The organism is Streptomyces sp. NPDC020807 (assembly GCF_040641575.1).
Classification (GTDB): domain Bacteria; phylum Actinomycetota; class Actinomycetes; order Streptomycetales; family Streptomycetaceae; genus Streptomyces.
The window spans coordinates 1-54,144 of the sequence record NZ_JBFADU010000036.1 but is presented as its reverse complement, the minus strand read 5'-3'; the positions used below and the strand labels follow the sequence as shown (position 1 = coordinate 54,144).

Annotated in this window: 60 protein-coding genes, 1 pseudogene and 1 riboswitch (1 of these 62 only partly in view); of the genes and pseudogenes, 33 read left to right on the top strand and 28 right to left on the bottom strand. The window is 72.9% G+C overall.

The window, feature by feature from the left end; translation table 11 throughout:
- The 4 genes from AB0G79_RS31565 to AB0G79_RS31550 form a co-directional block, all read left to right on the top strand.
- On the top strand, positions 1–330 hold the final stretch of the coding sequence (locus AB0G79_RS31565) for a MerR family transcriptional regulator (protein ID WP_360812574.1). The gene continues 411 nt to the left of window position 1, outside the view; 330 of the gene's 741 nt are visible here — the last part of the coding sequence; its start codon lies off the left edge, out of view; the stop codon is at positions 328–330.
- A 53-nt stretch (positions 331–383) separates the two neighbouring features.
- Positions 384–857 (top strand): bifunctional nuclease family protein, encoded by a 474-nt coding sequence (locus AB0G79_RS31560; RefSeq protein WP_360812572.1) that lies wholly within the window; start codon positions 384–386, stop codon positions 855–857.
- A 193-nt stretch (positions 858–1,050) separates the two neighbouring features.
- The gene (locus AB0G79_RS31555) at positions 1,051–1,668 is read left to right on the top strand and encodes a MerR family transcriptional regulator (protein ID WP_360812570.1); all 618 of its coding nucleotides are present in this window, start codon (positions 1,051–1,053) and stop codon (positions 1,666–1,668) included.
- 45 nt (positions 1,669–1,713) lie between these two features.
- Entirely contained in the window at positions 1,714–3,132 is a 1,419-nt protein-coding gene (locus AB0G79_RS31550) for a DNA polymerase IV (protein ID WP_360812568.1), read from the top strand.
- Between the two features lie 58 nt (positions 3,133–3,190).
- On the opposite strand, the gene AB0G79_RS31545 is transcribed toward AB0G79_RS31550, so the two are convergent.
- Positions 3,191–3,565 (bottom strand): PRC-barrel domain-containing protein, encoded by a 375-nt coding sequence (locus AB0G79_RS31545; protein WP_360812566.1) that lies wholly within the window; start codon positions 3,563–3,565, stop codon positions 3,191–3,193.
- 113 nt (positions 3,566–3,678) lie between these two features.
- Positions 3,679–3,778, top strand: a riboswitch (glycine riboswitch).
- A 177-nt stretch (positions 3,779–3,955) separates the two neighbouring features.
- Here AB0G79_RS31545 and gcvP point away from each other — a divergent pair.
- Positions 3,956–6,841, top strand: a complete 2,886-nt coding sequence (gene gcvP / locus AB0G79_RS31540) for an aminomethyl-transferring glycine dehydrogenase (RefSeq protein ID WP_360812564.1) — start codon at positions 3,956–3,958, stop codon at positions 6,839–6,841.
- Between the two features lie 114 nt (positions 6,842–6,955).
- On the opposite strand, the gene AB0G79_RS31535 is transcribed toward gcvP, so the two are convergent.
- A complete protein-coding gene (locus AB0G79_RS31535; RefSeq protein ID WP_017238438.1) occupies positions 6,956–7,162 on the bottom strand; it encodes a DUF5999 family protein in 207 nt (68 codons plus the stop codon).
- A 341-nt stretch (positions 7,163–7,503) separates the two neighbouring features.
- Complete coding sequence (locus AB0G79_RS31530; RefSeq protein WP_360812562.1) at positions 7,504–8,094, bottom strand: hypothetical protein; 591 nt, start codon at positions 8,092–8,094, stop codon at positions 7,504–7,506.
- Between the two features lie 487 nt (positions 8,095–8,581).
- Between AB0G79_RS31530 and AB0G79_RS31525 the strand changes: the two genes are divergently transcribed.
- Positions 8,582–10,081, top strand: coding sequence for a glutamate--cysteine ligase (locus AB0G79_RS31525; RefSeq protein WP_360812560.1), 1,500 nt, complete (start codon positions 8,582–8,584; stop codon positions 10,079–10,081).
- Positions 10,082–10,310: 229 nt separating this feature from the next.
- A complete protein-coding gene (locus AB0G79_RS31520; protein WP_360812558.1) occupies positions 10,311–11,093 on the top strand; it encodes a CPBP family intramembrane glutamic endopeptidase in 783 nt (260 codons plus the stop codon).
- 3 nt (positions 11,094–11,096) lie between these two features.
- Here the strand turns inward: AB0G79_RS31520 and AB0G79_RS31515 are convergent, their stop codons facing one another.
- The 4 genes from AB0G79_RS31515 to AB0G79_RS31500 form a co-directional block, all read right to left on the bottom strand.
- Positions 11,097–11,906 (bottom strand): PhzF family phenazine biosynthesis protein, encoded by an 810-nt coding sequence (locus AB0G79_RS31515; protein ID WP_360812556.1) that lies wholly within the window; start codon positions 11,904–11,906, stop codon positions 11,097–11,099.
- Positions 11,907–12,069: 163 nt separating this feature from the next.
- Positions 12,070–12,621, bottom strand: coding sequence for a GNAT family N-acetyltransferase (locus AB0G79_RS31510; RefSeq protein ID WP_360812554.1), 552 nt, complete (start codon positions 12,619–12,621; stop codon positions 12,070–12,072).
- Positions 12,622–12,652: 31 nt separating this feature from the next.
- Positions 12,653–13,042: a hypothetical protein gene (locus AB0G79_RS31505; protein ID WP_360812552.1), complete on the bottom strand. Its 390-nt coding sequence runs from the start codon at positions 13,040–13,042 to the stop codon at positions 12,653–12,655.
- Positions 13,043–13,212: 170 nt separating this feature from the next.
- Positions 13,213–13,893: a class I SAM-dependent methyltransferase gene (locus AB0G79_RS31500; RefSeq protein WP_360812550.1), complete on the bottom strand. Its 681-nt coding sequence runs from the start codon at positions 13,891–13,893 to the stop codon at positions 13,213–13,215.
- Positions 13,894–14,064: 171 nt separating this feature from the next.
- Between AB0G79_RS31500 and AB0G79_RS31495 the strand changes: the two genes are divergently transcribed.
- Positions 14,065–14,688 carry a PadR family transcriptional regulator gene (locus tag AB0G79_RS31495; protein ID WP_360812548.1) on the top strand — a complete coding sequence of 208 codons (624 nt, stop codon included), beginning with the start codon at positions 14,065–14,067 and terminating at the stop codon, positions 14,686–14,688.
- Between the two features lie 93 nt (positions 14,689–14,781).
- Here the strand turns inward: AB0G79_RS31495 and AB0G79_RS31490 are convergent, their stop codons facing one another.
- Positions 14,782–15,210, bottom strand: a complete 429-nt coding sequence (locus tag AB0G79_RS31490) for an SRPBCC family protein (RefSeq protein ID WP_360812546.1) — start codon at positions 15,208–15,210, stop codon at positions 14,782–14,784.
- A gap of 68 nt (positions 15,211–15,278) precedes the next feature.
- A complete protein-coding gene (locus tag AB0G79_RS31485; protein ID WP_360812544.1) occupies positions 15,279–15,503 on the bottom strand; it encodes a hypothetical protein in 225 nt (74 codons plus the stop codon).
- 382 nt (positions 15,504–15,885) lie between these two features.
- Here AB0G79_RS31485 and AB0G79_RS31480 point away from each other — a divergent pair, with 382 nt between their 5' ends.
- The 3 genes from AB0G79_RS31480 to AB0G79_RS31470 all read left to right on the top strand — a co-directional run bounded on the left by AB0G79_RS31480 (position 15,886) and on the right by AB0G79_RS31470 (position 18,608).
- Complete coding sequence (locus AB0G79_RS31480) at positions 15,886–16,341, top strand: Clp protease N-terminal domain-containing protein (protein WP_360812542.1); 456 nt, start codon at positions 15,886–15,888, stop codon at positions 16,339–16,341.
- A 41-nt stretch (positions 16,342–16,382) separates the two neighbouring features.
- A complete protein-coding gene (locus tag AB0G79_RS31475) occupies positions 16,383–17,456 on the top strand; it encodes an EamA family transporter (RefSeq protein ID WP_360812540.1) in 1,074 nt (357 codons plus the stop codon).
- 177 nt (positions 17,457–17,633) lie between these two features.
- Positions 17,634–18,608 carry an EamA family transporter gene (locus AB0G79_RS31470; protein ID WP_360812538.1) on the top strand — a complete coding sequence of 325 codons (975 nt, stop codon included), beginning with the start codon at positions 17,634–17,636 and terminating at the stop codon, positions 18,606–18,608.
- A gap of 23 nt (positions 18,609–18,631) precedes the next feature.
- Here AB0G79_RS31470 and AB0G79_RS31465 read toward each other — a convergent pair whose 3' ends face one another.
- Positions 18,632–19,276, bottom strand: coding sequence for an FMN-binding negative transcriptional regulator (locus tag AB0G79_RS31465; RefSeq protein WP_360812536.1), 645 nt, complete (start codon positions 19,274–19,276; stop codon positions 18,632–18,634).
- 59 nt (positions 19,277–19,335) lie between these two features.
- On the bottom strand, positions 19,336–20,034 hold the full coding sequence (locus AB0G79_RS31460) for a pyridoxamine 5'-phosphate oxidase family protein (RefSeq protein ID WP_360812534.1): 699 nt from the start codon (positions 20,032–20,034) through the stop codon (positions 19,336–19,338).
- Between the two features lie 37 nt (positions 20,035–20,071).
- Between AB0G79_RS31460 and AB0G79_RS31455 the strand changes: the two genes are divergently transcribed.
- On the top strand, positions 20,072–21,406 hold the full coding sequence (locus tag AB0G79_RS31455; protein WP_360812532.1) for an aminotransferase class I/II-fold pyridoxal phosphate-dependent enzyme: 1,335 nt from the start codon (positions 20,072–20,074) through the stop codon (positions 21,404–21,406).
- A gap of 81 nt (positions 21,407–21,487) precedes the next feature.
- On the opposite strand, the gene AB0G79_RS31450 is transcribed toward AB0G79_RS31455, so the two are convergent.
- Positions 21,488–22,615: a DMT family transporter gene (locus tag AB0G79_RS31450; protein WP_360812530.1), complete on the bottom strand. Its 1,128-nt coding sequence runs from the start codon at positions 22,613–22,615 to the stop codon at positions 21,488–21,490.
- Between the two features lie 73 nt (positions 22,616–22,688).
- Here AB0G79_RS31450 and AB0G79_RS31445 point away from each other — a divergent pair, with 73 nt between their 5' ends.
- Positions 22,689–23,627: a LysR family transcriptional regulator gene (locus AB0G79_RS31445; RefSeq protein ID WP_360812528.1), complete on the top strand. Its 939-nt coding sequence runs from the start codon at positions 22,689–22,691 to the stop codon at positions 23,625–23,627.
- A 64-nt stretch (positions 23,628–23,691) separates the two neighbouring features.
- Here the strand turns inward: AB0G79_RS31445 and AB0G79_RS31440 are convergent, their stop codons facing one another.
- Positions 23,692–24,150 (bottom strand): pyridoxamine 5'-phosphate oxidase family protein, encoded by a 459-nt coding sequence (locus tag AB0G79_RS31440; protein WP_360812526.1) that lies wholly within the window; start codon positions 24,148–24,150, stop codon positions 23,692–23,694.
- Between the two features lie 149 nt (positions 24,151–24,299).
- On the opposite strand from AB0G79_RS31440, the gene AB0G79_RS31435 reads away from it, so the two are divergent.
- Positions 24,300–25,034 carry a cysteine hydrolase gene (locus tag AB0G79_RS31435; RefSeq protein WP_360812524.1) on the top strand — a complete coding sequence of 245 codons (735 nt, stop codon included), beginning with the start codon at positions 24,300–24,302 and terminating at the stop codon, positions 25,032–25,034.
- Here the strand turns inward: AB0G79_RS31435 and AB0G79_RS31430 are convergent.
- Positions 25,021–25,446, bottom strand: coding sequence for a Rieske (2Fe-2S) protein (locus tag AB0G79_RS31430; protein WP_360812522.1), 426 nt, complete (start codon positions 25,444–25,446; stop codon positions 25,021–25,023). The two genes, AB0G79_RS31435 and AB0G79_RS31430, sit on opposite strands and share 14 nt — an antisense overlap.
- A gap of 215 nt (positions 25,447–25,661) precedes the next feature.
- Between AB0G79_RS31430 and AB0G79_RS31425 the strand changes: the two genes are divergently transcribed.
- Together AB0G79_RS31425 and lepB are read left to right on the top strand one after the other, a co-directional pair.
- Positions 25,662–26,681, top strand: coding sequence for an AraC family transcriptional regulator (locus tag AB0G79_RS31425; protein WP_360812520.1), 1,020 nt, complete (start codon positions 25,662–25,664; stop codon positions 26,679–26,681).
- A 257-nt stretch (positions 26,682–26,938) separates the two neighbouring features.
- Positions 26,939–27,565, top strand: coding sequence for a signal peptidase I (gene lepB / locus AB0G79_RS31420; RefSeq protein WP_360812518.1), 627 nt, complete (start codon positions 26,939–26,941; stop codon positions 27,563–27,565).
- 9 nt (positions 27,566–27,574) lie between these two features.
- On the opposite strand, the gene AB0G79_RS31415 is transcribed toward lepB, so the two are convergent.
- Positions 27,575–28,201 carry a TetR family transcriptional regulator gene (locus AB0G79_RS31415; protein ID WP_360812516.1) on the bottom strand — a complete coding sequence of 209 codons (627 nt, stop codon included), beginning with the start codon at positions 28,199–28,201 and terminating at the stop codon, positions 27,575–27,577.
- Between the two features lie 136 nt (positions 28,202–28,337).
- Here AB0G79_RS31415 and AB0G79_RS31410 point away from each other — a divergent pair, with 136 nt between their 5' ends.
- The 7 genes from AB0G79_RS31410 (at position 28,338) to AB0G79_RS31380 (ending at position 33,161) form a co-directional block, all read left to right on the top strand.
- Positions 28,338–29,018: a cholesterol esterase gene (locus AB0G79_RS31410; protein ID WP_360812514.1), complete on the top strand. Its 681-nt coding sequence runs from the start codon at positions 28,338–28,340 to the stop codon at positions 29,016–29,018.
- Positions 29,019–29,186: 168 nt separating this feature from the next.
- The gene (locus tag AB0G79_RS31405; protein ID WP_360812510.1) at positions 29,187–29,630 is read left to right on the top strand and encodes a DUF6114 domain-containing protein; all 444 of its coding nucleotides are present in this window, start codon (positions 29,187–29,189) and stop codon (positions 29,628–29,630) included.
- The gene (locus tag AB0G79_RS31400) at positions 29,627–30,406 is read left to right on the top strand and encodes a DUF6230 family protein (RefSeq protein WP_360812508.1); all 780 of its coding nucleotides are present in this window, start codon (positions 29,627–29,629) and stop codon (positions 30,404–30,406) included. The genes AB0G79_RS31405 and AB0G79_RS31400 overlap by 4 nt, the downstream gene beginning before the upstream one ends.
- Complete coding sequence (locus AB0G79_RS31395; RefSeq protein ID WP_360812506.1) at positions 30,400–30,873, top strand: DUF6114 domain-containing protein; 474 nt, start codon at positions 30,400–30,402, stop codon at positions 30,871–30,873. Before AB0G79_RS31400 ends, AB0G79_RS31395 begins: the two co-directional genes overlap by 7 nt.
- Positions 30,870–31,658 carry a hypothetical protein gene (locus AB0G79_RS31390; RefSeq protein WP_360812504.1) on the top strand — a complete coding sequence of 263 codons (789 nt, stop codon included), beginning with the start codon at positions 30,870–30,872 and terminating at the stop codon, positions 31,656–31,658. Before AB0G79_RS31395 ends, AB0G79_RS31390 begins: the two co-directional genes overlap by 4 nt.
- A complete protein-coding gene (locus AB0G79_RS31385) occupies positions 31,655–32,359 on the top strand; it encodes a DUF6230 family protein (protein ID WP_360812502.1) in 705 nt (234 codons plus the stop codon). Before AB0G79_RS31390 ends, AB0G79_RS31385 begins: the two co-directional genes overlap by 4 nt.
- A 145-nt stretch (positions 32,360–32,504) precedes the next feature.
- Entirely contained in the window at positions 32,505–33,161 is a 657-nt protein-coding gene (locus AB0G79_RS31380; protein ID WP_360812500.1) for an alpha/beta fold hydrolase, read from the top strand.
- A gap of 36 nt (positions 33,162–33,197) precedes the next feature.
- On the opposite strand, the gene AB0G79_RS31375 is transcribed toward AB0G79_RS31380, so the two are convergent.
- The 5 genes from AB0G79_RS31375 to AB0G79_RS31355 all read right to left on the bottom strand — a co-directional run bounded on the left by AB0G79_RS31375 (position 33,198) and on the right by AB0G79_RS31355 (position 39,050).
- Positions 33,198–33,710 (bottom strand): methylated-DNA--[protein]-cysteine S-methyltransferase, encoded by a 513-nt coding sequence (locus AB0G79_RS31375; RefSeq protein ID WP_360812498.1) that lies wholly within the window; start codon positions 33,708–33,710, stop codon positions 33,198–33,200.
- An 83-nt stretch (positions 33,711–33,793) separates the two neighbouring features.
- Complete coding sequence (locus tag AB0G79_RS31370; protein ID WP_360812496.1) at positions 33,794–35,020, bottom strand: galactosyltransferase-related protein; 1,227 nt, start codon at positions 35,018–35,020, stop codon at positions 33,794–33,796.
- Positions 35,021–35,155: 135 nt separating this feature from the next.
- Entirely contained in the window at positions 35,156–35,827 is a 672-nt protein-coding gene (locus tag AB0G79_RS31365) for an HAD family phosphatase (RefSeq protein ID WP_360812494.1), read from the bottom strand.
- Between the two features lie 76 nt (positions 35,828–35,903).
- Positions 35,904–37,463, bottom strand: coding sequence for an MFS transporter (locus tag AB0G79_RS31360; RefSeq protein ID WP_360812492.1), 1,560 nt, complete (start codon positions 37,461–37,463; stop codon positions 35,904–35,906).
- A 102-nt stretch (positions 37,464–37,565) separates the two neighbouring features.
- Complete coding sequence (locus AB0G79_RS31355; RefSeq protein WP_360812490.1) at positions 37,566–39,050, bottom strand: amidase family protein; 1,485 nt, start codon at positions 39,048–39,050, stop codon at positions 37,566–37,568.
- Positions 39,051–39,317: 267 nt separating this feature from the next.
- Here AB0G79_RS31355 and AB0G79_RS31350 point away from each other — a divergent pair, with 267 nt between their 5' ends.
- The 4 genes from AB0G79_RS31350 to AB0G79_RS31335 all read left to right on the top strand — a co-directional run bounded on the left by AB0G79_RS31350 (position 39,318) and on the right by AB0G79_RS31335 (position 43,817).
- Positions 39,318–40,556, top strand: a complete 1,239-nt coding sequence (locus tag AB0G79_RS31350) for a transposase (protein ID WP_360812488.1) — start codon at positions 39,318–39,320, stop codon at positions 40,554–40,556.
- A 304-nt stretch (positions 40,557–40,860) separates the two neighbouring features.
- Positions 40,861–41,847: a 50S ribosomal protein L11 methyltransferase gene (locus AB0G79_RS31345; RefSeq protein WP_360812486.1), complete on the top strand. Its 987-nt coding sequence runs from the start codon at positions 40,861–40,863 to the stop codon at positions 41,845–41,847.
- Positions 41,848–42,072: 225 nt separating this feature from the next.
- Complete coding sequence (locus tag AB0G79_RS31340; protein ID WP_360812484.1) at positions 42,073–43,494, top strand: iron-containing redox enzyme family protein; 1,422 nt, start codon at positions 42,073–42,075, stop codon at positions 43,492–43,494.
- The gene (locus tag AB0G79_RS31335; RefSeq protein WP_360812482.1) at positions 43,482–43,817 is read left to right on the top strand and encodes a Rieske 2Fe-2S domain-containing protein; all 336 of its coding nucleotides are present in this window, start codon (positions 43,482–43,484) and stop codon (positions 43,815–43,817) included. The genes AB0G79_RS31340 and AB0G79_RS31335 overlap by 13 nt, the downstream gene beginning before the upstream one ends.
- Before the next feature lie 182 nt (positions 43,818–43,999).
- Here AB0G79_RS31335 and AB0G79_RS31330 read toward each other — a convergent pair whose 3' ends face one another.
- From AB0G79_RS31330 to AB0G79_RS31295, 8 genes and pseudogenes are all read right to left on the bottom strand, one after another.
- Positions 44,000–44,866, bottom strand: a complete 867-nt coding sequence (locus AB0G79_RS31330) for an Ada metal-binding domain-containing protein (RefSeq protein WP_360812480.1) — start codon at positions 44,864–44,866, stop codon at positions 44,000–44,002.
- Positions 44,863–45,441 (bottom strand): sigma-70 family RNA polymerase sigma factor, encoded by a 579-nt coding sequence (locus AB0G79_RS31325; protein WP_360812477.1) that lies wholly within the window; start codon positions 45,439–45,441, stop codon positions 44,863–44,865. The genes AB0G79_RS31330 and AB0G79_RS31325 overlap by 4 nt, the downstream gene beginning before the upstream one ends.
- A 101-nt stretch (positions 45,442–45,542) precedes the next feature.
- Positions 45,543–45,986 (bottom strand): DUF4383 domain-containing protein, encoded by a 444-nt coding sequence (locus AB0G79_RS31320; protein ID WP_360812475.1) that lies wholly within the window; start codon positions 45,984–45,986, stop codon positions 45,543–45,545.
- Between the two features lie 243 nt (positions 45,987–46,229).
- Entirely contained in the window at positions 46,230–46,586 is a 357-nt protein-coding gene (locus tag AB0G79_RS31315) for an integrase core domain-containing protein (protein WP_360812473.1), read from the bottom strand.
- A gap of 158 nt (positions 46,587–46,744) precedes the next feature.
- Complete coding sequence (locus tag AB0G79_RS31310; protein WP_360812584.1) at positions 46,745–46,903, bottom strand: IS3 family transposase; 159 nt, start codon at positions 46,901–46,903, stop codon at positions 46,745–46,747.
- Between the two features lie 24 nt (positions 46,904–46,927).
- Positions 46,928–47,050 (bottom strand): hypothetical protein, encoded by a 123-nt coding sequence (locus AB0G79_RS31305; RefSeq protein WP_360812471.1) that lies wholly within the window; start codon positions 47,048–47,050, stop codon positions 46,928–46,930.
- Positions 47,047–47,331: pseudogene (locus AB0G79_RS31300) on the bottom strand (transposase); the annotation flags it as partial. The gene AB0G79_RS31305 and the pseudogene AB0G79_RS31300, both read right to left, overlap by 4 nt.
- A gap of 1,381 nt (positions 47,332–48,712) precedes the next feature.
- Positions 48,713–49,828 carry a universal stress protein gene (locus tag AB0G79_RS31295; protein ID WP_360812469.1) on the bottom strand — a complete coding sequence of 372 codons (1,116 nt, stop codon included), beginning with the start codon at positions 49,826–49,828 and terminating at the stop codon, positions 48,713–48,715.
- A gap of 185 nt (positions 49,829–50,013) precedes the next feature.
- Between AB0G79_RS31295 and AB0G79_RS31290 the strand changes: the two genes are divergently transcribed.
- The 6 genes from AB0G79_RS31290 (at position 50,014) to AB0G79_RS31265 (ending at position 54,113) form a co-directional block, all read left to right on the top strand.
- The gene (locus tag AB0G79_RS31290; RefSeq protein ID WP_360812467.1) at positions 50,014–50,922 is read left to right on the top strand and encodes a universal stress protein; all 909 of its coding nucleotides are present in this window, start codon (positions 50,014–50,016) and stop codon (positions 50,920–50,922) included.
- A complete protein-coding gene (locus AB0G79_RS31285; protein ID WP_360812465.1) occupies positions 50,919–51,842 on the top strand; it encodes a universal stress protein in 924 nt (307 codons plus the stop codon). Before AB0G79_RS31290 ends, AB0G79_RS31285 begins: the two co-directional genes overlap by 4 nt.
- Positions 51,843–52,084: 242 nt before the next feature.
- On the top strand, positions 52,085–52,315 hold the full coding sequence (locus tag AB0G79_RS31280; protein WP_360812463.1) for a hypothetical protein: 231 nt from the start codon (positions 52,085–52,087) through the stop codon (positions 52,313–52,315).
- 189 nt (positions 52,316–52,504) lie between these two features.
- On the top strand, positions 52,505–52,960 hold the full coding sequence (locus tag AB0G79_RS31275; RefSeq protein WP_360812461.1) for an Hsp20/alpha crystallin family protein: 456 nt from the start codon (positions 52,505–52,507) through the stop codon (positions 52,958–52,960).
- Positions 52,957–53,460, top strand: a complete 504-nt coding sequence (locus AB0G79_RS31270; RefSeq protein WP_360812459.1) for a flavodoxin domain-containing protein — start codon at positions 52,957–52,959, stop codon at positions 53,458–53,460. Before AB0G79_RS31275 ends, AB0G79_RS31270 begins: the two co-directional genes overlap by 4 nt.
- Positions 53,461–53,507: 47 nt before the next feature.
- Entirely contained in the window at positions 53,508–54,113 is a 606-nt protein-coding gene (locus tag AB0G79_RS31265; RefSeq protein ID WP_360812457.1) for a hypothetical protein, read from the top strand.
- Positions 54,114–54,144 lie beyond the last annotated feature (31 nt).

The window sequence follows — 54,144 nt, the reverse complement described above, 5'->3', positions numbered from 1 at the left end:
GAGGTGACGGAGGTCGAGCTCGCGGAGTGGGAGTCGTTCGGCCTGATCTCCGAGGAGCGGGGCGGCGGCTACGACGCCGAGGCCGTCACGGTCGCGAGACTTGTCGCGGATCTGGGGAGATTCGGTCTCGAACCTCGTCATCTTCGGGGAGTGAAGGCGGCGGCCGACCGCGAGGCGGCGCTGCTCGAGCAGATGGTCGCTCCGCTGCGCCGGCACCGTAATCCGCAGACCAGAGCCCATGCGGAGGCCACGGCGAAGGAGCTCGCCGAGCTGTCGGTGCGGCTGCACGCGGCGTTCGTTCAGTCCGCTCTGGGCATCCGGCTCCAGTGATCTTGGAGGGGCCCGACTATCCAAACCGGTCGGGCACGTCCTAGGGTTGCTGTGTGAACGAGCTCGACGTTGTGGGTGTCCGGGTGGAAATGCCCTCCAACCAGCCGATCGTGCTCCTGCGAGAAGTGGGAGGCGATCGGTACCTCCCCATCTGGATCGGACCGGGTGAGGCGACCGCGATCGCCTTCGCGCAGCAGGGCGTGGCCCCGCCGCGCCCGCTGACGCACGACCTGTTCAAGGACGTGCTGGAGGCCGTGGGCCAGGAGCTGACCGAGGTCCGGATCACGGATCTGCGAGACGGGGTCTTCTATGCCGAGCTGGTCTTCGCCAGCGGTGTCGAGGTGAGTGCCCGGCCTTCGGACGCGATAGCGCTGGCGCTGCGGACGGGGACGCCGATCTACGGCAGCGACGGTGTGCTGGACGACGCCGGCATCGCGATCCCCGACGAGCAGGAGGACGAGGTGGAGAAGTTCCGCGAGTTCCTCGACCAGATCTCACCGGAGGACTTCGGGACCAACAGCCAGTGAGGCGCGTGGCCTGAGCGCGTGGCCTGATCTCGGGGTGCTGTCAGCACATTCGAGTAGCCTTTCCCCGCAGAGAGATACGGGAAACCACTCTCAGGGTGATTATCACTCGGCGTGCCGAGTGTGGCGATCGTTGACGCACCCCGAGTGACTGCCTACCTTCGTGTGGGCAGGTCAAGGACGGAGGGTCGGCGTGATGAGCAGCGCGGACGGTACGGCAGGGAGCTCGGTCGGACGTGTGTCCGCGGAGCCGGGGCCGTATCCGCTTCACGGCAGTGTGGGCGACTTCGGCAGCGACGCGAGTACGAGTCCGTCGGCCGACGAGATCGGGTACCGCGGGCCCACGGCCTGCGCGGCGGCCGGCATCACCTACCGCCAACTGGACTACTGGGCGCGCACCGGGCTCGTGGAGCCGAGTGTGCGGCCCGCGTACGGGTCGGGGACCCAGCGCCTCTACAGCTTCCGTGACGTCGTCGTCCTGAAGATCGTCAAGCGTTTCCTCGACACCGGGGTGGCGCTGCAGAACATCCGGGCGGCTGTGCAGCACCTGCGGGCCCGGGGCTTCCGCGATCTGGAGCGGATGACGCTGATGAGCGACGGGGCGACCGTCTACGAGTGCTCCTCGCCCGACGAGGTCGTCTCGCTGCTCCAGGGCGGGCAGGGCGTCTTCGGGATCGCCGTCGGCGTGGTCTGGCGGGACGTGGAGGCCGCGCTGTCGCAGCTGCACGGGGAGCGGGTCGACACGGGCGAGACGCTCGTCGGGAACAACCCGGGTGACGAGCTGGCCCGGCGGCGGCGCGACAAGGCCGTCTGAGGCCGCGTCTCCCCGTTGTCAGTGGCATGGGGCAGCATCAAAGCTGTGAGAGCCGTGCCCACGATCCTGCATCTCGACATGGATGCGTTCTTCGCCGCCGCCGAGCAGGCGGCGAAGCCCAGCCTGCGCGGAAAGCCCGTCGTCGTCGGCGGGCTCGGGCCGCGCGGGGTGGTCGCCACCGCCTCGTACGAGGCGCGGCGGCTCGGGGTCCACTCGGCCATGCCGATGGGGCAGGCGCGGCGGCTCGCGCCGAACGCCGCGTACCTCGTGCCCAGGTTCTCGTTCTACCGGTCCATCAGCGAACAGGTCATGGAGCTGCTCGGGCGGCTGTCGCCGCTCGTGGAGCCGCTCAGCCTGGACGAGGCCTTCGTGGATCTGGAGGCCGGGGGCGTCGCCGAGGACAGCGCGGGCGCGCGGGCCGTCGGCGAGCGGCTGCGGGCCGACATCCTGGCGACGACCGGGCTGACCGGTTCGGTGGGGCTCGCCGGGTCGAAGATGATCGCGAAGATCGCCTCGGAGGAGGCGAAGCCGGACGGGCTGGTGCTGATCGAGCCGGGCACGGAGCGGCAGCTGCTCGGTCCGCGGTCCGTGCGGATCCTGCCCGGGGTCGGGCCCGCGACCGGGGAGCACCTGAGACGGGCCGGCATGACCACGGTGGCCGATCTCGCCGAGGCCGGCGAGGACGAGCTCGTACGGCTCCTGGGGCGGGCTCACGGGGGGTCGCTGTTCCGGATGGCGCAGGGGTACGACGACCGGGCCGTGGTGGCCGAGCGGGACGCCAAGTCGGTGTCCGTGGAGGACACCTTCGACGTGGACCTGCACGACCGGGTGCGGATCAGGGTCGAGGTCGAGCGGCTCGCCGAGCGGTGTGTGGGGCGGCTGCGGGCCTCGGGGCACTCGGGGCGGACGATCGTGCTGAAGGTGCGGCGGTTCGACTTCTCGACGCTGACCCGGTCCGAGACGCTGCGGGGGCCGACGGACGACCCGATGGTGGTGCGGGAGGCCGCGGGGCGGCTTCTGGAGGCGGTGGACACGACCGGGGGTGTGCGGCTGCTCGGCGTCGGGGTCAGCGGGCTCGCGGACTACACGCAGGAGGATCTGTTCGCCCAGGCCGAGGCGGCTGAGGCAGCTGAGGCGGCAGCGGCCGCCGTGGTCGCCGGGGCCGCTGTCACGGGCTCTGGAGAGGCCGTGGGGGACGCCGTGGCGCTACCCGGGGCAGAGGGGCCCGAGGCCGCTCCGGAGGCCGTGGAGCGGCGCTGGGCGCCCGGGCTCGACGTACGGCATGCCGAGTACGGGCCCGGGTGGGTCCAGGGGAGCGGGGTGGGGCGGGTCACGGTGCGGTTCGAGGAGCCGTGGACGGTGCCGGGGCGGGTGCGGACCTTCCCGGTGGACGACCCGGAGCTCGAACCCTCGGAGCCGGTGCCGCTGGTGCGCGGTGCGGCGCAGACCGCCCCGGAGAGGTGACCGGGCGGCGTGAGGGTTCTCCCCGGCGGCGGACGCGCGAGGGTGCCGGAGGCCGGCGTCAGGGGCCCTCCTGGCCCGCGAGGCGGCCGAAGTCGGTGTCCGGGGCGTCCTGGGGCGCGGGGGGCAGGTCGAGTCTGTAGTGGCGGTAGAGCTGGAGCTCCTGTGCGGGGGAGAGGTGGCGGCCCACGCCGAAGTCGGGGGCGTCCTTGATGAGGGCACGCTCGTACGGGACGTGCAGGCCGTCGTCGAGCAGGTCGCTCGGTTCCAGCGGGACGAAGGCGTCCCGGCTGAACAGGCCCGTGCGGACCGCGGCCCATTCGGGGACTCCGGTCGCGTCGTCCAGGTACACCTCGTCCACGGTTCCGATCTTGTTTCCGTTCCGGTCGAACGCCTTGCGGCCGATCAGGCTGCGCGGATCGATGTCGGTCTGCACGGTCCCTCCAACTGGTCGCAACTGCTCTACACCCCTACGAAAGTGCACAACTGGGATGTCGGCCACTTGAGCGATAGGGTCCGCAACCTCGCTGGTAGGCTGGCTGTGGCTGTCGACCCCGTGCGGGAGAGTCCCCCGGAGAAACCTTCCGGTGGGCGCCGAAGGAGCAAATCCTCCCCGGAATCTCTCAGGCCCCTGTACCGCGCGGACGAGGTCACTCTGGAAAGCAGAGCGGTGTCCGACGGCACGCGCTCTCACCGACGGTGAAAGCCGGCGTGCCGCGAGGCGTGCCGGTGAAACTCTCAGGTTGAGATGACAGAGGGGGAGGCCGTCCGGGTACCCGCGCCGTGGTGCCCCTCGCAGGTCGTGACGACCAGGAGGCCTCCGTACATGACCGCCAACCGCATTCCGCTCTCCGAGCTCGAGCAGGGCATCCCGTTCGAGCAGCGGCACATCGGGCCCGACGCCGAGGCGCGGGCCAAGATGCTCGCTCAGGTCGGCTTCGGCTCGCTCGACGAGCTCACCGCCGCCGCGGTGCCGGACGTGATCAAGAACGCCGAGGCGCTGGGCCTGCCCGCCGCCCGCACCGAGGCAGAGGTCCTCGCCGAGCTGCGCACGCTCGCCGACCGCAACCAGGTCCTCGCCCCGATGATCGGCCTGGGCTACTACGGCACCTTCACGCCGCCGGTCATCCTCCGCAACGTGATGGAGAACCCCGCCTGGTACACGGCCTACACGCCGTACCAGCCGGAGATCTCCCAGGGCCGCCTGGAGGCCCTCCTCAACTTCCAGACCATGGTCGCCGACCTGACCGGTCTGCCCACCTCCGGCGCCTCCCTCCTCGACGAGGGCACCGCCGCCGCCGAGGCCATGGCCCTCGCCCGGCGCGTCGGCAAGGTCAAGAACGGCGTCTTCCTCGTCGACGCCGACGCCCTGCCGCAGACGATCGCCGTCATCGAGACCCGCGCCGAGCCGACCGGTGTCGAGGTCGTCGTCGCCGACCTCAGCGAGGGCATCCCCGCGGAGATCGCCGAGCGCGGCGTCTTCGGCGTCCTGCTCCAGTACCCGGGCGCCTCCGGTGCCGTCCGCGACATCAAGCCGCTGATCGACGCCGCCCACGAGCTCGGCGCGATCGTCACCGTCGCCGCCGACCTCCTCGCGCTGACGCTGCTCACCTCGCCCGGCGAGCTGGGCGCGGACATCGCCGTCGGCACCACCCAGCGCTTCGGCGTCCCGATGGGCTTCGGCGGTCCGCACGCCGGTTACATGGCGGTCCAGGACAAGCACGCCCGCTCCCTGCCGGGCCGCCTCGTCGGCGTCTCCGTCGACGCCGACGGCAACCGCGCCTACCGACTGGCCCTCCAGACCCGCGAGCAGCACATCCGCCGCGAGAAGGCCACCAGCAACATCTGCACCGCCCAGGTGCTCCTCGCCGTCATGGCCGGCATGTACGCCGTCTACCACGGCCCGGACGGCCTGAAGCAGATCGCCGAGCGCACCCACCGGTACGCCGCGATCCTCGCCGCGGGTCTGACCGCCGGCGGCGTCGACGTCGTGCACGGCTCGTACTTCGACACCCTCACCGTCCGCGTCCCCGGCAAGGCCGACGAGGTCGTCGCCGCCGCCCGCGCGGCCGGCGTGAACCTCTACCGCGTCGACGCCGACCTCGTCTCGATCTCCTGTGACGAGACCACCGGCCGCGAGCAGCTCGCCGCCGTCTGGGGTGCCTTCGGCGTGACGGCCGACATCGAGGCGCTCGACGCCTCCGTCGAGGACACCCTGCCGTCCGCTCTGCTGCGCTCCGACGCGTACCTGACCCACCCGGTCTTCCACGCGCACCGCTCCGAGACCTCGATGCTGCGCTACCTGCGCCGCCTCGCGGACCGCGACTACGCGCTGGACCGCGGCATGATCCCGCTCGGCTCCTGCACGATGAAGCTGAACGCGACCACCGAGATGGAGCCGGTGACCTGGCCCGAGTTCGGCCAGATCCACCCCTTCGCCCCGGTCGACCAGGCGCAGGGCTACGTCACGCTCATCACCGAGCTGGAGGAGCGCCTCGCCGAGGTCACCGGCTACGACAAGGTGTCGATCCAGCCGAACGCCGGCTCGCAGGGCGAGCTGGCCGGTCTGCTGGCCGTCCGCGCCTACCACCGCGCCAACGGCGACCTCCAGCGCACCGTCTGCCTCATCCCGTCCTCCGCGCACGGCACCAACGCCGCCTCCGCGGTCATGGCCGGCATGAAGGTCGTCGTGGTCAAGACCGCCGACGACGGCGAGGTGGACGTCGCGGACCTGCGCGCCAAGATCGAGCAGTACCGCGACGAGCTGTCCGTGCTGATGATCACCTACCCGTCGACGCACGGCGTCTTCGAGGAGCACGTCGCCGACATCTGCGCCGAGGTCCACGAGGCCGGCGGCCAGGTGTACGTCGACGGCGCCAACCTCAACGCGCTCGTCGGCCTCGCCAAGCCGGGCAAGTTCGGCGGCGACGTGTCGCACCTGAACCTGCACAAGACCTTCTGCATCCCGCACGGCGGCGGCGGCCCCGGTGTCGGCCCGGTCGGCGTGCGGTCCCACCTGGCCCCGTACCTCCCGAACCACCCGCTCCAGCCCACCGCGGGCCCGGAGACGGGCGTCGGCCCGATCTCGGCCGCCCCGTGGGGCTCCGCCGGCATCCTGCCGATCTCGTGGTCGTACGTCCGCCTGATGGGCGGCGAGGGCCTCAAGCGCGCCACGCAGGTGGCCGTGCTCGCGGCGAACTACATCGCCAAGCGCCTCGAGCCGCACTTCCCGGTGCTCTACACCGGCCCGGCCGGTCTGGTCGCCCACGAGTGCATCGTGGACCTCCGTCCGCTCTCGAAGGAGACGGGCGTCACCGTCGACGACATCGCGAAGCGCCTCATCGACTACGGCTTCCACGCCCCGACGATGTCCTTCCCGGTCGCCGGCACGCTGATGATCGAGCCGACCGAGTCCGAGGACCTCACCGAGCTCGACCGCTTCTGCGACACGATGATCGCCATCCGCGGCGAGATCGAGAAGGTCGCCTCCGGCGAGTGGCCCGCCGAGGACAACCCGCTGCACAACGCCCCGCACACCGCGGCCTCGCTGGGCGGCGAGTGGAACCACGCGTACACCCGCGACGAGGCCGTCTTCCCGGCCGGTGTCTCGGCCGCCGACAAGTACTGGCCGCCGGTCCGCCGCATCGACGGCGCCTTCGGCGACCGGAACCTGGTCTGCTCCTGCCCGCCCATGGACGAGTACGACCACTGAGTCGCTCGGGAGGCCGGCCGCACATGAGCTGAGCCACTCGTGAGACGAGGGCCGGTCCGGAGGATCTCCTCCGGGCCGGCCCTCGGCGTTTCCTGGCCTCGTCCGCTCGCCGCCTCAGGCGGCGGTCGTCACCTGTCCCGCCGTCAGCGGCCGGTGCGGGGCGATGATCTGCCCGTCCGGCAGCAGTTCACCGGTGTCCTCGAAGAGCAGGACGCCGTTGCACAGCAGGCTCCAGCCCTGCTCCGGGTGGTGCGCCATCAGTCGGGCCGCCTCCCGGTCGGCGGAGTCGGCGGTGGGACAGGCAGGCTGGTGCTGGCACATGGGTGGGTTCTTTCGCTGCGTCGTCGTGGTGGATGTCCTGCGGCTCTTCGCGCTCATCGCCGCCCCCGTCGGTCGGTTGGGTTCCGGTCCCAGTCTTGCCCCCTGGACGGGCTTCCGCAGGTATTTCGCGTCAGCTCGTCCTCTTCGGGGAAGACGCATCACCCCCAGGGGCGGTTCGCGCCAACTGCACCGTCTCTTCGGGTGGTTCGGGGTGGTCCGAGCGGGCTAGTCCGTACGGGAGGTGTGTTCGGGTGGCGCGTTCGGGTGCGGGTTTCGGACAGCAGTGCGCCCCGTGACCCGGTCGGGCCGCGGGGCGCGGTCTGGGGTCTCGGCGCGGTGGATCAGGCGGGCGCCGCGGAGCCCAGGAGGGGCGGCGGCGCGAGACGCGTACTGAGCACGGGCAGGAGATCGGCCACCTGGTACGGCCGGTGGGCCGCGATTCCCGGCGGGGCGGGAGCGAGGGGAACGAGGAGATCGGCCGCGGCCGGGACGACGGTGGTGCCGTCGGCCTCCGGTTCGGCGTGCAGCCAGAGCGTCAGCATGTAGAGCTCCGGTACGGAGAGGAGCCGGGGCTGGTACGGGGTCGGCAGCGCCTCGGCCTGGACCAGGGCCCGTTCCGTCGACGTGACGTACGGCCCCTCGAAGAAGTGGGAGAAGGTCCAGCCGTCCGGGGTGAGCATGGTGTCCGCGGCGGCGATGGCCCGGTCGCCGCCGCGGATCAGGAAGCGCCAGCCGGCGAGACGGATGCGGGGTGCCCGTCCCGGTGCTCCCGTGACGTCGAGGACGTGCACGGGAAGCGGGAGTTCGGGGCTCAGCGGTCCCTGCGCGGCCCGCAGTGCGGGCGTTCGCGCCTCGCGGACGGCGGTCGGGGAACCGAGGGCCGCGAGGACGCTGCGGAGGGCAGGCGCGGGGGCCGGGGTGGGTCGGAGCATGGTGGGTCGCCTCTCACTCAGGAGACACGGTGATGCGTGGGCAAATACGACGGCGCTGTCGGCGGCGCGGCCAGAGCGGGGCCGTGGGGGCATGGGTGCATGCCGGGCACCAACACTCTGCCTCGTCCGCGGAGTTTATACGACACGTGTTCACGCATCGTTTCCGCTAGACGGCCCCGATATTTCTGGCAAGGCGCCAACAAGCCTTATTCCCAGGTTCGTTCACCGGGAATCATCGTGGCCGCGCGTTCGTCACCTGGGTATTTCCCGACGCGCCGGACGGCTGAATTCGGATCCCCTGTCAAGGGGTAATGCGACATTGGTATATGTCGGTGTGTCATGCCTTCGGTACCTGCTGGTGAGGGGCTTCCTTCAGCCTATCTTCCGGCGGTCCCGATGCGCAGGCGTTGTGGATCAGTCGGGTGGGCATCATGGTCCGAGACGTGCGGCCGCCGGTGCGGCCGTCCACTGTGGGAGGGACGCTTCGATGGGGGAGAAGGTCGACGCTGCCGGGTTCGACCCGACCGACCGGCAGCAGTACCGGAGAAAGCTCCAGCAGTGCCTGGCGGGACTCGCGAGGCTCCTGGCGGAGAAGAGGTTCGACCGTCCCCGGAATCTCATGGGACTGGAGATCGAACTCAATCTGGCCGGCCCCGACGGACTGCCCCGGATGCTCAACGCCCCGGTCCTGGAAAGGATCGCGAGCTCCGATTTCCAGACCGAACTGGGAATGTTCAACCTGGAAGTGAACATCGCCCCGCACCAGCTCGACGGGAGGGTATTCGACCGGCTCGCCGAGGAGATCGGAACCGGCATCGGATATGCCGACCGCAAGGCCCGCGAGCTCGACGCGAGCGTCGTCATGATCGGCATACTCCCCACGCTCGCCGAGAGCGACCTCGTCCTGGAGAACCTCTCCGTCGCCGACCGCTACACGCTCCTCAACGACGAGATCCTCCAGGCGAGGGGCGAGGACTTCACCCTCGACATCCACGGGGTGGAACGCCTCCTGTGCACCTCGGCGTCGATCGTGCCCGAGGCCGCCTGCACCTCCGTCCAGCTCCACCTGCAGGTGACCCCGGCCCGGTTCCCCGCCGTCTGGAACGCCGCCCAGGCGGTCTCCGGCGTGCAGATCGCACTCGGCGCCAACGCCCCCTTCGTCTTCGGCCGCGAGGTGTGGCGCGAGTCGCGGCCCCCGCTCTTCACGCAGGCCACCGACACCCGACCGCCCGAGCTCCAGTCCCAGGGGGTCAGGCCGCGCACCTGGTTCGGGGAGCGGTGGGTGGACTCGGTGTACGACCTCTTCGAGGAGAACCTCCGCTACTTCCCCGCCCTGCTCCCGATCTGCGACGAGGAGGACCCCCTCCTCGTCCTGGACCGGGGCGGGGTGCCGAAGCTCCACGAGCTCGTGCTGCACAACGGCACGGTCTACCGCTGGAACCGGCCGGTCTACGGGTGGGTCGACGGCGTCCCGCACCTGCGCGTCGAGAACCGCGTCCTGCCCGCCGGGCCGACCGTCACCGACGTGATCGCCAACGCCGCCTTCTACTACGGGCTCGTGCGCTCGCTCGCCGACGACCCGCGGCCGGTGTGGAAGCGGATGGCCTTCGAGGACGCCGAAGCCAACTTCGACACCGCCTGCCGGTACGGCATCGAAGCGGAGCTGCGCTGGCCCCGGGCGGGACGCGCGGGCGGCGTCGCGACCCTCCCGGCCGTACGACTCGTCCTCGACGAGCTGCTGCCGCTCGCCGCGGCCGGGCTCGACGCCTGGCGCATCGAGCCCGCGGACCGGGACTTCTACCTCGGGGTCATCGAGCAGCGCTGCCTGCGGCGGGTCAACGGCGCCTCCTGGCAGGCGGACACCTTCCACAAGGCGCGGGAGGCGGGGCTGAGCCGGGAGGCGGCGCTCGCGGCGACGACGCGGCGGTACCGGACGCTGATGGAGGAGGGCGAGCCGGTGCACCTGTGGCCGGTCGGGATCGACTGACGGTCGTCGGGAGCGTCGGACGCCTGTCGGGATCTACCGGCGGTCGTCGGGAGCGTCGGACGCCCGTCGGGGTCGTCGGACGCCCGTCGGGATCTACTGGCGGTCGCCTCCCGCCGCGGCGGTCCGCTCTTCGGCCGCTCTCTTCCCCGTCGTATGGGTGATCATGTCCAGGTAGTCGGCATGGGCCCGCGACGGGGAAGTGGAGACAGGTGTGGTGTCGGAGCAAGACGTGAGGGACGCTTCCCTGCCCCCCGGTGGCCTGCCGCGCAAGGTGCTGCGCTCCGAGACGCTGATCGTGCTCGCGCTCTCGCTCGGCGCGAGCGCGGTCTCGTCCCTCATCAGCTTCATCGGCTCCCTGACCAAACCCGGTGCCCTCAAGGAGCAGGCGGCGACCCTCAACGGGTCGTACGCGCCCGGCCGCCCGTGGCTCGACCTCTCGTGGCAGCTCTTCGGCATCGCCTCGGCGCTCGTGCCGGTCGTCCTCGTCGCCCATCTGCTGCTGCGCGAGGGCGTCGGGATGCGGGCCATCGGCTTCGACCGCACCCGGCCCTGGCCGGACCTGGGGCGCGGCGCGCTGGTCGCGGCCGGCATCGGCAGCGCCGGGCTCGCGTTCTACCTGGCGGCGCGGGCGTCCGGGTTCAACCTGACGGTCGTGCCGGAGTCACTCCCGGACGTGTGGTGGAAGTACCCCGTCCTGATCCTGTCGGCGATCCAGAACTCCGTACTGGAGGAGGTGATCGTCGTCGGCTATCTGCTGCGCAGACTGGGGCAGTTGGGCTGGACGCCGATGGCGGCGCTGGTCGCGAGTTCGGTGCTGCGCGGCTCGTACCACCTGTACCAGGGGATCGGCGGCTTCGTCGGCAACGTGGTGATGGGGGTCGTCTTCGTGCTCCTGTACCGGCGCTGGGGGCGGGTCGGGCCGCTGGTGGTGGCGCACGCGCTGCTCGACATCGTGGCGTTCGTGGGATACGGGCTGCTCGCGGGCAAGGTGGGGTGGCTGCCCACCGGGTGACCCTCAGGCGTGCAGCTCGCCCTCGACGACCGTCACCGCGTGGCCGGACAGCAGGGTGCGTTCGCCGCGCAGGCGGGTCCGGACGAGGCCCGTGCGGGCGCCGCCCTGGAAGCCGGTGAGGTCGTCGCGGCCGAGGCGGGCCGCCCAGTACGGGGCGAGGGCGGTGTGGGCGCTGCCGGTGACCGGGTCCTCGGCGATGCCGACGGCGGGGAAGAAGCAGCGGGAGACGAAGTCGTAGCCCTCGGAGGGGTTCTCGGCGCGGGCGGTGGCGATGATGCCGCGCGAGGAGAGCGTCACGAGGGCCGGGACGTCCGGGGTGAGCCCGCGGACCGTGGCCTCGTCACGGAGCTCGACGACGAGGTCGCCGATGTGGGCGGCCGTGTCGTGGACGGCGAGCACCTCGGCGCCGAGCGCCCGCTCCAGGCCCTCGGGGGTGGGGACCCGGGTGAGGGAGGACGTCGGGAAGTCCATGGTGATCGTGCCGTCCGCCTCGGCCGTGGCGCCGAGGACGCCCGAGCGGGTCGCGAAGCGGACGGTTCCGGTCGCCGCGCCGGTGGTGTGCAGGACGTGGGCCGTGGCGAGGGTCGCGTGGCCGCACATGTCGACCTCCGTGGTGGGGGTGAACCAGCGCAGGGCCCAGTCCGCCTCGCCGCCGGCCGGGAGGGGGTGCGCGAACGCCGTCTCGGAGAGGTTCACCTCCGCCGCGACCTTCCGGAGCCAGGTGTCGTCGGGGAAGGAGTCGAGGAGGAGGACGCCCGCCGGGTTTCCGGAGAAGGGCTGGTCAGTGAAGGCGTCGACGATTCGGATCCGCATGCGGACGACCGTACAAGGCGGGGGAGCCGGCGGAACAAGGCCAATCGCGGATCACTGGACCGCATTTTTCCCTCGGCGCGGGCGCGAGGGCGCGAGGGCGCGCGGGCACGCTGACGCGCGTGCAGGTCGGCGGGTTGGCGGGCCGGCGAGCAGACGGGCGGGGTCACAGAGGTGAGAGGAGCATGAGGATCTCGTCTCGGTCGTCCTCGGCGCCCATGCGGAGCGCGCCGGGCCAGCGGCCGATCTCCTGCCAGCCGAGGCGGCCGTAGAAGTCCTCGAGGCCGATGCCGCCGCGTGCGGCGAGCCGCAGCTGTTCGAGGCCCATCTCGTCGCGGGCGATCGTCCGGGCCCGGCGCATCAGGCCCGCTCCGACGCCGAGCCCGCGTGCCCGGAGGCTCGTCTGGACGTGGTGGACGCTGCCCCAGTGCGCGACGAGCGGGAACGGGTCGCGGCGCAGGTGCAGCCAGCCGGCGAGGGAGTCGTCGAGGGTCGCGAGGACCAGGCGGCTGCTCGCCGGGTCGAGGCTCGTCACGATGCGGTCGACCGCGGCGGTCACCTCGGCCGGGTCGACCGGCGGGAAGGGGAAACCCGCGGCGCCGCCCGCGTCGCTGACCTCCGTCCAGCACGCGGCGAGCGACGCGACGAGGGTGTGGGACACCGAATCGGGGGTGACGAGCTGGGTGTAGTGGGGGACGGCGGGGCGGTCGTCGATCATGGCGGGATCCTCGCACCTCCGCGCTGAGCGCTCAGTGCTCGGTGTCGGTGTCGGTGTCGCCGTCGGCGGCGAGGAGTTCGCGCTTCACGCGCGCGTACTCGGCCACGGCCCGCGGACCGCCGCGGTGGTACTCGGCCCAGAAGTCAGGGCGTTGCCAGCGGGCGTCCGCCAGGCGGGTGCGGCCGTCGGCGATGACCAGGGTCCAGCCCGGCGGTACGCGGGCGTCCACCGTCTCGAAGTCGGCGGCGTCCCAGAGAAGGCCGGGATCGGGCGTGGTCGGGCCGAGGACGCGGATCTGGCAGTCGATGTCGTGCGCGACCAGCTCCAGGACCGGGTAGACACCGCCGACGTGGACGCCGTCGTACGCGGTGACCGGGACGCCGGCTTCGGGGTGGGTGATGCGCAGGCATCTGACGCGCATGGTGAACTCCGGTGGGTGGCGGGGCTGGAGGGCGGGGGCGGCGGGGCACCTGGCGGTGGGGGTCGGCTTCGGGTCGCGCTCGCCCCGCTCTCGGTGACGAGGGTGATCGTAGGCCCGGTCGGTCCGCCGGCGGGGCGGCCGCCGCCCTGTCCTGCCGTGAGCGTCGGGGCTCAGCGCAGCCGTCGCGCGCGCAGCACCACGTCGTCCGTGTGGTGCGCGCCGGCACCGCCTTCGGGCGCCACGCGGGGGCGCTGTTCGTCCGCCTCCACCTCCCAGGCGTCGGTGAGCAGGGCGGCCACCATCGAGGGCCAGACGTAGTCGGCGGGGTCGAAGCCGCTGTCGTGCGCCTGCTGCGTCTCCATCCCGGCGTGGTGGACGAGCAGCAGCACGCCGCCGGGCGCGACGGCCGCGAGCAGCGCCCGCTCGGCCGCGGCGTCGGGGGTGCGCAGCAGCGCCGGATACTGCGCGGAGACCAGGTCGAAGGAGGCCGGTGGGAGCGCCGCTTCCGCCAGCCCCGCGTGGACCCAGCGGACGTCGACGCCCGCGTCCCGCGCGTGCCCGGCCGCCCGCTCCAGCGCCACGCCCGAGACCTCGAGCGCGGTCACGTCCCAGCCGCCGCGGGCGAGCCAGACGGCGTCCGCGCCCTCGCCGCAGCCGACGTCGAGCACCCGCCCGGGGGTGAGCCCGGCGACCTCGGCCACGAGCGCGCCGTTGGGCTGCCCGCTCCACAGCTGGTGGCGGTCGGAGTACCGCTGGTCCCACTCCGCCCGTACGGCGGGGTCTCCGACGTATCCGTCGCCGGGCAGGGGAGTGGCGGGTGCAGGCGATTCCGCCGCGATGTTGTCGGTCATGGGCCCAACGTCGTTGACCGTGCCCCGGTCGCGCCACTCCTGTTGCCGCTCTGGCAAAACGGCCGTCCCACGGGGGCATGTGGGCTCGGTTTCTTGCTCGACGAACAGTTCCGATATATCGTTGACGCATCGCGACAGTTCAACGATGACTTTCGAGAGAGGAGCGTTGCGATGCGTTCACATGGACACGAGTACGGAAACGGACACGGAGCCGGTCGTGGGGCCTGCGGCCCCGGACCTCGTGGGGGATTCGAAGGGCGCCGGGCCGCGTTCGGGCCGTTCGGGCCCGGCGGGTTCGGGCCCGGCCCCTTCGGGCCGGGGTTCGGCGGGCGAGGCCGCGGTGGCGGCCGGGGGAGGGCGCGGCGCGGTGACGTGCGCGCGTCGATCCTGGCGCTCCTGAAGGACCGCCCGATGCACGGTTACGAGATGATCCGCGAGATCGGGGAGCGGAGCGACGGGGCCTGGAAGCCCAGCCCCGGCTCGGTCTACCCGACCCTCCAGATGCTGGAGGACGAGGGGCTGATCACCAGCGCGAGCGAGGGTGGCAAGAAGCTGTTCACCCTCACCGACGCCGGGCGCGCCGAGGCCGAGCAGGGGCCCGAGGCTCCTTGGGAAGAGGCCGGGCGCGGGGTGGACTGGGAGGCGGTGAACGAGATCCGGCAGGCCGGCTTCGGCCTGATGGAGGCGTTCGGGCAGGTCTGGAAGACCGGCACCGCCGAGCAGCGGCAGAAGGCCGTGGGCGTGATCAACGACGCCCGGAAGAAGCTGTACCTGATCCTTGCCGACGAGGGCTGAGATCGGGAGTACGGGAGAGGGCCCCGCGACGTCGTGTCGCGGGGCCCTCTCCCGTGTCCGCGGTCAGGCCATCAGGGCGGACCGAGTCCGCGGTCAGGCCACCAGGCCGGCGAGCTTGCGGAGCGACTCCGTCAGCGCCGCCGTCGCCGAGTCCTTGAGCTTGCCCGCCATCAGCGAGACCGCCGCACCGGTGAACTCGCCGTCGATCCGCATCGTCGTCGCCTCGCCGTCCGCCGCCAGCGAGTAGCGCGTGCCGACGATCACGCCCATCGGGCCCTTGCCCCGGATGGCGAGGGTCCGTCCGGCCTCCAGCTCCTCGACCGTCCAGAGGACCTCCGCCGGGAATCCCATCAGCTTCATGTTCTCGGTGAAGGTGGCGCCCGCCTCCAGGGACGCCGGGCCACCGTTCGGGAAGCTGGTGTGCGTGGCGTTCCACTCCCCGTACGAGGAGAAGTCCGTGAGGCGCTCCCAGACCTTCCCGGTCGGCGCCTCGATCCGTGCCTCCGCGCTGACTTCGGCCATGCGACCACCCCTTCAGGCGTGCCAACTCGTTCCGGTGTCGCGGAACGTAGCCGGGTGGCCGTGAACATTCAATACTGATGAACCGTCAGTTCTGCGGTGGCCGGTCCCGTGCCGTCACCGATCCACCAGATCTCCGCCGAGTCGAAACTGTCGGAGGCGCGCGGCGCCCCGTCCTCCTCGTGGCAGTGGAACGCGGCCCAGAACAGATCGGCGGGCAGCGCCTCCCGGGGTGCGTACACCCGGTACACGTACTGCCGCCCGTCGACCGCGAGCAGCGCCACCATCCAGAACACGATCGTAGGACGAACGGCAACGGGCCTGTGGTTGCGGAGGGGGCGCAATGCAAGGCGGCTCGCGCCCCTGGACGGGATCTGCCGGAATCTCCTCCGTGAGGATGAGGCGCCGCGCGCCTGTGCCCACCCCCGGTGGGACGCGGACATGCTTCTCGGCGCCGATGTGTCCGCGGCCAAGGCCTGATGAGGTGGAAAGGTGCAGCGTCCCGACTCCCGCCTTCCCGCGCCGCTCGGGCGGTCCCTTGCCCGCGCCGAGTCGGCTTTTCCGTCTCCGGCCCAGTCTCCGTCCTCACCTGCGGCCCCGTACCCGCCCCTGTACCCGTCCCCGGCCCCGTATCAGGCTCCGTCCCCGGCTTCTTCCTCTCCGCTGGAGCCCTCGCTCGTGGTGGCGCTGTCGAGCGCGCGTCGGAGAGCCCTGCGGGACGGCGACCGGCAGATCGACACCGCTCACCTCCTCCACGCGCTCGTCGAGTCCGACCCGGACGTCGTCGCGGTCTTCGACGGCGACCGTCAGCTCGCCCGCGTGCTCGGCTACCTCGCCCAGCGCTCCATCGGGTACGGACTCCGGTGGCAGCGCTCGGTGGAGGGGCCCGGGGAGGGGGCGGGCGTCCAGGTCCCCGGGTGGTCGCCCTTCGCCGTCGCCGCCCTGGAAGGGGCCGTGCTGAGGGCCGCCGGGCGCGGTGCCGAGCGGGTCCGCGCGCTCGATCTGTTCGCCCTCGTCGTCGCCGGTGACCCCGGGTGCAGGGCCGTCGAGGTGCTGCGGCGGGCCGGGGTCGATCCGGCCGCCCTGGGGGCCCGTGTCGCCGGGAAGGCCGCGCTGCCGTCTCAACAGGTGTAACGGGGGTTACGCGCCTGACGACGTCCTGTCATCATGGCCCGATGCACGCGTCTCAGGGGAGAAGCGCCGGCCTGGGACTAGCCCTGGCATCGGCCTTCGCATTCGGTGGTTCAGGAGTGGCGGCCAAGCCGCTCATCGAGGCGGGGCTCGACCCGCTTCACGTGGTGTGGCTGCGCGTCGCGGGCGCCGCGCTCGTCATGCTTCCCGTGGCCTGGCGCCACCGGGACCTCCTGCGCCGCAAACCCGCCCTCCTCGTGGGATTCGGCCTCCTCGCCGTCGCCGGTGTCCAGGCCTTCTACTTCGCCTCGATCTCCCGGATCCCCGTCGGGGTCGCCCTGCTCATCGAGTACCTCGCCCCGGCCCTCGTCCTCGGCTGGGTCCGCTTCGTCCAGCGCCGTCCGGTCACCCGCGCCGCCGCCGTCGGCGTCGTCCTGGCCGTCGGCGGACTCGCCTGCGTCGTCCAGGTCTGGTCCGGGCTGAGCTTCGACCTCGTCGGGCTGCTGCTCGCGCTCGCCGCCGCCTGCTGCCAGGTCGGCTACTTCGTCCTCTCCGACCAGGGCGCGGGCGAGGCCGAGCAGGCCGACCCGATCGGCGTCATCGCGTACGGGCTCCTCATCGGCGCCCTCGTCCTCACGGTCGTGGCCCGGCCGTGGGGCATGGACTGGGCGGTCCTCGGCGGTCGCGCCGACTTGAACGGCACCAGCGTCCCCGCGTGGCTGCTGATCGGGTACTTCGTCCTGATCGCGACCGTCCTCGCGTACGTCACCGGTGTCGTCTCGGTGCGCAGGCTCTCCCCGCAGGTCGCGGGTGTCGTGGCCTGCCTGGAGGCGGTCGTCGCGACCGTCCTCGCCTGGGTGCTGCTCGGCGAGCACCTGGACGCGCCGCAGATCCTCGGCGGCGCGCTGGTCCTCGTCGGCGCGTTCATCGCGCAGTCGTCGACGCCGAAGGCGGCGGCGGTGGAGCCGGTCGCGGGGTCGGCGGCCGGGGCGGTGACCGCATCGGCGGCCGGGCCGTCCCAGCCTGCGACCGGGTCGGTCGCGCCGGTGGCCGGGTCGGCGGCGGACCTCTCCGAGGCGGGCGATACCGGGTTGTCGGCCGGACGGACCCGCTCCTAAGCTGGCGCGCATGCAGAAGACCGTGCTTCCGCCGCCCGCCGCCTAGCGCGCGCGGCGACACTTCCTGACGAAGACCGGGCCCGGGTGGGCCGTTTCACGCCACCCGGGCGGTTCGTCGCTGTCCGCGCGGAGCCAGCGACCACCACCCTCCACCCCTGTCTTCCACGGAGCACACACGTGTCGAACTCTTCGGGACCCGCCCTGTCCGTCGGGCGGAGCCTCCTCTTCCTCGTCGTCGCCGGGATCGCCTGGGGCACCGCCGGTGCCGCGGCCTCACTGATCTTCCGCGTCAGCGACACGGGCCCGCTCGCCCTCTCCTTCTGGCGCTGCGTCGGCGGCCTCGCGCTGCTGCTCGCCGCGCTGGCCGTGCGGTCCCGGCGCGGCCGGGCCCGTACCGTCGCGGAATCCCGCGGCCGGCGCGCGGCGCGCATCCTCGGCACCGGGATCGGGCTGACCGTCTTCCAGAGCGCCTACTTCGCCGCCGTCCAGGCCACCGGACTCGCCGTCGGCACCGTCGTCACCCTCGGCGCGGGCCCCGTGCTCATCGCCGTCGGCGCCCGGATCACGATGGGGGAGCGGATCGGGCGCGGTGGCCTCCTCGCCGTCACCGGTGCGCTCGCCGGACTCGTCGTCCTCGTCCTGGGCGGCGGGGCGGCGGAGGTACGGCCGCTCGGCGTGGTCCTCGCGGTCGTCTCGGCCGCCGGGTACGCGGCGATCACCCTGCTCACCCGGTGGCTCGGCCGCGACGGCGGCCGTGCGGACGCCCTCGCCACCACCACCTGGGCCTTCGCCGTCGGCGCGGTCGGCCTGCTGCCCTTCGCGGCGGCCGAGGGACTCGTCCCGCACACGGCGTCGCCGGTGCGGGTCGTGCTGCTGTTCGTGTACGTGGCGGCCGTACCGACCGCCCTCGCCTACGCCCTCTACTTCGCCGGGGCGGCCGTCGTACGGGCCGCCACCGTCTCCGTGATCATGCTCCTCGAACCGGTGAGCGCGGCCCTGATCGCCGTCGCGCTCCTCGGCGAGCGCCTCACGGCCGCGATCGTCCTCGGCACGCTGCTCCTGCTCGCCGCCGTGCTGGGGCTCGCCTTCGCGGAGACGAGGGGGAGGGAAGGCGCCGGCGACGGTGGGCGGGAGGCTGCTGTGGCGGTGTAGGCCGGCTGCTCGGCGGTGCCCGCTCAGTCGGCCGTACGGCGGCGGAGCTGGTGGGAGCGGGCGGCCAGGTCGCCCGGGCCCGCGCGCTCGACGAGCCGGGCGCCGATGCGGTCCTGGACGTCCTGCGGCTTGTTGCCCGCGTACTTGAACTTCGCCCGCACCTCCGTCACGGCCAGGTCCAGGACCCGGATGCCCGGCAGGAGGCGGCCGAAGGGGGCCTGGCCCGGGGCGACCGGGGCGGTCCCGCCGTCCGGCTGGAAGTGGTCGACCTGGAGGTTGAGCAGCTCCGCCTTCTCCGCCGGGTCGTCCACCACGCGGGCCGTGCAGCGCAGTTGCACGGCCGCGTAGTACGAGGTCGGGGTGCCGTGCTCGGGCGGGGCGCCCTCGGGAGCCGACCACGGGCCGGGGACGTACACGTGGTCGTCGACCACGCTCAGGAGCACCGTCGGGTTCGCTTCGAGCGCCCGCCAGAGCGGGTTCGGGCGGGCGAGGTGGGTCAGCGCACGGCCGTACGGGCCGGGCCCCGCCTCGTACCGGAAGTGGATCGGCTGCACCCACGGCGGCTCGCCGGCAAGGCCGTTGACCGCGAGCTGGCCGAAGTCGTGGCGGTCCAGCCAGTCTCGCCACTCGCCCTCGTCGTGGGCCGCGTCCCAGGGGTGGATCAGCATCGGGGTCTCTCTGTCTCGGAGGAAGGGGGAGGAAGGGGGAGGGGGAGGGGTCGTCGCGGTCAGAGGGCGGCGAGGTAGGCGGGGAGGGGGACGGCCGGGTCCAGGTCGTCGGCCGGGACGGGGGTGCCGTAGGCCGTCCGTACGGGGACGACGCCGGTCCAGTGGGGGAGCGCGAGGTCCTCTGCGTCGTCGTTCGGGCCGCCGGCGCGGACCTTCGCCGAGACCTCGTCCAGGTCGAGCCGGATCACGGCGGTCGCGGCGAGCTCCTTGGCGTTCGCGGGGCGGGAGTCGGCCGAGCGGCCAGGGACGACGTGGTCGACGAGCGCGTCGAGGGCGGTGCGCAGCTCCTCGGGGTCGGTGACCTGGTGGGCGGTGCCGTGGACGACCACCGAGCGGTAGTTGAGGGAGTGGTGCATCGCCGAGCGCGCGAGGACGAGGCCGTCGACGTGGGTCACCGTGAGGCAGACGGGGAGACCGGGGGACTCGACGCCGTCGCCGGCGGCGCGGAGGGGGCGCGAGCCGGTGGAGCCGTGGACGTACAGGCGGTCGTCGACGCGGGCGAAGAGGGTGGGGAGGACGACGGGGGCGCCGTCGCGGACGAAGCCGAGGTGGCAGACGTAGGCGGTGTCGAGTATCCCGTGGACGAGGTCCTTGTCGTAGGAGGCTCTGGCGCGCTTGCGGGTGGGGGTGGTGCGGTCGGTGGGGGTGTAGGAGGCGGGCGCGTCGGCCGCGGGTGCGTCGGCGGTGGTGGCGGTCATGTTGCTCTCCTTATTGCACTAGTGCATACTGTGGTTTGTGCTAGGAGAGTATCGGATCGAAGGTCGTCGCGCATCGGACATTGCCGCCAGCGTGGAGCGCGGGGTGGGTCTCGGCGCCCTGGAGCCCGGGCAACTACTACCGCCCATGCGGGAGTTGGCGGCGACGCTCGGGGTCAACCCCAATACCGTCGCCGCCGCGTACCGCACCCTGCGGGAGCGCGGGGTGATCGAGACGGACGGGCGGCGCGGCAGTCGCGTCCGGCCGCGGCCCGCCACGACCGCGCGCGGCTCCATCCGGGTCCACGCGCCCGCGGGGGTACGGGACATCAGCAACGGCAACCCCGATCCGGCGCTCCTGCCGCCGCTCGACGAGGCCTTCGCGGCCGTCGCCCGGCGCTACGCGGAGCGGCCCGGCATGTACGGGGAGGCGCCCGTCGACGAGGAGTTCGCGCGGCTCGCGCGGGCCGCGTTCGACGCGGACGGGGTGCCCGGTGGGCCCGTCGGAGCGGCCTCCGGATCCTGCGACGCCATCGAGCGGCTGCTCGTCGCGCATCTGCGGCCCGGAGACGCGGTCGCCGTCGAGGATCCCGGATGGGGGAGCCTGCTCGACCTCGTACCGGCGCTCGGGCTCCGGCCCGTGCCCGTCGCGGTGGACGACGACGGGGTCCTGCCGGAGGAGATCGAGCGGGCGATCCGGCGGGACGGGGCGCGGGCGGTGATCGTCACCGACCGGGCGCAGAACCCCACCGGGGCGTGCGTGGGCGAGGCGCGGGCGCGGGAGCTGCGGCGGGTGCTCGCCGCGCACCGGGACGTCCTCGTCGTCGACGACGACCACGGGCACGGCATCGTCGCCCAGCCGCTCCACTCGCTCGCCGGGGTCACCGACCGTTGGATGCTCGTCCGGTCCGTCGCCAAGGCGTACGGGCCCGACCTGCGCGTCGCCGCCTTCACCGGCGACGCGGAGAGCGTGGACCGGGTCCTCGGGCGGCAGCGGCTCGGGCCCGGGTGGGTCAGCCGGCTCCTCCAGGGAACCGTCGCGCACCTCTGGGCCACCGGTGCGGTGGACCCGGCGGCGGTCGCGTCGTCGTACGGGGAACGGCGCGACGCGCTCGTACGGGAGCTCGCGCGGCGGGGTGTCGTGGCGCACGGGCGGAGCGGCATGAACGTCTGGGTGCCGGTCGCCGACGAGACGGGCGCCGTGGCACGGCTGCTCGCGGCCGGCTGGGCGGTGGCGCCGGGGGCGCGGTTCCGGATGGAGACGGGGCCGGCGGTACGGCTCACGGTGTCCGGGCTCGCGGTGGAGGACGTGGAGGCGCTGGGGGAGGCGGCTGCGGGGGCGGCGGGGGTGGGGGTGGCGCGGAGCTGGGGGTAGGGGGCGGCTCGTCGTCTCGCGGGCCGCGCCCGCCCTCCGCTGGGGCGGGTGCGCACACCGAGCCCGCGTCCCCTGCCGGGCCTAGGCGTCCGTGCCTGCACCCGCGCTACAGGTGCGGTGCGCTGCGGGTCCTGGTGCGGGTGCCGGTCCGGGCGCGGGGTGCGGAGGCGCCGCTGAGGGCGCCGCTCCGTGTGCCCACCCGTGCCCAAGCTCTTCGAGCAGGGGGGACCGCGGCCCAGCGGGACGACTGCCCACGCCGGGGGGCGGCGACGGCCTGCGGTCGGGCGGCGACGCCTTCTGGGTGCCGCGCGGGCGTGGTCTCGTCCGGGTCAGGGCCGCGCCCGTCAGGATCACCGCCGCGCCCACCGGCGTGTTCCACGTCAGGTGCTCGCCGAGGAGGGCCACGCCCGCCGCCGTCGCGATCACCGGGATGAAGTACGTGACCATCGCCGCCGTCGTCGGGCCGACCTCCGCCACCAGGCCGTACTGGAGCAGCATCGCGCAGCCCGTGCCCAGGGCGCCGAGGGCCACCACGGAGAGCAGGGGGAGGAGGGGGACGCCGTGCGGCACGGTGGTGAAGAAGGGGGTCACCGCGGCCAGTTGGAGGGTCGCCAGGCCCACCTGGGAGCCCGCGAGCGCCAGGTTCGACGTTCCCGAGCCGCTCAGCGTCCTGCGGACGTAGACCCAGCCCACCGCGTAACTGAACGACGCGAGCAGCGCCAGCGCCGTGCCCGTCACGTCCAGGCCCGAGAAGCCCTGCCACGCGCCGAGGACCGTCAGGACGCCCATGAAGCCGAGGCCCAGGCCGGCCGCGCGGATTCTCGTCGGGCGGTCCTCCGAGAGGGCCACGAGGGAGAGCGCCATGCCCCACAGCGGGGTCGTCGCGTTGCAGATGCCCGCCAGGGTGGACGGGACGGTGAGTTCGGCGTACGCGAAGAGCGCGAACGGGAGGGCGTTCAGGAGGAGGGCCGCGACGGACAGATGGGCCCATACCCGCGCTCCGCGCGGCAGGCGGTCGCGCTTCACCGCGATCGCGACGGCCAGCACCGCCGTACCGAACAGGAGCCGCCCGAACGTCACCTGGAGGGGCGCGAACCCCTCCGTGCCGACCTTGATGAGGAGGAAGCTGAACCCCCAGATGAGGGAAAGGGCGCCGAAGCGGACCCGCCAGTCGAGGAGGCGGGGAGGGAGGGGTGCGGGGCGGCTCATGTGTTCAGGGTGGGCGCGGCGATCTCGTAGGACAAGCGAGAATTCCTCGACCCCTTGCCTTAGCATTGCTTACATGTTGAACCTGGAGCGCCTGCGCACCCTCGACGCCGTCGCCCGGCACGGCTCCGTCAGCGGCGCCGCCGACGGGCTCCACGTCACCACCTCCGCCGTCTCCCAGCAGCTCTCCAAGCTGGAGCGCGAGGTCGGGCAGCAGCTCCTCGCCAAGAACGGCCGCGGCGTCCGGCTCACCGACGCCGGCCTGCTGCTCGCCCAGCACGCCGCCCGCATCCTGTCCCAGGTCGAGCTGGCCCAGGCCGACATCGAGGCCCAGCGTGGCCAGGTGGTCGGGGAGGTGCGCCTCGCCGCCTTCCCGACCGCCGCCCGCGGCCTCATCCCCGGCGCGCTCGCCTCCCTCCGCGCCGCCCACCCCGACCTGCTCGTCCGCACCACCGAGCTGGAGCCCGATCCCGGGGTGCGCGCGGTGCTCCGCGGCGATGCCGACCTCGCGATCGTCCTGGACTGGAGCAACAAGCGCGCCCCCGTTCCCGGCGGGCTCGAACGCGCCCATCTCCTCGACGACTCCGCCGACGTGGCCCTCCCCGTCGGTCACCGCCTGGCAGGGCGCGAGACGGTGGACCTGGTGGACTTCGCCGAGGAGGAGTGGGTCTCCTGGCCCGAGGGCGAGTTCTGCCACGACTGGCTGATGTTCACGCTCCGCTCCCAGGGCATCGAGCCGCGCATCGGGCACCTCGCCGGGGAGCACCACACGCAGCTCGCGCTCGTCGCGGCGGGGCTCGGGGTGTGTGTCACGCCCCGCCTCGGCCGCCCGCTGCCGGAGGGCGTGGTGTTCGTTCCCGTGCGGCAGACGATGCGGCGGCACATCTACGCCACCTGGCGCACCGACGCCGGGCGGCGCCCCTCCGTGCGGGCCGTCGTCAGCGCCCTGCGGGCCGCCGCCGAGGCGGTGCCGGGCGCCGGACAGGCCGTGCCGGGGGTCGCCGGCGCGGCCTGAGCCGTACGGGTGTACGGGTGGACGGGTGGACGGGTGTATGGGTGTACGGGTGCCCCGTCGCCCGTCAGATCTTGCGGAAGTCCCAGGACGTGACCGCCTCCGGCGTCAGGCGCATCCACGCGTGCCTGCCGTCGTGCGGCATGGATTCCATGCCGAAGTTCTTCGCCGCGAAGAGCTGTTCGGGCGCCTCCAGTTCGGGGCACGGCAGGCCCGTGCGCGGTGCCTCGCCGACGAACTCCACCGTGCCCGCGAGCTCCACGCCCCGCAGTTCGCCGTACTCCTCGCCCGCGTCCACCACGACGGCGATCGTGGGGTTCGCGCGCAGTTCCGCCCAGCGGCGGCTGCGGGTGATCGAGTACAGCCACAGGGAGGTGCCGTCCCAGGCGAACCAGAGCGCGCTGAGGTGAGGGCGGCCGTCGGCCGACACCGTCGCGACCCGGCAGGTGCGCTGTTCCGCGAGGAAGGCGTCGATCTCGGCAGGGGTCATCATGATCCGGCGCCCACGGCGCTGTGCGACGGTCATCGTCCGCACCCTTCTGGATTTCTGACGGGACGTCAGAAAGCATGGGGTGCCCCGCGTCCGTGTGCAAGGGCAAGGGCAAGGGCAAGGGCGGGGCGAAGGGCAAGGGCGGGGCCGAGGGGTCGTGCCGAAGTGTGGAGAAAGGGGAGGGTATGGGATCACGTGCCAAGGAGTGGCTCGCGGAGTCGATCCGTCCGGACGGGGGTGTCGTCCTGCTCACCGTCGAATGCCAGCGGGGTGTCGTGGGCCCGGAGAGCGCCCTCCCCGAACTCGCCGCCGTGGCACGCGCGTCGGGCGCTCTGCGCAACGTGGCGCGACTGGTCGACGCGGCCCACGGGGCCGGCGTCCAGGTGATCCACGCCGTCGCCGAGCGGCGCCCCGACGGGCGCGGCGCCAACGCCAACGCGCGGCTCTTCCACGCCGCCGCGCGGCTTCCCGTGCAGCAGCACAGCGGCAGTACCGCCGTGCGGATCGCCGAACCGATCGTCGTCGCCGACGAGGACCTCGTCGTCCGGCGCCTGCACGGGCTCTCGCCGATCGCCGGCACCGACGTCGACGCGCTGCTGCGCAACCTCGGCTGCCGCACCCTGATCGTGACCGGGGTCTCCGCCAACGTCGCCGTGCCGAACGCCGTCTTCGACGCCGTGAACCACGGCTACACGGTCGTCGTGCCCGGCGACGCCATCGCGGGGGTGCCGGCCGACTACACCCCCGCCATGATCCGGAACACCCTCGCCCTCGTCGCGACCGTCACCACCACCGACGAGGTGCTGGGGTGCTGGAAAGCTCCCCGGCGCCGTGCCGTGGGGGCGGCGGGCGTCGAGGGCGGTGCGGGCGGCGGGGGCGGTGCGGGCGGCGGGGGTGCCGAGGGCGTCAGCCGAAGCTGATCTTCTCGCCCTGTACCTGGATCGGCGTCGGCGGCAGGGGCGCCGTCGCCGGTCCGGACTTCACGCTGCCGTCCGACGCGTCGAAGTGGCTCTGGTGGCACGGGCAGATGATCACCCCGTCCTTGACGGCGCTGACCGCGCATCCCGCGTGGGTGCACTTCGACGAGTACGCCTTGAACTCACCGGCCCTGGGCTGGGTGATCACCACCCCCTTGTCGGCGAGGACCTTGCCGCCGCCCACCGGGATGTCCCCGGTGAGGGCCAGCGTCGCGGGCGTCTGCTCCCCGCCCTCCTGGACCCGGTCCTTGCTGTCGCCGCCCTCGCCGCCCTCGCTCCCGCACGCCGCGAGCGCCGCCGTGAGGCCCGCGGCACCCGCCGCCGCGACCACCGTCCTGCGTGCCACTCCGCTCATGTACTGCCCCTCTTTCCCTCGTACGCCGGTGTGTTGCCGTGCGGCCTGCCGTCCTGATGCGTCGTGCCGCGAGTCGACGGTACGGGGGTGACCTGTGCCCCGTTCACAGGTTCGTCGCTTCGGGGGCCTTACAGTTCCGAGTAGAGTGTCGGATCCTGGACACTCTGCGAGGTAAGTGTCAATCTCGTGACGGGGCGGGAACGGAGGCGACGCGCATGCCGACGAGGTCGGTCAGCGTTCACCACGTACGGGCGGCGCTGCTCGGAGCCGAGCGGGGCGGCGTTCCCGCGGAGCCGCTGCTCGCCCGCGCCGGGCTGCACTCCGACGTCCTCGACGGCGAGCACGCGCGCGTCCCCGCCGAGCAGTTCGGGCAGCTCGTCAGGATGCTCTGGACCGCCCTCGACGACGAACTCATCGGCTTCGGCGGCACGCCGAGCAAGCTCGGCACCTTCGCGATGATGGGCCACGCCGTCGTCCACGGCAGCCGCGACCTGAGGCAGGCGCTCCGCCGCGGCGAGGCCTTCTACTCCCTCTTCCCCTCCGGGCCGCGCTTCCGCCTCGTCGAGCCGCCCGGCGGCGACGAGGCCCGGATGGAGTTCGACGTCACCGGCTACGACGATCCCCTCCGCTTCGGAGCGGAGTCCACCGTGCTCGTCGCCCACCGCTTCGCCGGCTGGCTCATCCGGCGCCGGATCGGGCTGCGCCGCGTCGAGTTCACCTACCCCGAGCCGCGCCACGCGCAGGAGTACGCCCTGCTGTTCGGCGCCCCCTGCGTCTTCGGCGCCGCCCGCACCGCCGCCGTCTTCGACCGGGCCGACCTCGACGAACCCGTCCTGCGGGACGCGGCCGCCCTCGGGATCCTCCTCCGTCGCGCCCCCGTCGCCCTCCTCGTCTGCGCCGACCACGGCGGGACGAGCACGGTCACGGGCCGCGTACGGCACCTGATCGGGGCCTCCCTGCCGGTGGCGCCGGTGCCGACGCCCGAGCAGCTCGCCGAGCGGCTGTCCGTCAGCCCGCAGACGCTCCGGCGCCGGTTGGCCGCCGAGGGCACCACGTACCAGCGCGTGCGCGACCAGGTCCGGCGCGACCACGCCATCGCCGCGCTCACGGGCGGCCGGGTCTCCATCGAGCGCCTCTCGCGGCAGCTCGGCTTCTCCGAACCCAGCGCGTTCCACCGGGCGTTCCGGCGGTGGACGGGGGAGACGCCGCGCGCCTTCCAGGCGCGGGGCGGGTGAGACCTCGGGCGGTACCAGGGGCGGCACCTCGCGCGGGACGGCCCCGGGGTGGGGCCTCGCGCGGGTCCCGGGGTGGCACCTTGCGCGGGACCGCCCCGGGCCGGCACCTCGCGCGGGACCTCCGTCGAGACCTCCCGGTCAACAACTCTGAGCGGTACGGTCACGGTCGCCGCCCACCGCCCGTCCTACCGTCCCGCCATGACCGCAATCGACCGGTCCGGCGCCGTCGCGCGGCCCCCGGACCCCACCGCCCGGCCGTGAACGCGCGCCGTGCCGTCGGTGCCGTCCTCGGCACCGGAGTCCTGTTCTGTCTCCTCGCCGGTGTGGCCGTCACCTCTCTCGGCGTCCGCGTCGACGGTACGAGCATGGCGCCCACCCTCCACGAGGGCGACCGGGTGCTCGTCGCCCCCGGTTCGGCGGGCGAGGCGCGGCGCTTCGACGTCGTCCTGCTCCGGGCGACCGGGAGGGACGCGCTGCTCGTGAAGCGGGTGATCGCGCTGCCGGGCGACCGCGTCGGCATCGTCTCCACGCCCGACCGGCCCTTCGACGTCCTCCTCCAGGAAGGGGGGAAGGGGCCCGTCCGCCGGGTGGTGGCGGGTCAGTGGGCCGAGCAGGCGCACCGTACGGGCGCCTGCTGCGGGCCCGACGGAGCCCGGTCGTCGCGGGCCGAACTGCGGACCGTGCCCGAGGGTTCGTTCTTCTATCTCGGCGACAACCCCGACCTGTCGGACGACTCCCGGGCGTACGGCTGGGGCCGACTCGACCGGGTCGAGGGCAGGGTCGGCCTGCGGGCGTACCCGTTCTCCGCCTCGCCGGGGCTCGGCGGGCGGCCCGTACTGGAGGACGGGGGCGGGGCGGGTGCGGGGCCCGGGCCGGGGCCGTAGTCCTTCCGCCTATGAGGCCTGGGACGGGCCCGCGTTCCGGACCTGGTTCTCGTGGCCCGTGCTCAGGGCGACCCGGAGCACCGTGTCCGCGATCCTCCGTGCCGACTCCTCGGGCGAGGAGGTCGCCTGGACGATGTGGCTGGCGGTCAGCCGGACCGCCGCGTCGACGGCCAGTTCGCGCGCGACCGGGTCCACGCCCGGCCACGCCTCCGTGACGTACGCGTCGGCCATCGCGGTCGCGGTGGCGAAGGCAGCGGCCGAACGGGTGGTGAGGTAGGGGAGCAGCCCGTCGTCGCCGGTACTCGTCAGCATCGACCGGATCAGGGGATTGCGGCCGGCCAGCCGAAGTGTGAAGCCGACCGCCGCCTCGACGGCCGCGCGCAGGTCGTCCCGGTGCGCGTCGAGGCCTTCCTGGATGCCGACGAGGCAGCGCTCCAACTCGCGCTGGAACAGGGCCTCGCCGACCGCTTCCTTCGAGGCGAACTCGGAGTACAGCGTCTGACGGCTCACGCCGACCGCGCTCGCCAGGTGCGCCATGCGCAGCTTGTCGAAGCCGCGCTCGGCGACGGCCTCGTACGCGGCGTCCAGCAGGCGTTCGCGCAGCAGTGTCCGGACCGTCTCCCTGAAGCGTGGCATCGGCCAAGCCTAGACCAGGGGAATTCTCCCGAGGATTGTCAGAAGCGTTGACAGTTCTTGTGAGAGTGTCCAATTCTCGAACAGGCAGCCGCAAAGTGTCATTAGGCCACTGCGGCACGACGGTTGGAGACCTCCCATGCAGCACGAGACCCGAGGCGTCACCCGCTGGCGCAGATCCACCTTCCTCGCCCTCCCCGCCACGGCCGCCGTGGCGGCGATGGCCACGGCGATGGTGCAGGGCGCGCTCGCCGCGAACCTCTCGCTGACGAGCGTCCCGTTCACCCTCAGCTCCAAGACCGTGGCGGCGTCGCAGGGCATCGGCGCGGTCATGCACACCATCGACGCGGGCGGCGCGAAGGGCGCCGCCGAGGTCGGCATCGCCAAGGCCGGCCTCGACGGCATCTGCGTCCACGCCACCCAGTCGGTCAACCTTCCGGTGATCGGCAGCCTCGGCACCTGGTCGCTGAACATCTCCTCGCCGGCGGCGGCGACCCCGCTGACCAGCGATCAGCTGGTCGCCGGGGCCGGGCTCCAGGCGAACAAGCTCGTGCTCGACGCCCAGGCGCTCAGGGCGGCCACCGCCACGCTCAACGCGAGCGACGCCACCCCGAACGTGATCGGTGCCGCCGCCGACGGCGCCGCCATCAAGGGGACCGGCATCACCGACGGCACCCCGGGCCAGTTCGGCCTCGACGCCACCGGTGGCCGTACCGACATCAAGAACCTCAACGCCGACGCCAACGGCGCCACGATCTCCGGCGCGATCACCCTGCCGGACCTCGCGATCGCCATCCAGCACGGCGACAAGCCCTGCTGACACCCGCTCGGCAGACCGGGACGGAGGTCCGCGTCCCCTCGGGGGCGCGGATCTCCGGCTCCGCTCCTTCTCCGCTCCTCCTCCGTTCCGCCGTTCCGTCCTTCGTCCGCTCTTCTGTTCTTCCGCTCCTTGCACCCGCCTTCGAACCCGCCGACTGCGAGGCCTCTCATGACCGCTGAACCGCCGCCGCCGCCACCGGCGCCGTCGTCCACCTCGGCTGTGCGCCGCGCGCGCCTGGCCTTCCGCAACTGGCGCCGTACCAGGCCGTTCTGGGCGGCCGTCTGGACCGCCCTCGGCGGATTCGTCATCTTCTTCCTGCCGATGGCACCGCTCGGCAAGATCCTCCAGGTCGGCGTCGGAGGCATCGCGGGCATGGCCGGCGGAGTCGTCCTCATGGCGATGGCCCTCCTCGTCCTCCTGCTGCCCAGCCAGCGCCACACGGCCGGCGTCATCGCCGTGATCGCGGGGGTCGCCTCGTTCCCGCTGTCGAACCTCGGCGGCCTGTTCGTCGGCATGGCCCTCTCCGTCCTCGGCGGCTCGATGGCCTTCGCCTGGCTGCCCGAGAAGCCGGTCGGCCGCCGCCGCGTGCGTCTGGGGAGGGGAACGGCGTGAAGGGCCCGAAGAACCTCAAGCGGGTGGGGCGCGTGGCCCGGGTGCCCGCGCACGGCGCCCGCCTCGCGACGGAGTGGAACACCCGGATGCTCGCCGAGGCGGGCGACGGGACCCGGCGCGGCACCCGTTGGGGACGCGGCGCGCTGGCCTTCGTCCCCTCGGCGCTCGCCGTCGGCGTCCTCGGTACGGCCCTGGCGCAGGGCGCCCTCGCCGCCAACTTCAGCGTCACCGGCCAGCCCTTCACCCTCACCTCCAACGGGGTCCGGGGATCCGGCTTCGGCGCCATCGTCAACACCCCCGCCGTCGGGCGCCCTGACGGCACCACGACCACCAACACGGCGATGGCCCGCGTCGGATTCGCGAGTGCCGGGCTCGCCGGGCTGTGCGGGATCGTGCACCAGACGATCGCCGGAGTGCCGTACTCGCTCCTCCTCACCGGCGGCCAGAAGGTGACGGCCACCCCGCCCGCCTCGTTCACCACCGACATCGACGCCTCGAACCTCTACATCCAGGCCACCGAACTCCAGGCGTACGGGCCGACGACCCTGCAGAACGCGGTGCTCGGCCAGTCCGCCGACCAGGTCACCGTGGCCGGGAAGCCGCTCACGGGCGCGCTGCCCGGCGGGTTCGGGCTCGGCTCGGCGGGCGGTGAGGGCGGCAGCTCCATCAACCTGCACGGCCTGAACGCGACGGCGTACGACGCCGAGATGGCCGGGGCGCTCGTCCTTCCCGACCTGAAGATCAGGGTCGTCGCGGGAACGGCCACGGCGTGCTGAGCCACGGGGCGAGGGGGTCGGCCGGGGCGGTCCGGAACGGCGACCTCCGCACCGGCGCCTTCCGCACCGGCGCCCTCCGGGGCCATGCCCTCAGGGCCGGGTTCAGGTGGTTCACGGCCTTCCGGCGGACCCGGCCGTTCTGGGGCGGGGTGTGGATGGTCGCCGGAGGGTGGACCGTCCTCAAGTTCTCCCTCAGCTCGCTCCAGTTGATCGTGAGCACCGGTTTCGGGGGAGTGGCGGGGTACCTCGTCGGCGGCGGGATGATCCTCTGCGGTCTGATCCCGATGGCGCTGCCCGGGCAGCGCTTCACCTTCGGGCTCATCGGGGCCGTCCTCGCCGTCGTCTCGCTCGTCGTCTCCAACCTCGGGGGCTTCCTGCTCGGCATGACCCTCGGCATCCTCGGGGGCTCCATGATGGTCGGCTGGGGAGCGAAGCGGCCGCGCGGCCGAGCGGCGGTGGAGGGATGAGGCGCGGGGCGCGGGTCGGGACGCGGGTCGACGGACGGGCCGGGGCGCGGGCCGAGGGACGGGCCGGGGCGCGGGTCGACGGACGGGCCGGGGCGCGGGTCGACGGACGGGCCGGGGCGCGGGCCGAGGGACGGGCCGGGGCGCGGGCCGAGGGACGGGCCGGCGGGGCGCGCGGGGCGCGGCGCAAGGCGGTGGCCGTCGCCGCCGCCCTCGTGCTCGCCGTCGCCACCGCCGTCTGGTCCGGGCAGCCGAGCAGCGCCGCCGCCCGCTCGGCGGCCGCGGTCGAGCCGCTCGGCGTGCCCTTCCTGCCCGCGCCCGACCCGCTGCACGTCACCATCGACAGCATGGTCGCCGTGTCCATGACCGTGGACAAGAACGTCACCATCCGGCTCTCCGACGGGACGACGCGCACGACGACCCAGTACACCTTCACCAAGCTCAAGATCCGCTCGCACATGAACGTGACCCAGCGGTCGGCGGCCGGGCACACCGTCACCATCGACGTGCCGGGCGAGGGCTCGCTCGGCGGCTACGACAGCGAGGGCAAACCGGAGACGACCACGATGTGGGGGAACATCACCAACGTCTGCGTCCGGGTCCTCCTCAAGATCTGCGGGGTCCAGGGACTGCTCGACTTCTTCGGCTCCCTCATCCCGCTCACCGCCGGGGCCGAGGACTTCGTCGGCGACATCTACGCGATCCGCACGGTCGACGACCACGCGGCCCTGAACTCCACCGACAACCCCGTCCACCTTCCCGGAACCATCTCGGTGACCATGCCATGAACCGCGAGAACCCGACCCCCGTCGAGGGCCGCACCCACTGGCGCCGCTCGCTCGCCGTCGCCGTGCCCGCCCTCCTGGTGGCGGGCGGGATCGCCTCCGCGATGGCGAGCGGCGCGCTGGCCGTCGGCCTCCGGATCCAGGACAGGCCCGTCGACTTCACCACCAGCAGCCTGTACGGGACGCAGTACGGCGCCGCCGTCGTCGACCAGAACGTCGTACGGCCCGACGGCTCCACCGGCGTCGTGCGGGTCCTGCGCATGGGCTTCGCGGACGGGGTGATCAACGGGCTGTGCCTGAGTCAGCGGCAGCAGATCGCGGGAGCCACGTACACGCTGATGCTGACCCTCGGCGACGACAATCCGGGTTCCTGGGAGATCCGGACGCAGAACACCGTCCTCGACCTGCGGACCGCCACCGGCGTCCTCGACATGGACGGGATCGTCGACCTCAACGTCAACGGCGCCGACGTGAAGACCGTCAAGGACGCTTCGGGGGCGTACGTCGTCAACCCGCTGAACAGCCCGCAGCACCGTTTCGGCATCCAGGCGCGGTACGCCAAGTTCGACCGGATCGTCGGCACAGCCCAGGACTTCCAGATCCCCGGCCTGCTCGCCACGCCGAAGCTCAAGCTCTCGGTGAAGCCGGGCACGGTGGCCTGCCCGGCACCGGCCGATCCCACGGGCACGCCCGGCACACCGTGAGGGGTGCGTGACCGTGCGAGTTCCTTCGGTGCGGGCCTACCTGATGTTCGGTACGACCTGGCAGACTTCGCCCTTCACGGTGGTCGACCCGGCGTCAGGGGGCGGCCTCGCGTCCGGGGAAACGGCGAGCGAGTGGGAGGCCTTGATGGCGCAGTGTCTCGGACACACGGCCCGCGGGGCGGCCCACGCGCGCCTGGTCGTCCGCAGTGCGCCCGCAGTGCCCGCCGCGGCGGTCCTCCTGCTTCACGGAGGGCGCGCCGACGGGCCCGAGCCGCCGCCCGCGCTCAACCTGCCCGCCCTACGCATGCGGCCCTTCGCCTCCGCCGTGACGCGCGCCGTCCGGGGCAGGAACGTGCTCGTCGCCGAGGTGCGCTACCGGCACCGCGGCTGGAACGGCCCGCGTGCCGACGCCGCCCGGGACGCCGTGTCCGCCCTCGCCACGCTGCGGGAGCGGGCGGGGCCCGTCCCCGTCGTCCTCGTGGGCCATTCCATGGGCGGACGCGCCGCGCTCCGTGCCGCCGGCGCCCCGGCCGTCCGCGGCGTCGTCGCCCTCGCACCCTGGTGCCCGCCCGACGAACCGGTGGACCACCTCGACGGACGACGGCTGTACGTGCTCCACGACGAGACCGACCGGGTCACCTCGGCCCGCGACTCCTGGGACTTCGTCCGCAGGGCCAGGGCGGCGGGGGTGGACGCCGCGGGCATCCCGATGCCGAGCGGCGGCCACGCGATGCTGCGGGGAGCCGACCTGTGGCACCGCCGTGCGGCGGAGCTGACTGCCTCGCTCCTGTCGCACGGCTGAGGAGTGCCAGGGCGCCTGGAAGCTGTGCACAGGCGGTCAGAAGAGACGCGAGGCGTCCTCCGCCGACGGCTCCTCCAGGTCGAGCAGGGCCCGCTTGCGGGCGAGCCCGCCCGCGTACCCCGTGAGGGAGCCGTCCGCGCCGACGACCCGGTGGCAGGGCACGTACACGCAGAGCGGGTTGGCTCCGACGGCCTGGCCGACGCGCTGGGCGAGCTTGGGGTCGCCCAGGCCGCGGGCGATGGCCCCGTACGTGGTGGTCTCGCCGCGCGGGACGGCGGCGACGATCTTCCACACGGCGTGCTGGAAGCCGTCCCCGGCGGGCGCGAGCGGCAGGTCGAAGTCGAGGCGGTCCCCGGCGAGGTAGGCGCGGAGCTGCCTGGCAGCCTCGGCGAGGAGGGGGTCCTCGTCGAGGTCGACGCGGGGGCCGAAGGTCTCGTCGGCGGGCCGGCGGGTGTGCTCGGCGAAGTACAGGCCGACGAGGGCCCGGTCGCGTGCCACGACGGTGACGGGGCCGAGGTCCGTGGGGATGACGGTGTGTCTGACGTCCATGGTGGGCCGGTCCTCGGGTCGGTGCGGTCGGGTCGCGTCGGTTGAGCCTAGGGGCTCTTGGGGCTTCAGGGGGTGGCTGCTCCTCAGGGAGTGGCGACGGAGGCGTTCTTGTCGAGACGGCCGAAGTCGGAGTCGCAGGGCCAGCTGCAGAATCCGGCGCGCTCCACCTCCTCGTAGAAGGGGACGCCGTCGTCGCCGCGGTGGGCGGCGCGGTCGTGGTGGAGGTGGACGACCGGGTCGCGGTGGCGGTCCATCGGGCCGTACCGCTCGGCCCGCCACACGAAGTCCTGGTCCTCGCCGCCCCAGCCGCAGAACCGCTCGTCCATCCCGCCGATACGGGTGAACAGGTCCTCGCGGAGCCAGACGCAGCCGCCCGGGGGCCGGCGCAGCCGGACACCGCGCAGCCGGTCCTGGCCGGGGTCCGGGGCGGCGTCGAGACATCTCGTCCGCACCGCTTCGGCGCTGGAGGCGGCGTCGAGGAAGAGCATGTCCTCGAACGGCCAGTGCGCCTGCGTACCCGGCTGCCCGAACCGCTCGACGGCGCGGCTGACGAAGTCCCGGTCGACGAGGATGTCGCCGTCCAGGACGCAGACGAGCTCGGCGGGGCGGGCGCCGTGCACGACGCCGACGTTCACCGTCCAGGACTTGTTGAACCGGCCGGGGTCGGGTGCGAACACGTACGCGTCGCAGGCGTCGGCGAACACCTCGCGCCAGCGCGGCCGTTCGTCGCTCTCCACCACGACGACCCGATAGCGGTCACGGGGGTGGGACTGGTCGGCGAGCGCGTTGAGCACGGCCGCCAGGTTGCGGACGCGGCCGGTGGCGTCGTCCGGTGCGCGGAACGGGATGACGATCGCGGCGTCCACCGGGTGCGCACCGCCGTGCGGCTTGCGCGCGAGGGCGGCGAGCAGGGCGGCGGTGTCCGGGGTGTCGGGGGTCGTCGCCCGCCGGTCGGGCGCACCGGGCTGGACGAGCAGCCGGGACAGCGACTCGGTGCGGGCGGCGCGGGCGCGCAGCGCGTCGACCGCCTCGTCCTCGCCGTCGGGGCGGCGCAGGAGCTCGGTGAGCGCGGCGGTGAGCTCCCCGGCGGCTCCGTCGTCGGCGGGGTCGGCGGCCAGCCGGCCGGCCGCGGTCTTCGTCCGCTCGTCGGAGAGGGCCGTGACCGCGTTCGCGGTCGCCTGGTGGGCGTCGGCGGCCCACTCCCAGTAGTCGGGGGCGACCGAGCGGGAGACCGGGTCGTGGATCAGGACCAGGCTGCTGGTGGCGGCGGTGGCCAGCACGGCGGGATCGGACGGACGGGCGGCGGACATGGTGTCCTCTCCCCAGCGGTGTCGGGCGGGTGTACGGGTACGGGCGGGTGTACGGGTACGGGCAGGCGCGCGGTGCGGGCGGGGCGCGGGGCGGGACCCGTGGGGGTGGCGCGGTGGCGGATTGGTGGAGGGAGGTCAGCTGCCGTCGGCGGTCCGGGCCCAGCGCACGCCGGTGAGGTCGGGCAGCACCAGGTCGGCGTGGGCGAGGTCGGCCTCGGCGTGGGTGGTGGTGAGGGCGACGCACCGCAGCGCGGCGGACTGCGCGGCCCTGATGCCGGCCGGGGCGTCCTCGAAGGCGATGCCGTCGGCGGGGTGGACCCCGAGGGCCTCGCAGGCGGCCAGGTAGCCCTGCGGGTCGGGCTTGCCGACGCTGACGTCCTCGGCGGTGACGATGACCTGGAAGAGACCCGCGCCGCCGACGTGCTCCAGCAGCTCGGTGGCGTGGGCGCGCAGGCCGGAGGTGACGACGGCCAGCGGGACGCCCCGGTCGCGGAGGTCGGCGAGGAGCTCGGCGGCGCCGGGCACGGCGAACGGCGGCGGGCTGTCCGGGCCCATCAGGTAGCCGCAGGCCTCCTCGAAGAGTTCGTCCACGGTGTGGCCGGGAAAGCGGTGGACGTGGTCGGCGAGGGCCTCCTGGCCGCGCCGTCCGACGAAGGTGGCGAGGAGCGCGTCGTCGCAGGGCAGGCCGTGGCTGGTGAAGAGACGGGTCCAGGCGGCGCGGCTGCGGTGCTCGGTGGCGACGAGGGTGCCGTCGAGGTCGAACAGCGCGGCCTTGGCCTGGAGGGAGTGGAGCTCGGTCTCGGTCATGGCGGGTTGCCCTTCGTGGTTCGTCCGTGGTGCGTGGTGCGTGGTGCGTGGTGCGGTGCGCGTGGAGGGTGAGGTGTCAGCCGTCGGTGGGGCGGCCGGGGCCCTCCTTGGTGGTGAACACCGGTTCGGGCTGGTCGGTTGCACCGGCCTGGTCCTGGCTCTCCGCCGGGTCGGGTGCCGTGGTGACCGCGCGCAGCGCGGCGACCGCGCAGAGCGCGCTGACGAGGGCGAGTCCCGCGCAGGTCAGGGCCCAGGCGGTGGTGGGCCCGGCCCAGTCGCTTCGGCCGAGCCACGGGTAGGCCGCGCCGAACAGGGCGACGCCGGTGACGCCGACGACTGTGGACAGGGTGTTCACCGTGCCGCTGAGGGTCGCGGCGAAGCGCGGCGGGACGGCGGTGGTGAGCAGGTTGAGCAGGGACGTGTGGGTGAGGCCGAGGCCGAAGCCGCCGACGCAGAGGACGGCGGTGAGCGGCCAGATGCCGGTGCCGGACCCGGTGGGGACCACGGGCGCGAGCCCGTACGCGGAGGTGAGGAGGACGCAGCCGATGACGGGGAGCAGGCGGGCGACGGTCTGCGGGGAACGGCCCAGGACGGGTCCCGCGAGACCGAAGGCGAGGACCCAGCCGAGAGGGACGAGACCGGCCTGCCAGGCGGGGAGTCGCAGCTGCTCCTGGAGGTGGAGGGAGAGCAGGTAGAGCATGGCGATGTAGGTCAGCGTCGTCCCGGCGTAGGCGCTGAGTGCCCAGCGGACGGTCGGGGCGCTGAGCGGGCGGAGGTCGAGCGCGGGCTTGCCGCCTCGGGCGATGACCCCCCGCTCCGTACGGACCAGGAGGGCCGAGAGCGGAACGGCGGCGGCGAGCAGGATCCAGAGCCAGGCGGGACCGTCCACGCTGAGCGGGATGAGGACGGCGAGGGTGGCGGCGGCGAGCAGCACGGCTCCGGGGACGTCGTTCTCGCCGCGGGCCCTGCCGGCACGCGCGCCGGCGTCCGCGGTGCTTCCGCCTCCGCTTCCGTCTCCGTCGGTCGCGCCGGCCGCGTCGGTCGGCCGGTCGTGCGGGAGGAGCGCGAGGCCGAGCAGCAGGATCAGGCCGCCGATGGGCACGTTGAGCAGGAAGACGGCCCGCCAGCCGGTGCCGAACAGGTCGGCGGAGACGAGCGTCCCGCCGAGGACCTGGCCCAGCGCCGCCCCGCCGGACAGCGTCAGGGCGTTCCACCCGAGCGCGCGGGCGCGGGTGGGGCCGGTGAACCAGCGGTGGATGCCGACCAGGACCTGGGTGGTCATCAGGGAGGTCGCCGCGCCTTGCAGGCAGCGCCCGGCTATGAGGGCGGTGGATCCGGTGGCGAGGCCGCAGGCGAGCGAGGCGAGGGTGAACAGGGCCAGGCCCCACAGGTAGACCCGGCGCACGCCGTGCCGCTCGCCGAGCCGGGCTGCGGGGGCGATGAGCACGGCGGAGCAGAGCGCGTACGACGTGACCATCAGCGTGAGCTCGGAGCTGCTCACGTCGAGGTCGGCGCTGACGGCGGGCGCGGCGAGGTTGACGATCGCCAGGTCGATGTTGGCCATCGCCTGGCCGATCAGCAGGACCAGCAGCGCGATGCCGCCCGTTCCCGCTCGTCCCGCGGTGGTGGCTTGCACGGTGTCTCCCCTCTGCCTTCCCTGCCGGGGAGGCCGGTACGTCTCTGGGAACACCGGCCGGGCCGGTCGGGTTGCGACCGGCCCGGCCGGCGGGCGGCCGGGTCAGGCGCCGGTGGCGTGCCCGGTGCCGAGGTCGAGCTCCTGGTAGCCGGAGGCCCAGGGGAGCCGGGTCTCCAACGCGGCGGAGGCACGGACGACGAGGCCGTCGCCGCGACGGCGGGCGGCGACCTGCAGGCCGACGGGCACGCCGTTGCGGGCGCGGCCGACGGGCACGGAAGCGGCGGGGCTGCCGATGAGGTTGTACGGGCTGGTCATGGACCAGCCGACGTACGGGTCGACGGACTGGCCCTCGACGGACGTGGGTCCGACGGTGTCGCGCCCGGCGGAGTTGGGGATCCCGGCGATCGTGTTCACCGGGCTGACCACGAGGTCGTACCGGTCGAAGAGGCTCTCGAAGGCGTAGAGCACACGGGTCCTGTCGAGGTCAGCGAGCCGGAAGTCGACGGCGCTGAGCGCGTCGCCGACGCCGACCGAGTCGAGGTACCCCTGGTCGATGGAGCCGGCGTAGTCGCCGAGCAGGTCGATGCCGTTGTCGCGCGAGATCGCCGCCGACTCGGCGTGGGCGACGGACAGGTAGCGGCGCCACATCGCGGTGAGCTCGGCGTGCGGCAGGGGGAGCCGGAAGTCGACCTCCTCGACGAGGGCGCCGGCCTCCCGGAGGGCGGGCAGCGCGGCCCGTACGACCGCCTCGACCTCCGGCTCGACCGGGTAGCCGCCGAGGTCCGGGCTGTAGGCGACGCGCAGGCCGGTCAGGTCGCCGTGGAGCTCGTCGACGAGCTTCTCGGGGGACGGGAAGCTGTACGGGTCGTAGGCGTGCGCTCCGGACATCAGGTCCACGCCGAGGGCCGCGTCGGCGACGGTCCGGGCGAGGGGCGCGTAGCAGACCATCGGGTTGAACCGGCGGAACGCGTTGGGCTTGGCGGGGACGGGGACCCGGCCGAAGGTCGGCATCAGGGTGAAGACGCCGCAGAAGGCCGCGGGCACGCGCAGCGAGCCGCCGGCGTCGGAGCCCTGGGCGAGCGGGACCATGCCGGAGGCGACGGCGGCGGCGCTGCCGCCGGACGAACCGCCCGCGTTCATGGCCCGGTTGAAGGGCGTGGAGGCCGGGCCGAACAGGGCGCTGTCGGTGGTGGCCTTGAAGCCGAACTCCGGCGTGTTGGTCTTGCCCACGACGATCGCGCCGGCCTCTTCGAGCCGCTCGACGCAGCTGATCGTCTCCTGCGGCACGTCCTCGGCGAAGACGAGGGAGCCGCGGGCCATCCGGACCCCGGCCACCGGGTCCAGGTCCTTCACGCCGATCGGAACGCCGTGCAGCGGGCCCAGTTCGGCGCCGTCGGCGACGGCGCGCTCGGCGGCCGCGGCCCGTTCCAGGGCGCGCTCGCCGCAGACGGTCACGAAGGCGTTGACCGCGGGATTGGTCTTCTCGATCCGGTCCAGGGCCGCCTGGACCGCCTCGACCGGGGAGATCTCGCGCCTGCGGACCGCCTCGGCGAGCCGGATGGCGCTCAGTTCGGTGGTTTCGGTCATCTCGGGCCTCGCATCGGGTCGTCGGGTCGTCGATTGTCGTCATCGAGCCGGATGAGAGGGGAAACACCGCCCGTGCCGGTCCGGTTGCGGGCAGGCGGAGGGGATTCGCGGTCCGCGAGCGGTGTTTCACGACGGCGGGACGAGCAACCCTCGCGCCACGCGCGCGTACCCCAACCGCCTTACCGGATCAAGGCTTTCCGCTCCGCCCCGGTCTCGGTTAGTCTCGCGCCGGAGCCCTACAGGTCTAGACCTATTGGAGACAGGCTCATGGTCGTCACCCCCCGTTCCCCGCTCACCCGCGCCGACGACCTCGCCGGGCCGCGCCCGGAGCTGCTGAGCCTCCTCGGCGGCCACTTCGCGCGCGCCGAACCACGGGACCGCGCCCTCGCCTACGTCCGCGCCCTCCTCGCCGACCCCACCCGGGGCAGCGCCGCCGAGATCGCCGCGCAGGCCGGCGCCGACAGCGCCTGGAGCACGCAGCGGCTCCTCACGCGCGCGGTGTGGGACGCCGACCGGCTCCGCGACAGCGTCCGGGACCACGTCGTCCCCCTGCTCGGCACGTCGGGCCCCTGCCTGGTGCTGCGCCGGCACGAGACGGCGCGAGCGGGCACGGGCGCCGTGGCGGTCGCCCCCGCCTCGCCTTCCCCGGCCGCGCAGCCCCCGGCCTCCCCGGCCCCGTCGCGCTCGGTCGCGGCGTCCCCGGCCCCGCCGTCCCCGGTCTCGGCGTTTCCGGCCTCTGGCCCGCCGAGGGGCCCGGCCTCGGGCGCCGCGGCGCCGCAGGCCGTCTCCCGCGTCGCGGGGCGGGACCGGCACACCCAGGTCGCGGCGCTGCTCTGCTACGTGTCCCGGGACAGGGGCGCGCTGATCGACCGGGAACTGCACCTGCCGCCCTCGTGGGTCGCCGACCCGGGGCGCTGCGCCAGGGCGGGCGTGCCCGCGGAGCGCGTACGCCCCCGCAACATGGCCGACCTGGGGCGGGAGATGCTGGAGCGCGCCCTCGCGGGCGGCGTCCCCGTGGGTGCCGTCTTCGGCGGGCCGGACTTCGCCGACCCCCGGTTACGCCGGTGGATGTGTCACCTGAGACTGCCGTTCTGTGTCGAGCTTCCCCAACTGCCGCACCCGTCCACGGCGGAGGCGGACCCCGTCGCTCCACGCGGCGAGGCGGGCCGCGAGGAGACCTGGCAGCTGCTCGGCCGGGGCCTCGGCTCCGTCTACGGGCATCCGGCGCCGGGGTTCCGGCTCACCCTGCTGGCCCGACGCCTGCCCTCGGGCCAGATCTCACGCTTCCTGCTGCACGCGCCGGCCACCACCCCCGACCTCCCGGCCGCCCGGGCCATGGCCGCCGCGGGCGCCGCGGCCGCGCTCGCCGTCCACGAGGCCGACACCCGGGCGGGGTTGAGCAGCCATCAGGTGCGCACCTGGGTCGCCTGGTACCGCCACACCACCCTGGCGATGACGGCCGCCGCGCTCCGGCTGGAGCGGAATAGGGCGGCCCCCACCTCTTAAGTACCGCTCCTTCGGCGCGTGCTTGCCGCCCCGACGGGGGCGGTGCTCTAATCGAAGGGCCGGAGCCGAATAACGTATCGGAATATGCACCGCATCCGGCCTTCATCTTTCGTTCCCACGAATTTCATTCGGTACCGGTGACCGAATTCAAGCCGGGCGCGGTCCTGAAGCAGACCCCTGAACCAGGCTGCCGACCCGGTGTTCTCGCAAGCGTGTCAGAAAAGCCATTCCTACCAGGAGTCTGCGAAGCGACATGCCCCAATTGACGAGTGTCACAAGCCTGACGGCCGAGGGAGAGGCCCGCGTGGCCCTGGCGGGACTGCGCGCCAGGGCCCAGGAGCTGAGCCGGGTCGCCGAGGCGACCGAGAGGGTCCTGGCCGAGCCGGACGGCCTGTCGATGGAGATCCCGGCCTTCCGGGAGTTCGCGCGCGAGGCGGTGCCCCGCTGGCACTTCGCCATGCTCAACGACCACGAGCGCAACGACGCCCTGGCCACCGCCCTGGAGCGGGTCGTCCCCCGGGGAAGCACCGTGCTCGACATCGGCGCCGGCACCGGCCTGCTCGCCATGATGGCGGTACGGGCCGGCGCCGCCCACGTCTACAGCTGCGAGGCGAACCCGCTGATGGTCGAGGTCGCCCGGCAGGTCGTCGCGGCCGAGGGCTTCGCCGACCGCATCACGGTCCTCGCCTGCCGCTCCGACGAGCTCACGGTCGGCCGCGAGCTGCCCCGCCGGGTGGACGCCGTGATCTCCGAGATAGTGGACTGCGGTCTCATCGGCGAGGGCATCCTTCCCACGATCCGGCACGCCCGCCGCGAACTCCTCGCCAGCGACGGGGTCATGCTCCCCGAGCGCGCGCGGATCCTCGGCATGCTGCTGCAGAGCGAGAACGCGGTGAACCTCAACCGGGTCAGCCGCGCGGGCGGCTTCGACGTCTCGCGGCTCAACGCCTTCGCCACGCCCGGCCACTTCCCGATCCGGCTGCACACCTGGCCGCACCGGACGCTCTCCGATCCGGTCGAGCTGGTCTCCTTCGACTTCGCCGTGGACCCGCTCGGACCCGGCGAGCGCAAGCTCGTCCTGCCGGTGCGCGAATCCGGCACCGTGCACGCCCTGGTCGCGTGGTTCGAGATGGAGCTCGGCGGCGGTGTCGTCCTCCGCAACTCGCCGGAGAACATCGGCTCCCACTGGATGCAGGCGCTGATCCCGCTCGCCGAGCCCGTCGAGGCCGAGGCGGGCTCGACGGTCGAGCTCGACCTGGTGTGGAGCGAGACCCGGCTCTCCCTGGCCTGAGCACCGGCCCCTCCGACCCGGCTTCGTCCTCGGCTTCGGTTTCGGCTCCTGGCCCGGCTCCTGCCCCGGCCCGGCTCGGCCCCTGGCTCGGCTCCGCCCCCGGCCTCGGCCCTGGCCCCGGTCCCGGCCAACGGTCCCGGGCCCGATCCGGACTCCGGTCCCGCGCCGCACCCGCACCGACCCTTGCCCCTGAACCCCACCGATCAGTGGAAGGCAGTCCCGCACATGTCGCACACCCCTGCCCCGTACGAGCCGTTCGAGCTGCGCGGGGACGCCCTGCGCGAGGCGATCGTGGCCTATGCCGCCAACCCGGTGTACACGGACAACGAGGAGTGGGAGAACTCCGACAACCCCTACCGCAGGCAGCTGCGCCCGCAGGTCCTCCCGTACCTGGACTTCGACCGGGTGCCGGGCCGCGACAGGATCCTGGAGTACAGCAGCCTGGCCGCCCAGCGCCTGCTCACCAGCATCTACGAGGCCGATCTCGTCTTCTTCCCGAAGGCCGGCCTGGGTGAGCTGTCCGAGGACTTCCGCCACTACTACAGCCCCGGCAACCGTGCCCGCGGGGAGCTCGTCCGGCCCGCGCTGGAACGTTTCGCCTTCGGCTTCCTCGACGAGGAGGTCGAGGTGTCCGGCGAGTGGACCACCGAGCGACTGCTCGCCTACCTGGAGGACCTGGACGTCTACGCCGAGGGCGAGGCGTCCCCGGCCGAGAAGGCGATCCGCGACTCCTCGGACCGGCAGCGCGCCGCCCGCATGTGGCTGATCCAGTTCGCCCCGGACTTCCTCTCCGAGGCCTCGCCGATGGCCCGCAACGTGCTCGGGTATTACGGTCCCGAACAGTCGGAATGGTTCAAGATCCTGCTCGACGAGTACGGCTACGGCGTGCACGACACGAAACACAGCACCCTTTTCGAGGCGACCCTCGAATCCGTCGACCTCGGTTCCGACGTCCACCGGTACTGGCAGTACTACCTCGTGTCGAGCCTGGCGCTGAACAACTATTTCCACTATCTGGGAAAGAACCACGAGAATTTCTTCCGCTACGTCGGCGCGCTCTACTACACGGAAAGCACCCTCGTCGACTTCTGCCGGCGCGCGGAGAGCCTCCTGACGGACGTCTTCGACGGCGCCGCGGACGTCCGGTACTTCACCGAGCACGTCCACATCGACCAGCACCACGGCCGCATGGCACTGGACAAGCTGGTGAAGCCCCTGATCGAGCGTCACGGGGAGCAGATCATCCCGGAGATCGTCCGCGGCATCGAGGAGTTCCGGCTCCTGAGCACGATCGCGGACGAGGACTTCGCCACCCAGATCGCGTGGATGGACGACGCCGACCGCTACAAGGAGCTGCACGCCCCGGTGTACGCGGCGATCCAGGAGGGCCGGGTGAAGCCGCCGGTCGCCGACATCGTGGAGCCGTACGGCGAACTGTCCAACACCCACAGCCACGAGGGCGACGAGCTCTGCCACATCGTGAGCGGCACGATGAGGTTCGTCAGCGGGTTCAACTCGTACCGGATCCTGGAGGCCGGTGAGGGCACCGTGATCCAGAGCAACCGGCTGCACGGCGCGATCATCGAGTCCGACGAGTGCGTCTACCAGATCTTCTCGGTCGGGGACCACCGCGCATGCCTGTCGTGACGTTCAAGGTCAGCGGAGCGGAGAACTGCGTCCGCGTCGCCGGCCTGCCCTATGTGTACATCCGCACCGAGGCGGGCGGGGCGGTGCTGCCGGCCTCCTGCCCGCACCGGGGCGGCCCGCTCAACCTCGCCTCGGTCGACGCGACCGGACGGCGGCTCGTGTGCCCGTGGCACGAGCAGACCGTGTCGATCGCCCGGCTGAGCCGCCGCGTTCCGGCCGTCCGCTCGGGCGACTCCGTGACCGCGGTGGTACGGGGTCCGGTGGACGCGCCGGTGGAGCTCGGCCACCTTCCCGTGTCCCCGCAACTCGACGCGGCCGGGTGAATTCTTCGGGGGCGGCCTTACGGGGCCGCCCCCGGGAACCCGTAACCGGGAACCCGTAACCGGGAACCCGTAACCCCCGAGCAGTGTCAGGAGCCTTCTTGGACCGTCGTCCGCCCCTTCCCTTCTCCCTCCGGTGCCGTCCCGGGACGCACCGGAGCTCGCCGCGTTTCCCCGCGGCCCGCTCAGGCCACCACGGGGCGGCAGCTGAAGCAGGCCCGGTAGCCGGCCGCGCGGGCCGCGTCCACCGAACCGAACGGCACCCGGTGCCGGTCGGTGATGCGGCGCGCGTGCGCGCAGGTCGGGTAGCAGAAGATCCGGGTGGTGTCGCTGCCCAGGTAGTGGGTGCCCTCGGCGGAGAACCGATCCAGGCGGTCCGTGTCGATGCCCTCGTGGGCCCACAGCCGGTCCACCAGGTCGGGGGGCAGCCCGCAGTCGACGGGCCGCCCGTCCTCGTCACTGAGCCGGTGGACCGGGATCAGCACCGGGGCCGGGGTGGCCCGCACCGCCCGCAGTATCTCCACCGCGGTGAACTCCCGCAGCCCCGCCTCCTTCGCCAGCCACCCGGCCGGCCGGAGCTGGCCGCGCGGAATCGCCCGCACCGCCTCCAGGACCTTCCGCTCGGCTTCCGTCAGGTCGCCGTAGTTGTAGCGGAGCATCCGGTCGCGGCCGGTGCGCAGTGCTCCGGCGACCCCGGGCAGTGGCTTGGCGGTCGGCAGCGCCGTGCGTCCCGTGCGACGCAGGTGGGCCTCCTCGAACGCGTCCGGGCGCGCGAACCAGTCGACCGGCGCCGAGCCGGTGACCGCACCGCGGCCGTAGGCCACGAACAGGGTGGCGACCGGGCTCTCGACCACGGCGTACCGGTCGTACTCGCGCTCGGCGACACCGGCGCGCTCCAGGATGCGGATCGCCAGGTCCGCGGGCATCGGTACGCGCAGGTCGTCGACGCCCGGCGGCGAGATGTCCGCGATCTTCGCTGACGACACCTGGGGCCTGGCCGTACCGTTCCGTCTGTCCGGCTCGTCGCCGGAGCCGGAGTGGAGCCGGCTCATCCGATCACCTCCTCTTCCGCCAGCTGGGGCTTGCCGCGCAGCGCGGCGAGACCTCGTGACACCTGCGCCTTCACGGTGCCGACCGGACAGCCCAGCAGCTCCGCGACCTCCGCGTAGCTCAGCTCGCCGACGTGTCGCAGGACCACCGGAAGCCGGTGGTGCTCGGGCAGCTCGGCGAGGGCGGCCACCAGTCTCTCCCTCTCGAAGGCGTGCTCGGCATGCCGCTCGGGGCCGGGACGCCCGTCCGCGAGCGGCAGTTCCTGGACGTCCACCCCGTCCTCGGCGGCCGGCCGTCTGGTCAGCGTGCGCACGTGGTTGCGCCACACGTTGGTGGCGATCGCGAGCAGCCAGGCCCGCGGCTGCAGGGCGAGCCGCCGGTCCGGCGTGTAGTCGCGGAGCGCCGTGTAGGCCCGCAGGAAGGTGTCCTGCACGAGGTCCTCCACGTCGCGCGGCGCGCCGGACAGCCGCAGCAGCACCGCGTACACGGCGCCGCCGTGGGTGCGCACGAGCTCTGCGAACCCACGGTCGAGATCTGCGGCGAGCAGCTCGGTCAGCGGAGGTGGGATGTCGTCCATCACTGACGTAAACACCACCGTCCGCCGAAGGGTTGCACCGCCTCGGTGAGCCCTTCCGTCACACCTGCCAGCCTAGGCGGTGTTCCCTCGGGGGACCGCCGTCAGGTGCGGGGGGCGGTGCGGCGGCCGAGCAGGAGGCCGAGGGCGACCATGCCGCCGCCGAGGCCGAAGTGGAGCCAGTCGTCGGCCCTGTTCAGGGGGACGAAGTTGGCGGAGCTGTCGTAGTCGACGACGAGGCCGTAGATCCACAGGGCGAGGTAGACGAGGCCGCCGCCGATCAGGTAGGCGCGGGCGGCCGCGGCGGTGCTCGCCATGGCGACGCCGACGACGCCGAACAGGAGGTGGACGAGGTTGTGCAGGACGGAGACCTGGAAGACGCCGAGCAGCATGGCTTCCGAGTGCTGCTCGGCGAACTCCAGGGAGTCGTAGTCGGTCGTCACGCCGGGGATGAAGCCGAGGACGCCGGCCAGGAGGAAGACGGCTCCCACCAGGAGGGCGGCGAGCTGTACGGGTGATCGGGAGGTGGCTCGGGCGCGGGTCGTCATGGCGCTGCTCCTTCCGGCGAGGCGGTGCCGGCCGGGTCGCTCCGGCGCCTGCCCCGGAGCGGAACCCGCAAACGGCGCTCGGCACCGAGCGGCCGTCCGGCCGCGGGTTCGGGGCTTCGGTCCCTTCTGCCGTTCGTGTCGCGGGGGTGATCGTGGGGAGGGACGGGACGGGGAGCGGCGAGAGTCGCGGCGAGGGAGCGGGCCTCGTGGTGAAGTGACCCCTCAGGTCCCGACACTTCCGTGTTATACCGCGAGTTCCAGCCGTTGAGGGCAGCGGGCCCTCGCCTGGTACGGCGTGATGTAGCCGATGGTCGAGTGGAGCCGCTCCCGGTTGTAATGTTCCGCGATCCACCGGAAAACGTCCTGCCGAGCCTGCGCCCGGGTCCCCCAGACGGTCGTACCGATCTCTGCTTTCAGGACGGCGAAGAAGCTCTCCGCGGCAGCATTGTCGAAGCATGAACCGGTGCGTCCAGCGCTCTGCCGAATGTCCAACTCGCGCAGCAGGGCACGGAATTGGTTTGAGGTGTATTGCGAGCCGCGGTCCGACGTTTGGTGCGCGGGTGGTCGGCCATCGACCAGCCCACGACCTCCCGCGTGCACAGATCGATCAGCGTCGCCAGATACAGTCAGCCCTCTGCAGTCGGCAGACAGGTGATGTCCCCGACGAATTTCAGGCCCTGCATCGGCGCGGTGAAGTCGCGCAGGATCAGGTCCGGTGCGGACGGCGCCGTGCGGTCCTGCTTCGTCAGCGACCGCGATTACCGTCGCGTCGTCCCGGCGATCTCTCGCTCGCGCATGATCCGTGCGACGCGTTTGCGGTTCACCACGTGCCCCTGGTCCCGGATTTTCCGGGTGATCCGCAGAGCCCCGTAGGCTCCCCCGGAATCGGTGTGGATCGCCTGGATGCGGTGGACCAGCCCCTCCTCCGCGTCGGCCTTCTCCTACCGTGCCTCCTTGTTCTGGTGCCAGGTGCAGTAGCCGGAGCGGTCCCAGCCGAGAACATCGCACATCCGCTTCACCTTGTGGGCGTTCCGGTGCTCGTCGACGAAACGGCAGCGGATCACCGTGTCGTCTCCCGCGCGAGATAGGCGGCGGCCTTGTGGAGGATCTCGTTGTCCTCCTTCAACCGGGCGTTCTCCCGCCGCAGGCGCCTGAGCTCCTCCTTCTCATCAGGCGTCATGCCGACGTCACCCTCGCCGTCCACAGCCTGGGTGCGGGTCCACTCCTCGCGGACCCACCTGCGCAGGGTCTCCAGAGGGATGCCCAGGCCGTGGGCGATGTCGGTGAGGGAACGGTCCGGCGCGGAACGCGCTAGGTCGACCGCGTCCCGCTTGAACTCTTCGGGGTAGTTCTTCCGCTATGCCACCTTGGATCACTTCTCCTGGACGACGAAACATCCAGCGTCCAGGTGTCGGAATTTCGGGGGTCACTCCACTGTGCGGCTGACCCCGTAAACCGCACTGACCTCAGCGGAATGGTCAGCGTCAATGGCTTGCTGCCTGAGACAACAGTCTGCGACCTCTATTACTGGCGCTGCGGCGGAATGATGGCGATCACGTTTTGGGCGCTCCGACAAGTGAAGGCTGCGTACAGAGACCAAGCCAAGCGGAACGCCTTCCGTCACTGCATCTGGCAGGCAGTTCTTGCCTGGGCATACGGGGCGGGAACGGCCCGCAGGCTTGGATACGCTCACGAAAGGGACGCTGGCAGTGGCGTAAAGGCGGTTAAGGACTCCCGCGCCGATGCCTACAACAGTATTGTCGGCAGAGGGGTCGGGCGGCAGATTGCAGCGTGACAATAGTTGGCGCAAAGAAGGCCGCCTGCAGGAGTTGCGCCAAGCTAGTAAGTCGACACCGGCCTAGGTCAAAAGAGACGTATTGGGGGTTTGTGTAAATGAGTGGCTCACACATTCCACGCGCCGCGGGGGAAGTTGGCCGCAGCACCGGCCGCCTCGTGTTTGTGATCGTCGAATCAGCCGTCACCGCAGTGCTGTCGCTGTGCTGGCTGCTGCTGGCCCTGGCGATGTACATGGAGTCGTATGACCTCGACACCAGCGCCTTCAAGCCAGCCGCGCGAGGAGGCGCAGTTGGCCTGGCTCGCTGCAGGCGCCCTCACCTCCATCGGGGTCGCCTGGCTTGTCAGAATAGCCCGTAGTCCCCGCGCGTGGCTGGTCATCGACGGAATCATTGCATTGCGACTGCTCGTCGTCTTGGTTGTCACGGGATTCCTTGCCGCAGACCTACTCGGCGGCTAACGGCATCACATCAAGCGGGAAACGGCATTCCCAACCAATAGTACCTCCGAGCAGTTGTTAAGAGCATCCGCGGAAAGCTCTTCCTCGCTCGCCCAAAAAGGCCCCGTCGGATCGCTGACGGGCCCTTTCGTCACTTCAGAACAGGCTGCTCAGTAAGGGGCATGAAATCGCTGACAGCCTTCACCAAGTCTCCTGCCACTCACAGCGCTGACCGCCTGGTGGGGCCAACCTAACCCGTTACTCGGTGGGGCCAATTGCAGCCGTCACCCTGGGGCCAAGAAACCCCGTCCAAAGGGATGGCCCGTATAAGGACGTGAGCTGGAGGTTCGCCTAACAGTACGTGTGCGTCCTAACTACCTGGTCGGACGCCGTCTTGAGCACGTGGTCGCCTCGTGGCACCTGTACGACTCAGAGGCTCCGTCTGGCCCGCTGGACGTGTGGCTGATCGACAGCGAAGCGGTCGCCACGCGCATCACGACCGGGTCGGACTGGGGCCTGATCGTGGAGACATCTGGTGCCTGATCATGGAGACATCGGCCCCCTTCGCGGGATACGACATGGCGGAGTCAGGCCGCGTCGAGGTGGCACCGATCAGCGGCGAGACCCCGTTCGCGGGCCACCTCGGCCAGACGGCGCTGGCAGTCAGCGAAGAGAGTGTCCCGGTCAACGGGCGGATTTGGGCTGGAGCGTTCTGCTCGTCGGCCCGGTGCACGCGCTCTCCGACCCGGCCGAGGTCATGGGCATGAGCCGGGCCGTGACCGTGCGTCCCTGGTCCGGGGACGGCCGGGACACCGCCGTGAGGCTCGTGCCGCGTCGCGTCACGGGACGCCGGATCCTCGTGCCCGGCGCGCCCGGAACGTGAAGCGAGGAGAGGTCGAGGGGCGGACCGGCCGGTCCGCCCCTCAACCGCACGCTCATCCCAGCGGGACGACCGCCACCGGCGCCGCAGCTCGTCGAGGCCGACGCGTACGCCGGCGCCCAGCTCCTCGGCGATCCCCGGGTCCACCACGGCCGCGTAGCCGTAGGAGGCGGGCACCGTCCAGGTGCTGAGGAACCGCAGAGGAACGCGCCGTCTGGCGGCTTCCCCGAACGCGAAGGCCAGCAGGGGCTCGCACGGATGGTGGAGATCCACGCCGACCACGATCCCGTGGGCGGACGCCGCCGGGTCCGGGCGCCGCGCGCGCACGAGGACGACCGGCCGCCGGGCCACGCCGACGACCGCGAGGGAGACGGATCCCACGACGAAGCCGAGGACGCCGCCGAGCCCGCGCGACCCGAGCACCAGCAGGTCCGCCTCGTCCGACGCCGCGACCAGTTCGTCCGCCGCGCGCCCGCGCGCCCGCTCCGTGGTGACCTCCAGATCGGGGTGCTCTTTCCGGGCCCGGTCCGCCTCGTCGTGCAGGAGCGCCTCGGCCCGCTCGTACAGCGTCCGGGCGTAGGGGGCCGGGATCTCCGGAGTGTTCGGCCATTCCTCCACGTGCACCAGACGCAGCGGAACCCCACGGAGAACCGCTTCCCCCGTGGCCCACCGTGCCGCGGCGAGGCTTTCCTCCGAGCCGTCCAGTCCTACGGTGACCTGCGCTGCCATCACTGCCTCCTCGGCCGTCCGTCGATGGCACCAGGCTCGTCCGGCGCACCGCCGCGCGTGAGGGCCGGGCAGGTCCGCATCGGGGCCGAACGGCCCATCGCGGCCGGCGCGGGCCGGTGTCAGCGTGAGGAGTGACGCCCCTCCGGACGCCGTACGAGCCCCGGACGCACTCCCGAGGAGGAGCCATGAGCAGCGAGCCCCTGGTCCGGCCCGAGCTGCCCGACGTCCTCGTGGGCGTCGACGGCTCCCCTTCGGCCCGGACGGGCGCCCTGTGGGCCGCCGCGGAGGCGGACCGACGGTCCCGCCCCCTGCACCTCGTCCACGCCGCCGACACGGACCGGCGCGCCTACTGGAGCGACGCCGAGGCGATCCAGGCCGTCCGGGAGACCGGTCGTGATCTGCTGGCCGTGACCGAGGCGGCGGTCAGGGAGTGCTTTCCCGACCTCGTTGTCACCCGGCTGCTCGACCGACGCGAACCGCTCGACGGGCTCCTGGAGGCCGCCGGCCACGAGAAGACGGTCGTCGTCGGCAACAGGGGCCTCGGAGGATTCTCCGCCCTCCTGCTCGGCTCCGTGGGGCTCGGAGTCGCCGCCCGCGCGGACGTGCCGGTGGTCGTCGTCCGCGGCGGGGCGGACGGTCCCGAGGCGGGTTCCGTGACCGCGGCGGTCCGCGATGCCGACGACCTGGGGTGGCTGCTCCTCGCCGCCGCCGAGGCGGACGTCCGCAAGGTTCCGCTCCGCCTCCTGAGCGTGTGGAACATCCTCACGCACGTCGGCGACGTGGCGACCATGCTCGACGACCTCGACGCCGCCGCGCACCGGCGGGTGCGCGAGGTGAAGACCCTCGCCGACCGCGTCCGCGAGTGGTACCCCGACCTCACCGTCGCCCATCACGTCGAGACCGGGACCTCGACGCCCGGGATCCTCGTCGACGCGAGCGCCCACACCGACCTGATCGTGATGGGCCGGGGACACCGGCCCCTCGGCGTGGGCCCTTCCCTCGGGCGCGTCGCCCACGCCCTCATCCACCACGCCCACTGCCCCGTGGAGATCGTCCCCGTCGACTTCGGGACGCGCGGCGGCGACACCGCGTGAACGACCTCCTGTTCGGAGTGGACCCCGAGGAGGTCTCCGTACCCGCCGCCGTATGGGCGGCGGACGAGGCCCACCGCCGACGTCTGCGGCTGCGCCTCGTCGTCGCCGTGCCCCCCGTGCACGACCGGCTGAGGTACGACGCCCTGGGCCACCGCACCGCCCTGCGGATCCGCGCGGAGTCCGCCCTCGCCGACGTCGAGGAACTCGTCCGCAGGCTCCACGGCACTCTGCCGACGACCTCGGAGCTCGTGGACGGGGCACCGGCCACGGTGCTGCTCGCCCGGGCGACCGGGGCCGACCTGGTGGTGGTCGGGTCGCGCCGGCTCGGCAGGGCCGCCGAACTGCTCGGCGAGAACTCGGTCGTCGCCCCCCTCAGCGCGCGCGCTCCCTGCCCCGTCGTCGTGGTCCGGGCGCCGGAGCACAGTGAGGCCCGTCCGCCCACCCTCGTGGTCGGTGTGGACGGCAGCGAACAGAGCCAGGAGGCCGTCGCGTTCGCCGTCCGCGAGGCGAGCCTGCGCGAGGCACGGCTGAGAGCGATCTGGGTCTGGCCCCGATCGCTCCTCGCCCACGAGGACACCGAGGCGGGCCTGGCCGAGCGGCGTCGCCTCCTCGCAGAGTCCGTGGCCGGCTGGGCGGAGCGCTACCCCGACACGGACATCGACCAGGACGTCGTGCGCGGGCATCCGGTCGCGGAACTCGCGCTGGCCGCAAGGGAATCCCTCGCAGTGGTCGTCGGTCGGACGGGGCGCGGCGGCTACTCGGGCATGCGCCTCGGATCGACGGTCCACGGCCTCCTGCACCACGCCGACTGCCCGGTGATCACCGTCCCCTCCGGCGCCCCGGTTCGCGGGGGCGACCGCCCCCGGGGCCGGGCCGAACGGCCCCCTCGCCTGGGGCCCGACAAGCCTCCACCGGGTTGACCCCCTCGGCGCTGGGCACCGTGCACGCCGCCCCCGAGGCTGGTGGAAGCGCACGTCCCAAAGGCCGCTCCAGGCCCTGCGAAGAGGTGAGTGCCATGCATCGCGTCCGTATCAGCACCAAACCCCGCCGGCCCCGCGAGCAGACCCCGCTGGACCTGTGCACCCCGTCCGGCCGCACCCTGCCCCACTGACCGGCTCGCCGGCCGGCCCGGCCGGGGCCCGAGGAGGACGCCATCGGATCCGTGCGACGCGTCGCCCCCTTCACCGACCTGGGCCGCCAGGACGCCAGCCGCGTCGAAGGCGGGAACGCCTTGCTCGGCGAGCTGATCGACCGGCTCGGTGCGGCGGGAAACCAGGTTCCGCCCGGATTCGCCACCACCGCGGACGCCTACGGGGAACTGCTCGACGCCCACCGTCTGCGGTCCCTTCTCGCCGCCCACGTCCTCCTGCACCGCCGCGACCCCGCCCGGTGAACGACGCACCACGACGCCGGACCTTCAAGGGCCGGTCGGACCCCTTGGGGACGGTACCGTTCGGCCCTCTCCGACAGCCCCCTTCGACACTGCGCCGCGCGTCGGACGGACAGCAGCCTGGAAGTGCGGAGGCGGACCCTCCGCCACCTGCCGGGGCGGCACCCGGCACCATGGAAGAGGAGCAGGACGATGACCGGAGCCAAGCCGGAACGCAGGCACAGCTCGTTCCCCGACTTCGACACCTGGTTCGGACGGGAGTTCCCCGGCCTCCCCGGATGGCGCCCCGCCACGGCCGCCCACGCCATCCCGGTCGAGGTCTCCACCGGCGACGACGGCGTCTACACGCTGCGGGCCGAACTCCCCGGGATGGACCCGGACGACATCAGCCTCACGGTCGACGACAACATCCTCACCGTGAGCGCCGAGCACCGGGAGAGCACCGAGGACAAGGACCACTCGGAATTCCGCTACGGGGCGTTCCGCAGGACCGTACGCCTCCCCGACACCATCCCCGCGGACGACGTCGACGCCTCCTACGCGGACGGCATCCTCACCGTGCGCGTCCCGATGCCCGCCCCGGACACCCGCACGGCACGGACCATCCGCGTCAAGCGGGCCGCCGACGGGGAGGAGGACCGGTCATGACCACGAAGCGCGTCCTCGTGGCCTACGGCAGCAAGCACGGCGCGACCGCCGGCATCGCCGACGAGATCGGCAGGACCCTCCAGGCCGACGGATTCGACACCGACGTCCGGCCGGCCGACACCGTCACCGACGTCAGCGACTACGACGGCGTCGTCCTCGGCGGAGCGCTCTACGCCGGACGCTGGAACGGCAAGGCCCGCAAGTGCGCCCGGCGTAACGCCGAACAGCTCCGGCACCGCCCCGTCTGGCTCTTCAGCAGCGGCCCCGTCGACAGCTCCGCCGAACGGCACGACATTCCGCCCGTACCCGGGGTCGCCCGCCGCATGGAGCAGCTGGGCGCGAGGGAGCACGTCACCTTCGGCGGCGCCCTCACTGCGGACAACCCGGACTTCATCGCCCGGGCCATGGTCCGCAAGGGCAAGGGCGGGGACTTCCGCGACCCGGCCCGCGTCCGCGCCTGGGCCCACCGCATCGGAGCCGCACTCGAAGAGGACGGCTGAGTCCCGGCCCTCCCGCCCGAGGGACGACAAGCGCCCGGAGGCGTGTCATGACCGAACGCGAACCGCCCCGCAGGGACCCGCCACCGTCACGCGCAGGCGCGGGGCGCCGGACGGCCGTGCTCGTCGTCCTGATCCTCGCCCTGTTCTGCGGCACGATCGCCGCCGGATACCTGTGGGACTTCGTAGCCCGGACGGAGCGCGCCCGAGCCGCCCAGCTTCACCAGGTCACGGCGACCACCACAGGGGCCGCCAGGGAACCGTCCGCCCTGACGCGGAGCGGTGCGGCGAGCCGCGCCATCGCCCCCGCCCTGTGGGAGTACCCGGACGGGGTGCGCCGCTCCGGCACCGTCGAGGTCCCCGCCGGGACGCCCCGGGGACGGACCGTGACCGTCACGGTGGACGACTCGGGCACCGTCGTCCGCCGGGCCAGCAGCTCGTCGGACATCATGCTGATCTCCCTTGTCGGCGGCACCGCCACGGCAGGAGCGGTCGCGGCCACCGGAGCCGGGACCCTCGTCGTCATGCGACGGAGAACCGACGGCTGTACGTTCGCGGCCCTGGAGCGTGAGTGGGAGCAGGTCGAGCCCGTCTGGTCCGGTCGTCTCCGGAGGGGTAGCGGCCCGGAGGGCGGCCCCGGGACGGACGATGTCTGACCACGGCGCCGACCGGACGGCGACCGGTCGC

Coding starts and splice junctions, on each gene's coding strand:
- AB0G79_RS31350 (WP_360812488.1), top strand. CDS start 39,318: ATGGTCGTCACCCCCCGTTCCCCGCTCACCCGCGCCGACGACCTCGCC.
- AB0G79_RS31435 (WP_360812524.1), top strand. CDS start 24,300: ATGGGATCACGTGCCAAGGAGTGGCTCGCGGAGTCGATCCGTCCGGAC.
- AB0G79_RS31475 (WP_360812540.1), top strand. CDS start 16,383: ATGCACGCGTCTCAGGGGAGAAGCGCCGGCCTGGGACTAGCCCTGGCA.
- AB0G79_RS31275 (WP_360812461.1), top strand. CDS start 52,505: ATGACCGGAGCCAAGCCGGAACGCAGGCACAGCTCGTTCCCCGACTTC.
- AB0G79_RS31290 (WP_360812467.1), top strand. CDS start 50,014: ATGAGCAGCGAGCCCCTGGTCCGGCCCGAGCTGCCCGACGTCCTCGTG.
- AB0G79_RS31385 (WP_360812502.1), top strand. CDS start 31,655: ATGAACCGCGAGAACCCGACCCCCGTCGAGGGCCGCACCCACTGGCGC.
- AB0G79_RS31525 (WP_360812560.1), top strand. CDS start 8,582: ATGGGGGAGAAGGTCGACGCTGCCGGGTTCGACCCGACCGACCGGCAG.
- AB0G79_RS31405 (WP_360812510.1), top strand. CDS start 29,187: ATGACCGCTGAACCGCCGCCGCCGCCACCGGCGCCGTCGTCCACCTCG.
- AB0G79_RS31330 (WP_360812480.1), bottom strand. CDS start 44,866: ATGAGCCGGCTCCACTCCGGCTCCGGCGACGAGCCGGACAGACGGAAC.
- AB0G79_RS31340 (WP_360812484.1), top strand. CDS start 42,073: ATGTCGCACACCCCTGCCCCGTACGAGCCGTTCGAGCTGCGCGGGGAC.
- AB0G79_RS31320 (WP_360812475.1), bottom strand. CDS start 45,986: ATGACGACCCGCGCCCGAGCCACCTCCCGATCACCCGTACAGCTCGCC.
- AB0G79_RS31370 (WP_360812496.1), bottom strand. CDS start 35,020: ATGTCCGCCGCCCGTCCGTCCGATCCCGCCGTGCTGGCCACCGCCGCC.
- AB0G79_RS31415 (WP_360812516.1), bottom strand. CDS start 28,201: ATGCCACGCTTCAGGGAGACGGTCCGGACACTGCTGCGCGAACGCCTG.
- AB0G79_RS31515 (WP_360812556.1), bottom strand. CDS start 11,906: ATGCGGATCCGAATCGTCGACGCCTTCACTGACCAGCCCTTCTCCGGA.
- AB0G79_RS31500 (WP_360812550.1), bottom strand. CDS start 13,893: ATGACCGACAACATCGCGGCGGAATCGCCTGCACCCGCCACTCCCCTG.
- AB0G79_RS31425 (WP_360812520.1), top strand. CDS start 25,662: ATGCCGACGAGGTCGGTCAGCGTTCACCACGTACGGGCGGCGCTGCTC.
- AB0G79_RS31555 (WP_360812570.1), top strand. CDS start 1,051: ATGAGCAGCGCGGACGGTACGGCAGGGAGCTCGGTCGGACGTGTGTCC.
- AB0G79_RS31265 (WP_360812457.1), top strand. CDS start 53,508: ATGACCGAACGCGAACCGCCCCGCAGGGACCCGCCACCGTCACGCGCA.
- AB0G79_RS31445 (WP_360812528.1), top strand. CDS start 22,689: ATGTTGAACCTGGAGCGCCTGCGCACCCTCGACGCCGTCGCCCGGCAC.
- gcvP (WP_360812564.1), top strand. CDS start 3,956: ATGACCGCCAACCGCATTCCGCTCTCCGAGCTCGAGCAGGGCATCCCG.
- AB0G79_RS31355 (WP_360812490.1), bottom strand. CDS start 39,050: ATGACCGAAACCACCGAACTGAGCGCCATCCGGCTCGCCGAGGCGGTC.
- AB0G79_RS31465 (WP_360812536.1), bottom strand. CDS start 19,276: ATGCTGATCCACCCCTGGGACGCGGCCCACGACGAGGGCGAGTGGCGA.
- AB0G79_RS31430 (WP_360812522.1), bottom strand. CDS start 25,446: ATGAGCGGAGTGGCACGCAGGACGGTGGTCGCGGCGGCGGGTGCCGCG.
- AB0G79_RS31495 (WP_360812548.1), top strand. CDS start 14,065: ATGCGTTCACATGGACACGAGTACGGAAACGGACACGGAGCCGGTCGT.
- AB0G79_RS31365 (WP_360812494.1), bottom strand. CDS start 35,827: ATGACCGAGACCGAGCTCCACTCCCTCCAGGCCAAGGCCGCGCTGTTC.
- AB0G79_RS31535 (WP_017238438.1), bottom strand. CDS start 7,162: ATGTGCCAGCACCAGCCTGCCTGTCCCACCGCCGACTCCGCCGACCGG.
- AB0G79_RS31530 (WP_360812562.1), bottom strand. CDS start 8,094: ATGCTCCGACCCACCCCGGCCCCCGCGCCTGCCCTCCGCAGCGTCCTC.
- AB0G79_RS31460 (WP_360812534.1), bottom strand. CDS start 20,034: ATGACCGCCACCACCGCCGACGCACCCGCGGCCGACGCGCCCGCCTCC.
- AB0G79_RS31440 (WP_360812526.1), bottom strand. CDS start 24,150: ATGACCGTCGCACAGCGCCGTGGGCGCCGGATCATGATGACCCCTGCC.
- AB0G79_RS31410 (WP_360812514.1), top strand. CDS start 28,338: ATGCAGCACGAGACCCGAGGCGTCACCCGCTGGCGCAGATCCACCTTC.
- AB0G79_RS31380 (WP_360812500.1), top strand. CDS start 32,505: ATGGCGCAGTGTCTCGGACACACGGCCCGCGGGGCGGCCCACGCGCGC.
- AB0G79_RS31375 (WP_360812498.1), bottom strand. CDS start 33,710: ATGGACGTCAGACACACCGTCATCCCCACGGACCTCGGCCCCGTCACC.
- AB0G79_RS31295 (WP_360812469.1), bottom strand. CDS start 49,828: ATGGCAGCGCAGGTCACCGTAGGACTGGACGGCTCGGAGGAAAGCCTC.
- AB0G79_RS31510 (WP_360812554.1), bottom strand. CDS start 12,621: ATGATCGACGACCGCCCCGCCGTCCCCCACTACACCCAGCTCGTCACC.
- AB0G79_RS31490 (WP_360812546.1), bottom strand. CDS start 15,210: ATGGCCGAAGTCAGCGCGGAGGCACGGATCGAGGCGCCGACCGGGAAG.
- AB0G79_RS31325 (WP_360812477.1), bottom strand. CDS start 45,441: ATGGACGACATCCCACCTCCGCTGACCGAGCTGCTCGCCGCAGATCTC.
- AB0G79_RS31390 (WP_360812504.1), top strand. CDS start 30,870: ATGAGGCGCGGGGCGCGGGTCGGGACGCGGGTCGACGGACGGGCCGGG.
- AB0G79_RS31450 (WP_360812530.1), bottom strand. CDS start 22,615: ATGAGCCGCCCCGCACCCCTCCCTCCCCGCCTCCTCGACTGGCGGGTC.
- AB0G79_RS31270 (WP_360812459.1), top strand. CDS start 52,957: ATGACCACGAAGCGCGTCCTCGTGGCCTACGGCAGCAAGCACGGCGCG.
- AB0G79_RS31335 (WP_360812482.1), top strand. CDS start 43,482: ATGCCTGTCGTGACGTTCAAGGTCAGCGGAGCGGAGAACTGCGTCCGC.
- AB0G79_RS31505 (WP_360812552.1), bottom strand. CDS start 13,042: ATGCGCGTCAGATGCCTGCGCATCACCCACCCCGAAGCCGGCGTCCCG.